Genomic DNA, 54,914 nt, shown 5'->3' on the forward strand with positions numbered 1-54,914 from the left:
CGGCCCGCCGCCTGCCGGCCCGGGCGGCCTGTCATCGGGTGCGGGCGGCCGGTGAGGATCACGAGGGAGAAGCCCGCGAGGACGGCGAACAGCGCGGAGGAACGGCCCCGCGCCGCTTCCATCAGGAAACCCGTCGGCCCGCCTTCCGACGGCTCCGGGCCGACATGGGCGGCGTACATGCCGAACATCGCCAGCCCGCGGGCCAGATCGACGCCGATCAACCGCCCGGCCGACGGCGGAGGACGGACCGGGCGGGTGGGACGATCCCTCTCCCCGACCCGGACGGGACGGCCCCCGGTGGGACAACCCCCCTCCCCGGTCGTCGGCGCAGACACCGCGACACGGGGTACGGGTGAGGGGACGTCGCACGTCATATCTCTTTAGACTGTGCATTCCGCCCGTTGAAGCACAACCCTCATGTTTCCTGACATTCCCTGCCGACCGGCGGGGGCCGCCCGGGTCACCCGGCGGGCCCCGTGCGAGCCCCGAGGAAGGGAGCCGCAGGTGATCCGGGTGCTGGTGGTCGACGACGAGGCCCTGATCCGTACCGGGTTCACGCACATCCTCGACGCGGCCGGCGACATCGACGTCGTCGCGGCGGTGCCCGGCGGCCTGGCGGTCCGCACGGCCGAGGAGAAGCAGCCCGACGTGGTGCTCCTCGACATCAGGATGCCCGACGTCGACGGCCTCACCGTCCTCGCCGACCTGTGCGGGCTGCCGCGCCCGCCGGTGGTCGCCATGCTCACCACGTTCGGCATGGACGAGTACGTGTCGACGGCTCTGCGCTCGGGCGCCGCGGGCTTCCTGCTCAAGGACACCGATCCCGAACAGCTCGCGCCCATGGTCCGCACCCTGGCCGAGGGCGGGGTCGTCCTGTCGCCCAAGGTCACGCGGACCGTCGTGGACGGCTTCCTGGACCATGAGCCGAGCGAGCCCGCCGCCCGCGCCGTCGCGCGGCTGACCGACCGGGAGCGCGCCGTCCTGGTCCTCGTCGCCGCGGGGCTGTCCAACGGCCGCATCGGCGCGCGGATGCATCTCAGCGCCGGCACCGTGAAGGACCATGTCAGCGCCATCCTCACCAAGCTGCGGGTGGACAGCCGCGTCCAGGCGGCGCTGCTCGCCGAACGGGCGGGCCTGCTGAGGCTGCCGCGGGAGGGGGACGGGTGACGCCTTCACGTGCCGTCGCCGTCTCGGCGCTGCTGGACGGGGCGCTGATCGTGGCCTCGCTGCTGGACGTGTGGGTCAACGTCGAGCCGACGGAGCGGCTGGCCCTGGCCTGCGGGCTGCTCGCCGCCGCGGCACTCGCGCTGCGCCGTCGGCTGCCCCTGCTCACGTTCGTGCTGACCCTGCCCGCGTCACTGGTCACCGACGCGGTGTTCGCCACGCTGGCCGCGCTCTACACGGTCGCCTCGCACACGCGCCGGCGTTCGGTGCTGGTCGGCTGCGCGGTCGCGTTCACGATCAGCGACGTCCTGCCCTGGCACTGGCCACCGTCCCTGAAAACGGTCCCCATCTCCGACAGCTGGCTGCTCATCAGCCTGGGGTACACCCTGGGCACGGCGGCGGCTCTGGTGTTCCTCGGCCAGCTCGTCCAGACCCGGCGGGAGCTGACCGTGCGGCTCGCCGAGGTGTCCGAGGCGCGGGAGAACGAACGGCTGCTGACCGCCCAGTCGCTGCTGGCCGCGGAGCGCGCCGAGCTCGCCCGCGAGATGCACGACGTGGTGTCCCACCAGGTCAGCCTGATCGCGGTGCAGGCGGGGGCGCTCCAGATGAGCGCCCGGGACGCCGAGGTCAGGCAGACGGCGGGTGCGATCCGGCGCCTGAGCGTGCGGACCCTCGACGAGCTGCGGCACATGGTCGGGGTGCTGCGCGCAGCCGGCAACCGCCCCACCGAACTGACTCCCCAGCCGTCCCTGGCCGACCTGCCCCGGCTGGTGAGCGGCAGCGGCATCGAGACCGAGCTGCGGGCCGACCTGCCCGACGGGCTCCCGCCGACCGTCCAGCGCGCGGTGTACCGCACGGTGCAGGAGGCTCTGACCAATGTCCGCAAGCACGCCCCGGGAGCGAGGGCCACGGTCCACGCCGGGCTCCGGGACGGGGCCGTCCGCGTCACCGTCACCAACACGGCCCCCACGCGGCCGGCCATCCCCCTGCCGGGCGCCCAGCAGGGCCTGGTCGGACTGCGTCAGCGAGCCGAACTCCTGGGCGGCACCCTGACCCACGGCCCCACAGACGACGGCGGCTACTCGGTGAGCCTCGACATCCCGGCGGACGGGGCGTGAAGCCCTGGGCCGCCGTGCGCACGGGCGGCGCGAAGACCCGGGAGCGGCTCGCGTAACGTCTGCCCTTGTCGGGGCCCGTCACGTGGGCCGTCGCGTGCGTCGAGGGAGTGGGGCATGAGCCGGTCGGCCACCGCAGGGGCTCCGGGCGAGTTGCGTCGCGGGCTCGGGGTGGCCGACGCCGTGACCGTCGGCCTGGGGGCGATGATCGGCGCGGGGATCTTCGCGGCCCTGGGGCCGGCCGCGCGGGCCGCAGGGTCCGGGCTCCTCGTGGGACTCGCGGTGGCCGCCGTGGTGGCGTACTGCAACGCCACCTCCTCCGCCCGGCTCGCCGCCCGCTACCCGGCTTCGGGCGGCACGTACGTGTACGGGCGCGAGCGCCTCGGCGTGTTCTGGGGCTGGCTCGCCGGGTGGGCGTTCGTGGTCGGCAAGACCGCGTCCTGCGCGGCCACGGCGCTCACCGTCGGCTCGTACGTGTGGCCGGGGCAGGCGCACGCCGTCGCGGTCGCCGCGGTGGTGGCGCTGACCGCGGTGAACTACCGGGGGGTGCAGAAGTCCGCACTGCTCACCCGGGTGATCGTGGCCGTGGTGCTGGCGGTGCTCGCGGCGGTCGCCGTCGCCGCCCTGACCTCGGGCACGGCGGACGCGGCCCGGCTGGAGGTCGGCGCGGACGCCACCCCGGGCGGGGTGCTCCAGGCGGCGGGCCTGCTGTTCTTCGCGTTCGCCGGGTACGCGCGGATCGCCACGCTGGGCGAGGAGGTGCGCGACCCGCGACGCACCATCCCCAGGGCCGTTCCGCTCGCGCTCGGCATCGCCCTGGCCGTCTACGCCGTCGTAGCGGTGGCCGCCCTGTCGGTCCTCGGCCCGCAGGGGCTGGCGCGGTCCGCGGCGCCGTTGTCGGACGCGGTCCGGGCGGCGGGCGTGACATGGCTGGTGCCGGTGGTGCGCGTCGGCGCGGCCGTCGCCGCGCTCGGGTCGCTGCTGGCGCTGATCCTCGGTGTCTCGCGCACCACGCTGGCCATGGCCCGGGACCGTCACCTGCCGCACGCGCTGGCCGCGGTGCACCCGAGGTTCAAGGTGCCGCACCGGGCCGAGCTGCTGGTGGGCGCGGTGGTGGCGTTGGCCGCCGCGACGGTGGATCTGCGCGGGGCGATCGGCTTCTCCTCCTTCGGGGTGCTCGCCTACTACGCCGTCGCCAACGCCTCCGCCTGGACGCTCACCGAGCCCGACGGCCGGGGCCGGCCACTGCGGCGGCACAGGCTGGCCCCGGCCGTCGGACTGGCGGGCTGTCTGGTGCTGGCCTTCGCCCTGCCCCTCTCGTCGGTGCTCTCGGGCGCGGCGGTACTGGCCTTCGGCGCGGCCCTGTACGGGATCCGCCGTGCCGTGGCAGCCCGCCGGCGGATCATGTGAATCGACTGGAGCATGGTGAGCGTGGACTCCACCTCGTGCGGGCCCACCGACACGTGGACCGCGACGAAGACGAACGGACGATCAAGCGGCTCAAGCCGTGATCAGCACGCTTCCGCAGCATCCGCCCTTCTCGTCAAGTCCGCTGCGATGTGGTCCCAGTCCGGGCCGTGCAGCCACAGGTTCTCGGCAGCCTCCCGCATGAGCGCCGGTTCGTCCGGGCGCTGCAGGAGCACCAACCGATAGGCCAGATTGCGGATCCAGACCGGCAGACAACCGTCGACCGCGTGCGGGCTGAGCTCATGCAACATGGCGAGGATCGAATCCGCGTCAGCGAAGGTCAGTTCCTCGACGAAGTAGTGCTCTCGGTGCTCGCGACCGCACTCCGTCGGGGTCCGGTACTCGTCTCCGTATAGACACCGCGCGTGCTCCGTCAGAGTACTGTGCATGCCCTGGAGCCTAGACGCGGCACTTCGCCGGACAGGCCCTGGGCGTGTCCGACGGGTCGTGTCCCGTGGCACGCCGTCGGGCGCGAGGCCCGTGAATTTTCCGTTGCTTCGCGACAGCCGAGGGCCTACGGTCCCGATCATGCTGCCTCCGGTGGAAACGGATGAAGAGCGGGACGCGGTCCTCTCCGACGAGATGGTGATGCGCCCCGGTGTGGAGGACCTCTGTGCACGCCTTGGTCTCGCCGATGCACCGCTGACTCGTTTCCCGGACGGGACGCAGCCGGTCTACGCGGTGGGCGACGAGCACGTTCTCAAGCTGTTCCCAGGAGCCGCCGCGCAGGCCGGCGTCGCGGAAGGCCGTGTCCTCACCCACATCCAGGGACGGCTGCCGGTACCGACCCCGCAGGTGCGCGACTTCGGCCCGTACGAGAACGGCTGGCAGTACGTACTGATGTCGCGGCTCCGCGGCGAGAACCTGGCCCGCGCCTGGGACCGCGTGCCGCGGAGCCACCGTGAACGGCTCGTCACCGAGGTCGGTGAAACCCTGGCCGCGCTGCACGCCCTTGACCCCGATCCCCTCGGGGACGTCCTCGGCCCCGGGGACTGGGGCGCCTTCCTGGACCGCCAAGGTGCCGGTGCTGTGGAACGGCAGCGCGCCCTCGGACTGCCGTCCACCTGGCTGGAGCAGATCCCGGACTTCCTGGCCTCGGTTCCGCTGCCGCGCGACCCGCACCGATGTCTGCTGCACACCGAGGTCATGCAGCAGCACTTCCTGCTCGATCCCGACGGGTGGCGGCTGACCGGCCTCTTCGACTTCGAACCGGCCATGATCGGTGACCGCGCATACGACTTCGTGGGCGTCGGCCTGTTCGTCACCCGGGGCGATCCGGACCTGCTGGCCCGTCTCGCCAGGGCATACGGCCACACCTTCGAACCCCCCGAACTGCTCGCCCACACATTGCTGCACGTATACAGCGACATCCCTTGGTACATGCGGGAACTGGCTGTACCCGCCGACGGAACGCTGCTCTCACTCGCAGAGACATGGTTCGGCACGGCGTGAGGCCTGACCGTCACTGCCAGCTCCTGACCAAGGACTGTCCGGCGGATCACCAGCGAAGCCACAGGCGAACAGCAGCGACGGCCACCGTCCCGTGGAGGACCGTGGGGGCGCCCGTGGCGGCGCTTGACCTTGCCGCTGGCAGCAGGGTTGAACGATGACGGCATGGACACCAGCACCGCACCCCGAATCCGCAGGATCGTCGCCGTCACAGGGGCCGGCACCGGGATCGGCCGGGCCACCGCCCGCGCTTTCGCCGCCGAGGGCGCCCACGTCCTCGCCGTCGGCCGACGGGCCGAACCGCTCAGTGAGACCGCCGCCGGGCACAGCCGCATCACCCCGCTGGCCGCCGACATCACCGCCGCAGGCGGGCCCGAACTGATCGTGCGGACCGCGCTGGAGATGCACGGCCGGTTGGACGTTCTGGTCAACAATGCCGCCATCGTGCACAGCGGTTCCCTTGGCGCGCTCACGCCGGAGTCGATCGCCCTGCAGGTCGCCACCAACATGATCGCGCCAGTTCTCCTCGCCCAGGCCGCGCTGCCGTCCCTGGAGGCGTCCGGCGGAGTGATCGTCAATGTGAGTACCTCGGTGGGGCAGCGGGCCTGGCCGGGCAGTTCCGTCTACGCGGCGACCAACACCGCGCTGGAGACGCTGACCCGCAGCTGGGCGGTCGAGCTGGCGCCTCGCGGCATCCGAGTGGCGGCGGTCGCACCGGGCGCGATCGACACCCCGATCGGCGAGCATCAGGGGCTGACGCCTGAACGGATGGCCGAGGTGCGCGAGTGGCAGTTGGCCCACACCCCGTTGGGCCGGATCGGCCGGCCGGAGGAGGTGGCCTGGGCGATCACCCAACTCGCCGCACCGGCCGCGTCGTTCGTCACCGGAGTCGTACTCCCGGTCGACGGCGGGGCGGTCGTGGCGTGATAGGAATTGCATCCCGGAGGGGGGAGCGGGTGCGGATCGGTGAGCTGGCCAAGGCGACCGGGGTGACCGCCCGTGCGCTGCGGCATTACGAGCAGGCGGGGTTGATCGCCTCGGAGCGTGCGCTCAACGGTTACCGACTCTACGACGAGCGGACGGTGGGGCGGGTCCGCAACATCCGCCACCTCCTGGCCGCCGGGCTCACCCTGGACGACGTGAAGGTCTTCCTGCCGTGTCTGGACGGAGACGTCGCCACGGCGCCGCCGTCCGAGAAGGGCATCCGGGTCGCGGTGGAGCGGCTGGCGGTCCTCGACGAACGCATCGCCGCCCAGACCAGGGTCCGGGACCGTCTCCAGGCCGCGCTGCGCCAGGTGACCGGCGACCGGACCAGGCCTGTGGCGTGACCGCCCGCCTCGCCGCCAGGGGTGGCGTGATGGAGGGTCAGTCGCGGTAGGAGCCGAGGTGCCGGACGCGGGCCTGGACCAGCTTCGCCGAGCCGTTCTCGGCGAAGACCTGCACTCCCCGGCTGTCGGGGTCGGGGAAGATCTGGTCGGTGATCACCGCTTCGCCGCTGCCGCCGAAGACCTCGACGGACGACCAGTCGACGAGGACCCTCAGCTTGACCTTGCCGTTCTCGGGCTCCAACGGCGCGCTCTGGACGCCGGGGAAGGTGCTGTCGAAGTCCACGGCACCGGAGTGGGTGCGGTCGACGTACAGCTCCTGAGTGGTGGTGTCGTAGCCGATGACGGTCTCCTCGCCTCCGGCGCCGGTCCGCACCTTCAGGCCGAGGCGTTCGGCGTCCTCGAGGGAGAAGGTCGCCTCGATGTCGAGTGCCCTGCCCTCGGCCGCGGGACCGATCAGGGGCTTCGTGGTGTTCTTGACGGTCACGCCGGCCGCCGTCGCCGGGCTCTTGTGGCGGAGGGAGTCCAAGGCGCCCACCGGCTCGCTGGTCAGGCGGACTCGGCACCGACGTCCACGGTGTCCGACGGGATGTCATCGTTGACTTGTGTCAGCGATGACATCGAGTGGCCCCGATGATGGGGGGCATCGACGCGTCAACAGGTTGGGCGCCATCGTCTGTAGAGGGGTTGCTGTGGCTGCCACTGTCGAACGCCCCGGAGCTCACGCGGCATGACACATCTCTGCCGGTCCTGTGCCCGTGCCGACGATTAGTCTTCGGCACGGGCACGAGATTTCAGGAGGGGTAGTCATGGCTGAGGATCCGATCGACCTGATCCGCCTGGAAGGGGACGGCAACAGCGTCGTTCTCCGGATCGCGGGGAAGGAAGAACGGAGGTCTCCCACCGAGGCCGACGCCCTGGTCGGAGAGTTCCTCATCGACACGCCCTTCGTCCGTGGCACCTTGAAGACCTGGCTCTTCCCCGAGGATCTGCGGCTATGGCAGCAGGCCCTGGACTCGCTCGACGCAGGGCAGGACATCGCCTGGTGCGAGGGCAGACGCATACCATGGCTGTTCATCGGACTCGACGAGGACGAAGACCGGTGCCGGGTCACGATCAAGGACCACTCGGCGTCTCTGACGACGGTGACGGTGACCGTCCCACTGGCCGACGCCTGGTTCGACGACGCATACCGGCGCCTGGACTCGGTCTGGGAGGCCTGGCCCATGACCGAAGGCTGAACCATGGCCGACGAAGGAGATCGCCGGCCTCTTTCGGATGAGAACACACCACTCACTTGGGGGATTCGATGACCGCCGTCTCACGGCACGTACCGTTGCCCATCACCACCGAACGGCTGGTCCTGCGGTTGTTCACGTCCGGCGACATCGATGATCGACATGCGTACCAGTCCCTGCCGGAGGTCGCGCGCCACCTCTATCGCCCGCCGCTCACTCGCGAGGACTGCGCGGAGTCCATTGCCGCGCGAGCCGACGGGACTGCCTGGCAGGCCGACGGCGACGTGCTCTTGCTGGCCGTGTGCCGGGCGGACGAGCCTGGTGTCGTCGGCGAGGTGGTCCTCACCCTCAGGAGCGCACGCGCTCGCCAGGCCGAGATCGGCTGGGTCTTCAACCCTGAGTGCGCCGGGCGGGGTTACGCCACCGAAGCGGCGCGCGCCCTTCTCTCGACGGCTTTCGACCGGTTGGGAGTGCACCGGGTCTTCGCTCGACTCGATGTCGCCAACACCGCGTCGGTACGCGTGTGCGAGCGCCTCGGAATGCGCCGTGAGGCGCACCTGGTCGACAACGACCTCGACGGAGACCGGTGGGGAAGCGAGTACGTGTACGCCGTGCTCGCCTACGAGTGGAAGAACTGAACTCCCCCCCCAGGCGCCCACCTATTCCGGGGGGCTCCGCCGCGGACGTCGGGGCGACGTCGCCGTTGAAGCGTGAGCGGCTGGGGACTTCGGCCTGGTACTCGGTGAGCCGGGCGGGGCCGCGGAGCATGCGGGAGATTCTTCGCTGCGGGCAGGCTCTTGGCTGATGGGAGACCCTTCGCCGAGGGGCAGGCCGGCGTTCTTCGGCTTCCTCACGGCGCAGGCCAGGGCCGCGAGCACCGTCGCGCCGCCCGAGAGCGCGAAGCACACCCCGAGCGGCAGCCGTGCCGTCAGCAGTCCGGCCGTCGCCGTGCCGCCCGAAATCCCCGCGTTCACCGCCGTGTTGACCCAGGCGCCCGCTTGGGTTCGGCGCTCTCGCGGTGCCACCTCGTCGGCCAGCAAGTACGCCGTGGTGAGCGCCGGCGCCACGAAGAATCCCGCACACGCCACCGCGATGGTCAGCGCCCCCATGCCCGGTGCGAGCCCCGCGGCGGCCAGGGCGAGACCGAGGCCGGCTGCGAGGAGCGGCAATCGCACCCGGGCCCCGGTGCGCCAGTCGACGGCGCCGTTCAGGAGCCCGCCGACCGTGCTGCCCGCCGAGGAAGCCGCGAGCACCCAGGCCACGTCGTCACCGTGATGCCGCTCCGTCGCGAACGCGAGGACCAGCAGATCGACGGCGCCCAGGGACAGCCCGACCCCGGCAGCCACCACGATCGGCGTCAGCAGCGCCCGCGCCCCCTGCAGCCGGCCCCTGGAACGTGCCGCCCCCTTGGCGACGGCAGCCGGCCGTGCGTTCCGCACGGCCGGCGACATGACGAATGCGAAGGTCCCGCCTCCCACGAGCAGCGCGCTCACGACGACCCCGGCCGCCGGGGGTGCGATCTGCAACAGCGCGCCGACCAGCAGCGGTCCGGAGACGAACAGCACCTCCTCCGCGACGCCGTCCGCACTGTATGCGCGCTGCAACAGCGACTGTTCATCAGTGAGTTCACGCCAGATGGCCCGCATCGAGGGGCCGAGCGGGGGCGTGGCGGCGCCCGCGGCCGCGGCGATGGCTCCCAGCAGGAAGGCGGGGGCGCCGGGCCGCCAGGAGACCTCCGCTAGGGCTCCCAGGAGACCGGCGTAGAGCAGTGCCATGGGCGCAAGCGCGCGGCGTGGGCCGTGGCGGTCGACAAGGGCCGCCCGTACCGGGGACAGGAAGACACTGGTGGCGCCGAACAGCGCCATGATCGTGCCGGCGACGGCGTACGAGCCGGTGGCCCGGGTCACCGCCAGCATCACGGAGAGGGGAAGCACCCCGTACGAGAGCCGTCCGAGCAGGGCGGCGCCGAAGGTGCGCCGGGCGTACGGAAGGCGCAGTACAGCGGCGTACGAGGGTCGCCCTTGAGCAGGCGCAGACATGGAAGAGTTCCTCGGTCTCGAGGCGGAAGGAGGGACGCCGAAGTGCCGCGAGCGCTGTGCGCGTGTCGCGGGCCTGGGCGTGCCTATGCCAAGAGGAGGAACATGAGGCTCAATGTAGCAGCGGGCACCGGGGGAGGTCAGCGGTCCCGAGGGATCTTGGAGCCGCACGGCCCCGATCCGCACGCGCCGACTCCTTCGTGCGGGCGGCAGGGGCCCGGACATCGTCGCGCCGGGGCCCCTCCGCGCGTCCCGGCCCAGGAGGCCGGGCGGCTCACGCCGTGTGGATCTCCAGGGCCGCACGCACCGCGGACTCCACCGCTCCCTCGATCCAGGCCGGCTTGACGGACGTGTGGTCGCCGGCGAAGTGCAACGGGCCTTCGGCGGCGGGGATGGCGGTCAGCAGCTCCGTGTGCTGCCCGGGCAGGAGCACGGAGGCCTCCCCGTAGGCGTAGGGATCACGCAGCCAGCTCTGGGTGCGGCCCGCGCCGGTGTAGAAGACCTCGATGCGCCGGCCGTAGACCTGCTGCAGGCCGCACAGAGCGTGCGGGTAACGCGCCTCGTCGTCCAGGGAGTCCCAGCGCAGCGCGTCGTCCGCCCAGCTGTAGGAGGCCAGGACCACCCCGCCGGAACTGCCCGGAACCGGGTGGGAGGGGTGGAACATGAACCGGTTGGCGTTGTCCGAGACCGAGCCGCCGCCCACGACGTCGACCGCCTCCGGCTGGTCGCGCGCGACCGCGCGGTGGGCGGCGTAGTGGGTGCGCTGACCCGCCGTGATGTGCCCGCCGGGCACGGAGGGATGGGCGCCGAGGAGGCTGCCGTCCGCGGTGGCGCGGCCGGTGCGGTAGGCGTCGTACAGGCCCGGACGGACGGCGTTCAGCTCACGCTTCCAGTCGGCCTCGTCGAACTCCCACCAGCGGCGGCTGAACTCCAGCAGCACCTTGGTCGCGCTGTCGTAGTGCAGCTCGGCCACCGCACGGCGCTTGCGGTACGACATCTGCGGGGCGATCTGGACGTGGCGCAGCCCGGAGAACGGCACGGTGATGACGGCGGCGTCCGCGGTGAACTGCTCGCGCACGACGGGACCGCCACGGCCCTCGGACACGGTGTCCACCCACACGTGCGGCCCCTTGTCGCGGACGTGCTCGGTGTCCGACGAGGCTCGGTCGGGATGGTGGTACTCGAGGCGCGTGACCCGGCGGTCGAACCGCACCTCCTCGCGCACGCGTCGCAGCAGGGCGTCCGGCAGTACGGCCGTACCGCCCTCCAACTCGTAGAACGGCGTGTCGGGGCTGATGAGGGAGGAGCCGATGAAGCTGTGGATGAAGGAGAGCGGGAGCCGTGACGTGAGGTTCTCCAGCGTGCCGATCAGGTCGATGGTCCGCTCGTCGAGGCCCGCGTGCTCGGTCAGGAAGCGGAACATCGACCAGTCGCCGAACCGCTGCACCACGCGGGCCCAGCCCCGCAGCCGCTCGGGGAGCGGCTTGGCGACCCGCTTGCCGTCGCGGTCGACGTAACTGAACTCGTCGCGCACCGGGTCCAGCGCGGAGCGCAGGATGACGGCGGCCGGGGTGTCCCAGCGGGCCTTGGGGACGCCGAAGGACCGGTTCACGCGCCGGGGCGCGCGGGCGTAGTCGGCGCGCCGCACACGGATGCCGTTGACGTGGATCCAGGTGCGGTTGGCCGGACGTCCCTCGGTGTCGACGTCGACGTAGTGGAAGCGCCGCTTCTTCAGACCGAACTGGTCGATCAGCTCCATCACCAGGGAGTGGCTGCCGGGGATGCGCATGGCACCCGCCTCGGCGTACTGGCGGGGGTCGGCGAAGGGCTGCTCGGCGCGTTCGTGGCCGCCGCTGCGGAAGGTCTTGATCCGCCCGCCCGCACGGTTGCCGTTGGCCTCCAGGACGGTCACCCGGTGACCTGCCCGCTTCAGCAGCCAGGCGGCCACCAGACCGGCCGGGCCGGCGCCCACGACCAGGACCTCCTTGGGCTGTGTCCGTCGGTGGGCCGGCAGCCCCTCCTGGAGGGCGCGCTGGTAGCGCGGGACGAGGGGACGGTCGTGGGAGTCCAGTACGAGGAGGGCGCGGGCGACGGCGAGGCACCGGTCGAAGTCGGTGGCACGACGCCCGGTCGGGGCGGAGGCGGGGACGGCCGGTGCGGGCAGAGCCGCGGCGACACCGCCGGTCAGGGCCGTCGCCACGGTGGCCGTGCCGGTCGCCGCCGCGAAGGTCCGCCGGGAGAGACCGCCGTCTGAGCGCGCATCCGCGTGATCTTCAGTCATGGCGGTCTTTGTACTGGCGGCGGTCACCGGACACCCGGCCTTCGCACCGGCGTTGACCCGAAGGAGCGAACGGCCGGCAAACCCTGACGCCCCGACAGGACCGCTCCGTCGGGGCGTCGACCGCGCCGCCTACGGTGAAGCCCTCCGAGCCATGCACGGTCGCATGATTCGTCGGCTCAGTCGAAACATTCGAAGCTGAGTCGAGGCGGGATGCCGCACCCCACCCATCGAGTGTCACAGGTCAGCGGCGTGCTTGAGCAGCCCGAGGAGCGCACTGCGGAGTCCGGACGTCGGAGGATGTTGACATGCCGGGACGCCTCTCTAGTATCCGTGACGCCTGACTTTCCGAACGACGCATCGAAAGTGCGAGCACGCCTCGAATGTCATGAACTTGACATAACGCCACCGAAAGGAGTCCCCGGTGCGCAGACCCAGACGATCAGGCGGACGACGACTGCTCCGACTCCTCGCGGCCGCCGCACTCACGGTCACCGCGTCCATGACGGCCTCCGCGCACTCCGCCGCCTCGGCCGCCGCGCCCGGCAGTCCCGCGCTCACGCCACCCCTGGGCTGGAACAGCTGGAACAGCTTCGGCTGCGGGATCACCGAGGCCCAGGTCCGCCAGGCCGCCGACGCGATGGCCTCCTCGGGCATGCGCGACGCCGGCTACCGGTACGTGGTGGTCGACGACTGCTGGTTCGACCCGCAGCGCGACGCGGCCGGCAACCTGCGCGCCAACCCGTCCAAGTTCCCGAGCGGGATGAAGGCCCTCGGCGACTACATCCACGGCAAGGGCCTGAAGTTCGGCATCTACCAGGTGCCGGGCGACCGCACGTGCGCGCAGACCACCGGCGCCTATCCCGGGTCGACGGGCAGCAGGGGACACGAGGCCCAGGACGCCGCCGCGTTCGCGTCGTGGGGCGTCGACTACCTCAAGTACGACTGGTGTTCCTCCAGCGGCACCCGTGACGAGCAGGTCGCGCGGTTCACGCTGATGCGCAACGCCCTGCGCGCCACCGGGCGGCCCATCGTCTACAGCATCAACCCCAACAGCTTCCACGCCATCACCGGCGCCACCTACAACTGGGGCGAGGTCGCCGACCTCTGGCGCACGACCGAGGACCTGCTCGACATCTGGCAGAACGGCAACACCAACAGCTATCCGATGGGCGTCGGCAACGTCCTCGACATCACCGCTCCCCTGGCCGCCCAGTCGGGTCCGGGGCACTGGAACGATCCGGACATGCTGGTCGTGGGCCGCCCCGGCCTGTCCCTGACCGAGTCCCGTTCCCACTTCGCCCTGTGGGCGCTGCTGAGCGCCCCGCTCATGGCGGGCAACGACATCCGCACCATGTCCGCCGACGTGAGCGCGATCCTGCGCAACCCGCGGCTGCTGGCGGTGAACCAGGACCCGCTGGGCGCGGGCGGACGGAGGGTGCGCGACGACGGCAGCACCGAGGTGTTCGCCAAACCCCTCGCCGACGGCTCGGTCGCGGTCGGCCTGTTCAACCGCGGCTCCAACGCCGCGACGGTCACCGCCTCGGCCGCGCAGGTCGGGCTGTCCGGCGGGCCGTTCAGCCTCACGGACCTGTGGACCGGCGGCACCTCGAGCACATCCGGGCAGATCTCGGCCGGCGTCCCCGCGCACGGTGTGGCGGTGTTCCGGGTGACCGGCGGCAGCCCGCTGGCCGCCACCACCTCGCGGCTGCGCGGCAACGCGTCGGGCCGCTGCCTGGACGTGGACAACGCCTCCACAGCGGCCGGGGCCGCGGCGGTGCTCTGGGACTGCCACACGGCCGCCGGCCAGCTGTGGACCACCTGGGCCGGCGGCGAGATCCGCGTCTTCGGCGACAAGTGCCTGGACGCCTACAACCAGGGAACCACCGACGGCACCCGGGTCATCACCTGGACGTGCAACGGCCAGAACAACCAGAAGTGGACCGTCGGCTCCGACGGTTCGATCCGCAACGTCCACGCCGGGCTGTGCCTCGACGCCGACCGGGCCGGCACCGCCAACGGAACGCGGCTGGTCCTGTGGAGCTGCAACGGCCGGACCACCCAGAAGTGGAGCCGCACATGAGGGACGCAGCGCACCCGCCGACGGCTCGTCCGCCCGTGGGCGCCACGACGATCCCGGCTCGGCCGTCACCCGTCGCCGGCACCAGGCTCACCCGGGCAGTCACCTGGACCCTGGGCCTGCTGCTGGCGTTCGCCGTCGTTCCCGCCGCGGTCGCCCCCACCGCCGCCCGGGCCGACAACCCCATCGTCCAGCACGTCTACACCGCCGACCCGGCCCCCTTGGTCCACAACGGGCGGGTCTACCTCTACACCGGGCACGACGAGGACGGCTCCACCTACTTCACCATGAAGGACTGGCGGGTGTGGTCCTCCGCCGACATGGTCAACTGGACCGACCACGGTTCGCCCCTCAGCCTGGCCACCTTCAGCTGGGCGTCCGCCGACGCGTGGGCCGGACAGGCCGTGGAGCGAGGCGGCCGGTTCTACTGGTACGTGCCCGTCAAGAACCGGGCGACCGGCCGGATGGCCATCGGCGTGGCGGTGTCGGACAGCCCCACCGGCCCGTTCCGGGACGCCCTCGGCCGTCCGCTGGTGGAGAACGGGGAGATCGACCCGACCGTCTTCATCGACGACGGCGGCCAGGCCTACCTGTACTGGGGCAACCCGAATCTGACGTACGTCAGGCTGAACCCAGACATGACGTCCTACTCGGGCAGCCCCACCAGGATCCCGCTCACCACCGCGGGCTTCGGCACCCGCACCGGTGACCCCAACCGTCCCACGCTGTACGAGGAGGGACCCTGGGTCTACAAGCGCAACGGCCTGTACTACATGGTGTTCGCGGCCAAGTGCTGCTCCGAGTTCATCGCCTACTCCACGGCGCCCGGCCCGACCGGGCCCTGGACCTACCGCGGGACGGTCATGCCCACCCAGGGCAGCAGCTTCACCAACCACCCCGGGATCGTGGACTTCAAGGGCAGTTCGTACTTCTTCTACCACAACGGCGCACTCCCGGGCGGCGGTGGCTTCACCCGCTCGGTAGCGGTGGAGAGGTTCGCCTACAACGCCGACGGCACGCTCCCGGTGATCAACATGACGAGCGGCGGCGCTCCTCAGAACGGCACGCTCAACCCGTACGTACGCCAGGAGGCCGAGACGCTCGCCTGGGGATCCGGGATCGAGACCGAAGCGGCCGGCGAGGGCGGAATGAACGTCGGCTGGATCGAGACCGGCGACTACATCAAGGTCAAGGGCGTGGCCTTCGGGCCGGGCGCGTCCTCCTTCACCGCGCGCGTGGCCTCGGGCAGCGGCGGCGGGACCGTCGAACTGCGCCTGGGTTCCCCGAACGGGACGGTCGTGGGCCGCTGCTCCGTGCCGAACACCGGGGGCTGGCAGAGCTGGACGACGGTGACCTGCCCGGTCGCCGGCGCGGCCGGAACCCAGGATCTCCACCTGCGGTTCAGCGGCGGCAGCGGCTACCTCCTGAACATGAACTGGTGGCAGTTCGCCCCCGGCGCCTCCCGCACTCCGGCCGCCACCACGACGGCACCCCGGTAACCACAGAAGGGCAGTTGCATGACGACAAGGACACGATCCCTCTTATGGCCCGCCTTGGTCGCGGTGCTGGTCGTCCTGAGCCTGGGCGGCACGGCACTGGGTCTCGGCCAGGGCGGGAACCCCGGGCCCACGGCCTCCGGGACGGCTGCCGCACCCCTGCGCGCCGCTGCCGCGAGCCCCGGCTGCGGCAAGGCGCCCACCCTGACGAGCGGTACGTACACGATCCAGAGCGGCGGCAAGAACCGCAGCTTCATCCTGCGGGTCCCGGACGGTTACGACCGCAACCACGCCTACCGGCTGGTCTTCGGGTTCCATTGGCTCGGCGGAACCTCCACCGACGTCGCCACGGGCCGCACCGTGGAAACGGGCACCTGGGCCTACTACGGACTCCAGCGACTGGCGAACAACAGCGCCGTCTTCGTCGCACCCCAGGGCCTCAACAACGGCTGGGCCAACTCCGGCGGCGAGGACGTCGCCCTCGTCGACGACATACTCCGGCGCATCGAGTCGGACCTGTGCGTCGACACGACCCAGCGCTTCGCTCTGGGGTTCAGCTACGGCGCCGCCATGTCGTACGCACTCGCCTGTTCCCGCGCGTCGGTCTTCCGCGCGGTCGCGGTGCAGAGCGGCGGGCAGCTCAGCGGATGCAGCGGCGGAACGCAGCCCATCGCCTACCTCGGAGTGCACGGCCTCAGGGACAACGTCCTCGGCATCTCCGGCGGACGGGCGATGCGGGACACGTTCGTCAGGAACAACGGCTGCAGCCCCCAGAACCCGCCCGAGCCCGCGCAGGGCAGCCTCACGCACCGCATCACCGCCTACTCGGGCTGCTCGGCCGGGCATCCCGTCGCGTGGGCCGCGTTCGACGAAGGGCACATCGCCGCTCCCCGCGACGGAGCGCCCGGTGACAGCGGCAGGACCTGGGTGCCGGGAGAGGTGTGGAAGTTCTTCACGCAGTTCCAGACCACCGAGCCGTCACCGGGGACCGGCGCCTGCCGGGTCACCGCCGCCGTCAGCGCGTGGAACACCGGTCTGACGGCGAACATCACCCTCACCAACACCGGCGCCACCGCGATCGACGGCTGGTCGCTGGTCTTCACCCTGCCCGACGGCCAGCGCGTCACCTCCGGCTGGAACGCCGACTACTCGCCGGCCTCCGGCCGGGTGACGGCCAGGAACGTCGCCCACAACGCCACCATCGCCCCCGGTGCGTCCGTCGGCATCGGTTTCCAGGCCAGCCACACCGGCAACACCGCCCCGCCTGGCTCCTTCACCCTCAACGGCACAGCCTGCGCCGCCACATGAGCTGAAGCGGCCACACGGCAGCTCCGGCGCCGGGCACGCTCGTGCGCGCCCGGCGCCGGTCAGGTCACGCCTTGGTGCAGGCCGTGCCGTTCAGGCTGAAGGCGGCCGGCGCGGCGAAGGCGCCGCTGTAGCCGCCCTGGAAGCCGAAGGTCTGGCTGCCGCCGGGGGCGATGCTCGCGTTGTGCGCCAGGCCGCTCGCCGTGACGGCTCCCGAGGAGGGGAGGACGGAGGCGTTCCAGGCGCTGGTGATCTGCTGGCCGGAGGGCAGGGTGAAGGCGAGGCGCCAGCCGTCGACGGGTGCCGAACCGGTGTTCGCGACGGTGACGTTCGCGGTGAAGCCCGCCTGCCACACGTTCGTGGCATACGACACCGTGCAAGCCGTGGAACCGCCCGGACCGCCCGGACCGCCCGGACCGCCCGTGGTGTTGACGGTGGACGAGAAGGAGCTCACGCTCAGCCCCGTGCCGTTCTGCCAGGGCTCGAAACCGGCCTGGACACTCGTGAGGTACCAGCTGTTCTGAGCCAGCCCGCGGGCCACGGCCTGCCGGACGAAGTCCATCACGTCGAAGCTCCAGCTGCCGATCGCCGAGGGGGCGACGAAGGACAGCACACGGTTGGTGCCGTTGCTGCCCGACCAGACCTGCCAGGAGCGTCCGCCCACGGTGGCCGTGCCGACCTGGGAGCCGATCGGCTGGATCGGGCCCACCTTGTTGAGCCAGATCATGATCTCGGTCTGGTTCACACCGTCCGTGCGGGGCGTCGGGTCCAGCCAGATGTCGTACGAGGCGTTGTACACGGCATCACCGACGTAGCCGTAGGAGATGCTGCTCGGCGCGCTCGAGATGCCGGCGAGCTGCGCCGGGAGCCTCGTCCCCGGTGAGCAGTTGGTGTAGTGGCAGCCGTTGAAGACGGAAGGGTACGACTTCGGTGCGCCGTTCGTCGGCACGGAACCGTCGGCCCGGCTGACCCGGAAGCCGTTGTCGGTGGTGGTGACGCACTGTGTCGCGCTGGTGTTCCAGCGGTTGTTCTGGACGACGTAGCGCCCCTGGACGACGCTCGAGCCGAACTCTTCGCAGACCGTGGTGTCGGCCTGGGCGGGCGGTGTGGCGGCGACGAGTGCGGCGATGACGGCGAGCGCGGTCACCAGCGCGCCCAACGCGCCGCGCAGGGTGGACAGAAGGCGCGGTAAAGGTTGCATGCGGGGCCTCTTTCCGACGGTACGGCCTGTGTTCGGGTGTGGTGCCGGCGCTCCCGTCACCCCCGCTTTGGGAGCGCTCCCAAATCTCCATCTGCTGCGGACTGTAGGACTTAGTCATGCCCATGACAACCCTGTCGTCGGGTCCTGCGGCAGGCCCTGCCGAGACGTCCGCAAGCCGCCCCGGGGTGGCCCACGGCGGCTCCGGGGTGCTCGGCCTGACCATGACGACGTACGGCGACCTTCCCGTCCCGTACACCGAGATCCCCTACTACGCGCAGTTGGCGTTGAGCGCGATGGCGGCGGCGCACGAGCGTGGCTACCTGCTCATGGTGATGCCGAGTTCCCTGTCACCGCGGATGTGGCTCAACACTCCGATGGACGGCGTCATCCACGTCGGGCCGCGCGCCGACGACCCCGTGCGTTCCCTCCTTCTGGAACGCGGGATACCGATGGTCTGCGAAGGCCGGCCGCCCCAGCCGCACTGGTACGACGCGTGGGTCGACACCGACCACGAAGCGGGACTGCGGCTTCCGCCCGACCACCTCGCGGAGTCCGGCGCCCGCCGGATCGGGCTCACCCTGCCCCGCCACGACGACGCGTACCCGCACCTGATCGGACGCGCCTACGCGTCGTGGTGCGGCGAACACGGCGCGCCCGCCCTGGTGGAGGAGTTCGCCACGCTGCCCGACTGCTTCACGGCCGAGCGGGGGGCGCGGCCGGCCGGCTGCTCGACCGCGACCCGCGCCCCGACGCCATCGCCGGCGTCCACTCCGGCTCCGGTCACAACATCCTCGCCGCCGCCCGGCGGCACGGGCTTCGGGTGCGGCGGGACCTGCTGGTGGCGTGCGTCAGTGAGCATCCGGACTACGCGGCGACGACCCCACCCGTCACCACGGTCAGCCTCCGGCCCGACCGGGTGGGCGACGAGGCGGCGGACCTCCTGATCGCCCTCATCAACACCCGCAACGGCGTGCACCGCCGTCGTCTCGTGCAGCCGGCCCTGACCCCCCGCAGGTCCACCCGTCTCCCCGCCCGTCGGAGGAACATCCCGTGACCGCCCGCCGCTCGGCCCTGCGCGCGCCGGAGTGCTCATCACACTCCGTCCACTGGACGCTACACGGCGAAATCCCCACCGTTGCAGGTGACCTTCGCCGCCGCAAGGTCGATACTGCCAGTAGACGGGACGGACGACCGTCCCCCCGGGTGCCCGTCAGCACCTGACGCCCCGTCACCACAGTGGGCATCGAGTCGGTACCGCACCCGCCACGACCCGCCTCGGACCGCTGTGGAGCGCCAAGATCGACAACTGCTCTCACTGTCGGTGAACTGCGAAGACACAGGCCCTGAGCCCCAGCGCTGAGCTCGCGAGGAGATACCCATGAGGATGTTGATCAACGTCCCGGAGACCGTGGTGGCGGACGCGCTGCGCGGTATGGCCGCCGCCCATCCCGACCTGGCCGTCGACGTGGAGAACCGGGTGGTGGTGCGGAGGGACGCGCCCGTGTCCGGGAAGGTGGCGCTGGTGTCGGGCGGCGGCTCGGGGCACGAGCCGTTGCACGGGGGGTTCGTCGGTCCCGGGATGCTCTCGGCGGCCTGCCCCGGGGAGGTCTTCACCTCTCCGGTGCCCGACCAGATGGCGCGGGCTGCGGCCGCGGTGGACAGCGGCGCCGGGGTGTTGTTCGTGGTGAAGAACTACACCGGTGACGTGCTCAACTTCGACATGGCGGCCGAACTCGCCGAGGACGAGGGCATCCAGGTCGCGAAGGTGCTCGTCGACGACGACGTCGCCGTGACCGACAGCCTCTACACGGCCGGCCGGCGCGGTACGGGCGCGACGCTGTTCGTGGAGAAGATCGCGGGCGCGGCGGCCGAGGAGGGGCAGCCGCTGGAGCGGGTGGAGTCGATCGCCCGGCAGGTGAACGAGAACTCCCGCAGCTTCGGAGTGGCGCTCAGCGCGTGCACGACGCCCGCCAAGGGCAGCCCCACCTTCGATCTGCCCGTCGGTGAGCTGGAGCTGGGCATCGGCATCCACGGCGAGCCGGGGCGGGAGCGGCGCGCGATGATGACCTCCGGGGAGATCGCCGACTTCGCCGTCCACGCGATCCTGGAGGACATGCCGCCGCGCGACCCGGTCCTCGTGCTGGTCAACGGCATGGGCGCGACGCCGCTGCTGGAGCTGTACGGCTTCAACGCCGAGGTGCAGCGGGTGCTCGGCGAGCGCGGGGTGGCCGTCGCCCGCACGCTCGTCGGCAACTACGTCACCTCCCTCGACATGGCCGGCGCGTCCGTCACCCTGTGCCGGGTCGACGAGGATCTGCTGCGGCTGTGGGACGCGCCGGTGAAGACGCCCGGGTTGCGCTGGGGCATGTGACCGGCGGGTGAACGCACCTGAGGCGTGTGCGCGCACCGAGGCGCATCGCCTTCCGACGTACCTACCAGGCAAGGAGTTCCCGTGCTCGACGCCGATTTCTTCCGCCGTTGGATGGCGGTGACGGCCGCCTCCGTCCAGCGTGAGGCGGACCGGCTCACGGCTCTCGACTCGCCCATCGGGGACGCCGACCACGGCAGCAACCTCCAGCGGGGGTTCACTGCCGTGACCGCCGCGCTGGAGAAGGAGGCGCCCGCGGCCCCCGGCGCCGTCCTCGTGCTGGCGGGTCGGCAGTTGATCTCCACCGTCGGCGGGGCCTCGGGCCCGCTCTACGGCACGCTGCTGCGGCGGACCGGCAAGGCGCTGGGCGACGCGGCGGAGGTGAGCGAGGAGCAGCTCGCGCAGGCGCTGAGGGAGGGCGTGGACGCGGTGATGCAGCTCGGCGGGGCCGCACCCGGCGACAAGACGATGATCGACGCGCTGGCGCCCGCGCTGGAGGCCCTCGGTGAGGGCTTCGAGGCCGCGCGCACCGCGGCCGAGCGGGGCGCGGAGGCGACGACGCCCCTCCAGGCCCGCAAGGGCAGGGCCAGCTATCTGGGCGAGCGCAGCATCGGGCACCAGGACCCGGGGGCCACCTCGGCGGCGCTGCTCATCGCCGGGCTCGCGGAAGCCGGCGGGAAGTGAGGGGCGTGGGAGACGTCAAGGCGGCCGGCGGGGAGGCGGCCGCGGGCGGCGACAAGCCGGTCGGGATCGTGCTGGTGTCGCACAGCGCGCACGTGGCCGCCTCAGTGGCCGAGCTGGCGCGCGGCCTCGCCGGGGGAGCGAGCGGCGTGCCGGTCGCACCGGCGGGCGGCACCGAGGCCGGCGGGCTGGGCACGAGCGCGGAGCTGATCTCGGCCGCGGCCGCCTCCGTGGACCGCGGGGCCGGGGTCGCCGTGCTCACCGATCTCGGCAGCGCCGTGCTCACCGTGAAGGCCCTGCTCGCCGAGGGCGACGAGCTGCCCGCCGGGACCCGCCTGGTGGACGCGCCGTTCGTGGAGGGCGCGGTGGCCGCGGTCGTCACGGCGGCCACGGGAGCCGACCTCGACGCGGTGGAGGCGGCGGCCGTCGAGGCGTACGCCTACCGCAAGGCATGAGGGTGAAGGGCGGCCGCGTGAGCGGTCCCGCGGCCGCTCCCCCGCTCCTCACTGAGCGCCCGTCGAGACGAACGCGCGTGCCAGTCGCTCGCCCGTCGCGACGGCGGACGCGTGGCTCTCGATGGGGGCGGCCCGGGAGTTCTTGAAGACGATGTACGTCACTCCGGAGGCCACGCCACCGGTACGCGGGTCGGGGTTGACGCCGAGGGCCTGGGCGGTGGCGTACGACGCCTCGCCGATGATGCCGCTGGGGCCGACGTCGCCGACGACGGCGTACTGCACCCGGTCCTGGTGGACGACGGCCGCGACGGAACCGCCGGACACTCCGTGCGCGCGGTAGTCCCAGACGGCGCTCGGGGCGGGCACGACGATGTACGGCAAATTCTCCGCGCTCAGATAGCGGCCGTCGGACTGCTGGAAGGCCGTGGCGGAGAGGAACGACGGGTCATTGGCGCTGTTGCAGCGCGTGCCGGCGCGGCCGTCGCAGTCGATGTCCATGTCGGCCTTCCAGAAGACGACGCCGTCGGCGCCGCAGACCGGGATCGTGGCGGCGGCCCCGGCGTCGCTGCGGTAGTTCCCGTGGGAGACGGGGGCGCAGTCGCGCACCCGGGCGAGCAGGGCGGCGGCGGACACGGCGCCCTCGTAGCGCTCGGCCGGGCTCCGCGGGAGGTCGAACGCAGGTCGGGCGGGGGCGGCGAGTGCGGCGGCCGGGGCCAGCAGGGCGAGGCCGGCGGCGGCCAGCGTCAGGGCGGGGAGGCGCACGATGGGGACCTTCGTTCGGGGGACGGGGCGAACACCCGACCTAATGTGGTGTCGGTCGTGCCCGGCGGCCACCCACGGGCGGCCGTCCGGGGCACCCGCCCGCACGGGCCGGCACGAACGCACCGAACTGTGGCGGCGCGCATCCCGGGTGAGCCGTCCGGAGGATTCCGCGGGGCCGTGTCACCTGGCCGGGGGCCGCCGGGGTGCGCGCCCGGCCCGGGGCACGTTGGCTGCCCCTGAGGCAGCACGGGCGTACCCGACCCTCGGCGGCGCAAGGGATGTACCGCCAACCGTGCCGCCGCCGGAGGACATCCGATGCGCATCTCCCGTCTCCTCGTGCAGGGCGGACTGACCGTGGCGGCCGCCGCCGCGCTCCCGCTCTCCGTGACCGCCCCGCCCGCCGCTGCGCGGGTCTCGGGCATCTCCGTCAGCACGACCGGCTCCACGGTGTCCGTGGTGACCAGCTCGTGCGCCCAGATCAACGGCAGCTGGGGCACGGCGGCGCTGCTGACCAGCGGCCAGTCGAGCTTCGCCCAAGGGCGCCAGGTGGCGCTGTCGGGCACCACCGTCAGCCAGTCCGCCGCCTGGTCCGGCGTCGTGCCGGGCACGTACACGGTCACCGTGGTGTGCGCGAGCGGCTCGAACGCGGGCACCCAGTCGGTGATCGTGTCCACCGCGTCCACCCCGACGATCTCCAGCACCGCCGCCCCGTCGCGGGGCGTCATGGGCGGCGTGGGGGGCACCGTCCGCGACTTCGGCCCGGTGACCCTGGTGCTGGGCGGCGCCTTGGCGGGCTCCGGCCTTATCGGCGCGGCCTGGTACCTGCGCAGCCGCTCGAAGCCGTACCGCTACTGATCACGCCGCCCACGCGGCTCTACGCTGTGCCCTCCTCAGGCTCCGGCAGCTGCGGGAGTTGTTCCACGGCTTGGGCGAGCCACTGGGTCCAGAAGGTCTCCAGTTCGATGCCCGCGCGCAGGACCAGGTGCTGGAGCCTGGCCTGCGCGCTGTCGCGTCCGGGCGGGAAGTCGCGCTGCTCGATCTCCTCGTACTCGGCCAACTGCCTTCGGTGCAGGTCGAGATGGCGTCGCAGATCGGCTTCGAGGCCGGCGGTGCCGACGACGGCGGCGGCGCGCAGGCGCAGCAGCAGGGCGTCGCGGTGCGGCTTGGGGTCCTGCGCGGCGGCGGTCCACCGGGCGAGTTCGGCGCGGCCCGCGGGCAGGACCTCGTAGCTCTTGCGCTGCCCGCGGGCCGGCTGCCGCGCCGGGAGGGCGCGGATGTGGCCCTCGGCCTCCAGTCTCCCCAGCTCGCGGTAGATCTGCTGGTGCGTCGCCGACCAGAAGTAGCCGATCGACTTGTCGAACCGGCGGGTCAGATCCAGCCCCGACGACGGCTTCTCGAGCAGGGCGGTGAGGATCGCGTGCGGGAGTGACATGGGGTCATCCTAGGGACGGGCGGCGGGCCGCCTACAGTGCCGCCGCCAGCTCGGTGCCCTGCTTGATCGCGCGCTTGGCGTCGAGTTCAGCGGCCACGTCCGCGCCGCCGACGAGGTGCGCGTTCACGCCCGCGGCGAGCAGCTCGTCGTGGAGGCCCCGGCGGGGGTCCTGACCGGTGCACAGCACGATGGTGTCGACTTCGAGGACGGTGGACTCCTCGCCGACGGTGATGTGGAGTCCGGCGTCGTCGATGCGGTCGTAGCGGACGCCGGGGACCATGGTGACGCCGCGGTGCTTGAGTTCGGTGCGGTGGATCCAGCCGGTGGTCTTGCCCAGGCCGGCGCCGACCTTGCCGGTCTTGCGCTGGAGCAGGTGGACGGTGCGCGTGGGGGCGGGCCGTTCGGGCGCGGCGAGGCCGCCGGGGGCGGCGTAGTCCATGTCGACGCCCCAGTGGCGGAAGTACGTCGCCGGGTCCTCGCTCGCCTTGTCGCCACCGTCGGTGAGGAACTCCGCCACGTCGAAGCCTATGCCGCCGGCGCCCAGGATCGCGACGCGGTCGCCGACGTGCGCGTCCCCGCGCAGGACGTCCAGGTATCCGACGACGCTGGGGTGGTCGACGCCGGGGATGTCGGGGGTGCGCGGACTGACGCCGGTGGCCACGACGACTTCCTGGAAGTCGCTCAGGTCGCTCGCGCCGACCGCGGTGTTCAGGCGTACGTCGACGCCGTGGGCGTCGAGCTGGTGGCGGAAGTAGCGCAGGGTCTCGTCGAACTCCTGCTTGCCGGGGACCTTCCGGGCGACGTTGAGCTGGCCGCCGATCTCGCTCGCGGCGTCGAACAGCGTGACCTGGTGGCCGCGTTCGGCCGCGGAGACGGCGCACGCCAGGCCGGCCGGGCCCGCGCCGACGACCGCGACCCGCTTGCGCAGGCGGGTCGGGGTGAGGGTCAGTTCGGTCTCATGGCAGGCGCGCGGGTTGACCAGGCAGGAGGTGATCCGGCCGCTGAACGTGTGGTCCAGGCATGCCTGGTTGCAGCCGATGCAGGTGTTGATGGCCTCGGGTGTGCCGGCGGCCGCCTTGTTGACGAAGTCGGGGTCGGCGAGCATCGGGCGGGCCATCGACACCATGTCCGCGCAGCCCTCGGCGAGCAACCGCTCGGCGAGTTCGGGGGTGTTGATGCGGTTGGTGGTGACGAGCGGGATGGTCACCTCGCCCATCAGCCGCTGGGTCACCCAGGTGTACGCGCCGCGGGGGACGGAGGTGGCGATGGTGGGGATGCGGGCCTCGTGCCAGCCGATGCCGGTGTTGATGATCGTCGCGCCGGCGGCCTCGACGGCCTTGGCGAGGGTGACGACCTCCTCCAGCGTGGAGCCGCCGGGGACGAGGTCCAGCATGGACAGCCGGTAGACGACGATGAAGTCCTCGCCGACCGCCTCGCGGACCCGGCGGACGATCTCGACGGGGAAGCGCATCCGGTTCTCGTAGGAGCCGCCCCAGCGGTCGGTGCGGCGGTTGGTCTGCGCGGCGATGAACTCGTTGATCAGGTAGCCCTCGGAGCCCATGATCTCCACGCCGTCGTAGCCGGCCTGCCGGGCGAGGCGGGCGGTGCGGGCGTAGTCGTCGATGGTGCGCTCGATGTCGGCGTCGCTCAGCTCACGGGGCTGGAAGGGGCTGATCGGGGCCTGGAGCGGGCTCGGGGCGACGAGGTCCGGGTGGTAGGCGTAGCGGCCGAAGTGCAGGATCTGCATCGCGATGCGGCCGCCCTCGCGGTGCACGGCGTCGGTGACCGTCCGGTGCTGCTCGGCCTCCGCGTCGGTGGTGAGCTTGGCGCCGCCTTCGCCGGGGCGTCCCTCGTCGTTGGGGGCGATGCCGCCGGTGACGATGAGGCCCACTCCCCCGCGGGCCCGGGCGGCGTAGAACGCGGCCATGCGTTCGAAGCCGCGCTCGGCCTCTTCCAGGCCGACGTGCATGGACCCCATCAGGACCCGGTTGGGCAGTGTGGTGAAGCCGAGGTCCAGCGGGCTCAGCAGGTGCGGGTATCGGCTCAAGGCAGGCCTCCGTGCGCGGTGTCGTCACCTTCCGTTCTAGACGACCGCGCACGGTTTATGCAACTAGTTGCACAACAGGCCTTGTGTGCCGAGGGTCACCGGCTCTCGAGCAGGACGTGCAGCTCCCGCTCCTGGTCGCCGGAGGCCGAGGCGAGGTCGCGCACGCTGAACAGGGAGTCCAGCGTCGTACGGAGCCGTTCGATCGCCCAGTAGCTGCCCTGCGCGTCGGCCTCGACCGACGACGACAGCCTGGTGGGCTTGGCGCACTCCTGCGCTTCGGTGACCTCGAAGGTGCCGAGCCAGACCATCGGGCGGGTCTCGTGGATCTGTTCGGGCACGTCCTCGGCGCACCGGTCCGACTCGAAGCACGCGCACAGCGCGTCGAACACGACCCGGGCGTCCTCCTTGCTGCATCCGCTGATCTCGACGGAGACGGACTCCTCGTGCGGTCGCTCACGATCCATCGTGTTCGCTCCTCTCATGACGGTGACGCGGTTGCGCGAGTTCCCCGCGAACCGCGCCACATCCCAAGAAAAGCACCACTTTCCGGCCGCGGACCCTGCGAGCCGCCCGCGCCCGGGTGCTGCAGCCCCTCGGAGGTTCAGCTCCGGGTGAAGCGGTAGGTCTTGCTGTCCGTCAGCACACAGAAGCCCGGCGAGATGACGATGACACGCAGGGTGGCGGTGCGGCGGTCGTAGTCGACGCCCTCCGTCTCGAACGTGCCCGAGCAGCCGCTGCGCAGGGGCAGCTGACGCAGGGCGGTGACCCGGCCGGTCACGTCCGAGGCGCCGTTCGGCGTGGCCGACAGGTCGATGCGCAGGAGGGGCTTGGTGATGCCGAAGAGGGTGCCGGCCGGATCGTCGGAGGAGCACAGCAACGTGGTCGGGCCGGTGAAGTCGCAGCCCTGGACGTCGCGCACCGGGCGGTCGAGGCGGACGGTGGCGGCCTGCGGGAGGTTCGCCGAGGGCGAGGTGGCGGGATTGACGCCGGGGGTGGGGAAGACGAGCAGCCGGGTCATGGTGCCCCACTCCCCCGCCAGCATCCACTGGCCGTCGGGCGTGAGGGCCACCCAGGAGTTGTTGGAGGCCTCCCCCGGGCTGAGCGCGTGGACGTACTCCGACCAGGCGCCGCCGGGCGCCTGCACGCGGAACATCTTCGCGCCGCCCGAGTCGCGCTGGTAGGGCTCGACGTAGTAGCCGTCGTAGGAGGCGTCGGGGTCGCCGACGTGGTTCCAGCCGCGCGTGCTCACGCCGATCGGGATGGTGCCGATGCCGGTGTAGCGGTTGGCGCTGTTCGCCGGGACCTCCACCGAGGTCAGGCCCTGGCTCTCGGTCAGCGGGTCGGCGCGGTCGGAGCCGACCTCGGTCCAGGTGTCGGCCGCCGCGGCGGGCGGGGCCGCGGAGAGGGCGGTGACGGCCGCGGTGGCCAGCGCGACCAGGGCGGCGCGGACCGGGCGCCGGTGTCTGCGGGCAGGGCGCAGGGGCATGGGACTCCTCTACGGGGGGTGTGGTGCGCGGTCGGCTCTGCGGGGGGGGGCGCAGTCGGCGGTCAGTCTGGCCCCCAAGTAAGGGTCATGTACAGACCAATTTCGGGAACCGATGCGGACGGTGAGGAGAACGGCGGACGGGCCCGTACTGGAGGAGCATGGAAGTCGGTGCCCCCGGACGTGGGAGACGGTTGTGCGCGGTGGAGAAGGGGGAGTCGGCACGGGGGACGGCGCGCCGCGTGGACGTGCGGAGGCGATGCGTGGCATGAGTGCACCCCGAGCGGCCGGGGGCGGCGGCCCCACGAACCCCTCAGGAGTCGACGGCGGCCCCACGAGCCCCAGCGGGCTCCTGGACGTGCTGAACGTGGCGTCGGTGGTGCTCGACACCGACGGCCGCATCGTGCTGTGGAGCCCGCAGGCGGAGGAGCTGTTCGGCTATCCCGCGCGGGAGGCGCTCGGCCGCTACGCCGCGCACGTCATGGTGCACGAACGGCACGTCGACCTCGTGGTGAAGCTGTTCGCCGACGTGATGGAGACCGGCCAGAGCTGGGCCGGGGCGTTCCCCGTCCGGCGCAAGGACGGCACCACGATTCTGGTGGAGTTCCGCAACATGCGGCTCGTCGACGACGAGGGCGACGTCTACGCCCTCGGTCTGGCCGCCGACCAGTCCACGGTGCGTCGGCTGGAGAGGGACGTGGCGCTGTCCACCCGGATGGTCACCCAGTCGCCGATCGGGCTCGCCGTGCTGGACACGGAGCTGCGGTTCGTCACCGTCAATCCCGCGCTGGCGCGGATCAGCGGCGCCCCCGTGGAGCAGCACCTCGGGCGCACCGCCCGCGAGGTGCTCCCGCTGCTCGACCCGGACGGTCTGGAGGAGGCGGCGCGCCGGGTGCTGCGCACCGGGGTGCCGATCGTCGACCGCTCCACGGTGGGCCGCACCCCGGCGGACCCCGGCGCCGACCACGCCTGGTCGGTGTCGCTGTACCGGCTGGAGGACAGCCGGGGCACCGTGCTGGGCGCGGCCTTCTCGGTCGTCGACGTCACCGAGCAGTACCGGGCCGGCGTCGAGGCCGAGACGGCGCGCCGCAGACTGGCCCTGATCGCCGACGCCTCGGCCCGTATCGGCACCACCCTGGACCTGGAGCGGACCGCCTGCGAACTGGCCGAGGTCGCCGTGCCGGAGCTGGCCGACGTCGCCGCCGTGGACCTGCTCGACGCGGTCGTCGCGGGCCGGCGCAGCAGCCTCGGGCCGGCCGAACCGGCCCTGATCCGCGCCCTGGCCGTAAGGACCTCCGACGCACCGGGCATGCCCTGCGAGCCCGACCCGCCCGGCCGGGTGGCCCGGTACGCGCCCGACCGGCTCGTCACGCGGTGCGTGCGCACCGGCAAGCCCGTGATGGTGGCCCAGGTCAAGGACGAGGACCTGGAGCGCATCGCCCACTCCCCCGAGGCGGCCGGCCTGCTGGCCCGCGCCGGCGTCCACTCCTATCTCGCGGTGCCGCTGATCGCGCGCGGCGAGGTGCTCGGCGCCCTCGACCTCAAACGGACCCGCAACCCCCTGCCGTTCGGCCGGGACGACCTGCTGCTCGCCCGGGAGCTGGCCGCCCGCGCGGCCGTGCAGATCGACAACGCCCGCTGGTACCAGAACGCCCGCACCACCGCGCTCACGCTGCAGCGCAGCCTGCTGCCCAGCCACCCGACGGTGACCGGCGGCCTGGAGGTCGCCTCCCGCTACCAGCCGGCCGGCGCCACCACCGAGGTGGGCGGGGACTGGTTCGACGTCATCCCGCTGGAGGGCGGCAAGACCGCGCTCGTCGTCGGCGACGTGATGGGCAGCGGCATCGACGCCGCCGCCACCATGGGCCGGCTGCGCACCGCGACGACGACGCTGGCCTCCCTCGACCTCGAGCCGTCGGTGCTGCTGGAGCATCTCGACCGCATCACCTCGGGCCTGGACCACTCGATCGCGACCTGTGTCTACGCCGTCCACGATCCCGGGCTCGGGCGGTGCCGGATCGCCAACGCCGGGCACCTGCCGCCCGCGCGCGTACGCCCCGGCCACACCCCCGAGTTGCTCGACCTGCCCACCGGGGCGCCCCTGGGCGTCGGCGGGGTGAAGTTCTCCACCACCGACGTCGGCTTCGCACCCGGCGACCAACTCGTCTTCTACACCGACGGGTTGGTCGAGACGCGGCGGCACTCGCTCGACGAGCGCCTGGACGCGCTGCTCGCCCTCCTCGACGACCCGGAGCGCCCGTTGGAGGATCTCTGCGACCATCTCCTGCGCGCGCTGCACCACCCGGACAACCATGACGACGTCGCTCTGCTGGTGGCCCGCGCCCGCGAGTGACCGGTCGTCAAGTCGTCGCTCTCGTAGGGGTGTCGTTCATGGCGATCACCACGTGGGCGTGCAGCTCCTCGTCCAGGGCCAGCCGGGCCGTCAGACCGTGCCGGGTGAACGTCTCGACGGCCGCGGGGGCTTGGCGTTCGCTGGTCTCGACGAGGAGGCAGCCGCCCGGCGCGAGCCAGTCCCCGGCCTCGGCGGCGACCCGACGCAGCACGTCGAGTCCGTCGGCGCCGCCGTCGAGGGCGGTGAGCGGCTCGTGTTCGCGCGCCTCCGCGGGCAGCAGGGGCACTTCGCCGGTGGGGACGTACGGCACGTTGGCGGCCAGGATGTCGACAAGGCCGCGGAGCCGGCCCGGCAGCGCCTCGAACAGGTCGCCCTGGTGGACGTGTCCGCCGTGCGCCGCCAGGTTGCGGCGGGCACAGCCGACGGCCGCCGGTTCGATGTCGGCGGCATGCAGCTCGACCCCGCCGAGCCGCGCGGCGAGGGCGGCGCCGACCGCGCCCGTGCCGCAGCACAGGTCCACCACGACGCGGGCGTGCGGGGCCGTGGCGAGGGCCCGGTCGACGAGGAACTCGGTGCGGCGGCGGGGCACGAAGACGCCCGGCTCGACGATGACGCGCCGGCCGTGGAACTCCGCCCAGCCCACGACGACTTCGAGGGGTTGGCCGGCCGCCCGGCGCTCCACCATGGCGGTGAGTTCGTCCGGGGTGCGGGCGGCGTCGAGAAGCAACTCGGTCTCGTCCTCGGCGAAGACGCACCCGGCGGCACGCAGTGCGAGGACGACGGCGTCACGGGAGGAGGACGGGAAGGAAGCCCGGGACCGGGTTCGGGACGACGAGGAGGGAAGTGAGGGCATGGGAGCCGAGAGCCTTTCGGAAAGCCGAAGGGCGCTCTCGCGGTCGCCTACCGGCGGTCCGCGCCGTTCCGAGGTGAGAGCACCCGACCTGACACAGCGGTAATGGGTCTCACCTCCTCGGTCGTTCACGGCCGGGAACCTCCTCGGCCGACGGTCACCCTACCCGAACCTCCGCACGGGCGGGCCGATCCGCGGACGATTTGCAGTTGTACGCTACACCTATGAGTGCGAGGGAGGATTCGGGCGACGCGAGCCCGGCAGCGGCTCAGGCCGTGGAGACCATTCAGCGCGAGATGACGGCCTTCGCGCGGCGCGCCCGCGCGGCGGCGGGCCGGCTGCACCCGGAGCTGTCGCTGGTGTCGTACACCCTGCTCGGGCATCTGGAGGAGCGGGAGGAGGCGTACGGGGAGGACGGCGGCTGCCGCGCCACCGATCTGGCCGCGCACTACGCGCTGGACAAGTCCACCGTCAGCCGCCAGGTCGCGGCGCTGGAGCGGGCCGCCCTGATCGAGCGCCGCCAGGCCCCGGGCGACCACCGCGTCCAGCTGCTCCAGCTCACCGACGCCGGCCGCCGCATCCTCGCGCAGGTCACCGAGAGCCGCCGCGTGGCCTTCCGGGAACGGCTCGCACCGTGGCCCGCGGAGGATCTGGAACGGTTCGCGGAGTACCTCGTCCGCTACAACTCGACCGTGACGCAGCCTCCTTCGCCCTCCGACTGAGTGTGCGCCGCCCTTCACGCCACCGGCGCCGCCTCCCGCCGAGGCGCCCCCTCCGGCACCCGCGCCGCCAGGAACGCGGTCCTGCGGCGGAGGCGGAAGCCCAGGGACTCGTAGAGGCGGATCGCGTTGACGTTGGCGGCACTCGTGTGGAGGAAGGGCGTCTCGCCGCGCTCCCGGATGCCATGCGCGACGGCGAGGATCAGCCGGGTGGCGAGGCCCTCGCCGCGGACGGCGGGATCGGTGCAGACGGCGCTGATCTCGGTCCAGCCCGGCGGGTGGAGCCGCTCGCCGGCCATGGCGACGAGGACGCCGGCGCGGCGGATGCCGAGGTACTCGCCGAGTTCGACGGTGCGCCGTTCGAACGGGCCGGGCTGGGTGCGGGCCACGAGGTCGAGCATCTCGGGTACGTCGGCAGGGCCGAGGCGGACCGCCTCCGGGTCCGGTGCGACGGCCAGGCCGTCGTCGACGAACTGCACGCCCTCCACACGCATCGTCTCCTTCCAGCCCTCCGGCAGCTCACCCCGGAAGCCGGGCAGCGGGACCTCCGCGCCGGGCCCGGCGAGCGCGGCGAGGTCCGCCCAGTCGCCGGCGTCCGGCTCGTCGGGCAGGGCCAGCCAGGGCGACACGTCCACGGGGTAGCGCAGAACACGCCCCAGCCGCTCGGCGAACCGGGCGTGCGGCCCGGTGAGCGAGGCGAGGGCGGGGTTGTCGAGTACGTGCGGCCCGGCGGCCGACGCCGGAGCCCGGTCGCCGGGCACGTGCCGCCCCGTGAGCGAGGCGGCGGCCGCGGCTGCGAGCCCGTGCGCGGAGCCGGTTCCCGGTTCCGCCGCGCCGCCCTCCCGGCCACCGTCGCGCGTGAAGACGTTCGCCTCCGACATGTGCTCCCACTCTCCTTCGTGCCGCCGGACCGATGTCGCCGCCGGATCCGGATCGACACGTGCAAGGGAGATCGGCGGACGGCTATTCCCACCGCCCGTGAGTGTTCACACGCGCTTGACGATCGGGGACGCCCCCGGGCGGGAGCGCCCCGCCGGCGGGCACGTACCGTGGGCGGTGCAATCGCCCGCCATCCCTCACGCTGGACCCACATGAACGTCACCCGAGGCTTCACCGGACGCCCGCGCGTCCACAACCCGGGGCTGCCGCCCGGCCAGTACGACGCGGGCGACGACTGGCCCGTGCTGTCCGCCGAGGTCACCCCCGACCTCGCGCCCGCCGACTGGAGCCTCACCATCGACGGGCTGGTGGACGCCCCCCGCAGCTGGAACTGGCGGCAGGCGCACGAACTGCCCGCCTCGGCGTACGAGGGCGACATCCACTGCGTGACCGGCTGGTCGAAGTTCGGGGTGAGGTTCGGGGGCGTGTCGCTCGACGCCTTCCTGGACGCCGCCCGGCCGCGGGCGGACGCCACCCACGCCGTCGCCTACTCGCACACCGGGTACACCGCCGGCCTGCCGCTCGCGGACCTGACCGGCGGCCGGGCGTGGATCGCCTTCACCCACGACGGCGAGCCGCTCGCCCCGGAGCACGGCGGTCCGGCGCGACTGGTCGTGCCGCACCTGTATTTCTGGAAGAGCGCCAAGTGGATCGCCGGCCTGCGGCTGCTCGACCACGACGAGGCGGGGTTCTGGGAGCAGAACGGCTACCACGAGCGCGGCAACCCCTGGGAGGAGCAGAGGTACTCCGGTGACTGAGACCCTTCCCGCGTTCACTCCCCCGACCCGGTTCGCCGTGCCCGGCCGCATCCCCGTGAGCGACCCGGCGGCGTCGGTGTGGCAGACGGCCACGCTCACCGGCATCCGCCGCGAGACGCCGAACGCGTCGACGTTCCGCCTCGCGGTGCCCGCCTGGCCCGGACACCTGCCGGGACAGCACCTGACGCTGCGGCTCACCGCCGGTGACGGCTACACCGCCCAGCGGCACTATTCGATCGCCTCCGCCCCCGACGACTCGGGCCACATCGAGCTGACCCTGGACCATGTGGCCGGCGGCGAGGTCTCCGGCTGGTTCCACACCGTCGCCCGGCCCGGTGACGAGGTGCAGGTGCGCGGGCCGCTCAGCGGCTTCTTCGCCTGGCCCGGGGACCGGCCCGCGCTGCTGATCGGCGCGGGCTCCGGGGTCGTCCCGCTGATGTCGATGCTGCGCCACCGCCGGGCCCGGGGGCTGTCCGTGCCGCTGCGCCTGCTGGTGTCGGCCCGCGGCCCCGAGGAGCTGATCTACGCCGACGAGTACGGCGCGGAGACCACGCCCGTGTTCACGCGGAGCGCGCCCGAGGGCACGGCCGTCGGGCGGCTCGCGGCCGGCCACCTGGCGCGGCTGGTCGCCGAGGCGCCGGCGGGCGGCTGGGAGGCGTACGTGTGCGGGTCGAACGGGTTCGCAGAGCACGCGTCGCGGCTGCTGGTCGCGGCGGGACAGCCGGTGGAGCGGATCCGCATCGAACGCTTCGGCTGAGCCGGCACGGACCGGGCCGTTTCCGGACTTCGTCCCGGTGAGCGATCTTCGCCCAACGGGTATCTCCTGTTTGTGGTGACTCGTCCGCGCGACGGCGAGGAGGTCGCATGCGAATCCGGGTGCGCTGGCGCTGGCGGAAGAACCCGCTGCGGCGCCGCTCCGACCTCGTGGAGGCCTGGACGGTGCTGGCGGTGGCCGTCCTGCTGCTGGTCGCCGCGCCCCTGGCCGGGGCGCTGGTCGGCCGGTGGGCGTATGACGAGGCGCGGGCCGGGGCGGCCGAGCAGCGGGCCGGCCGACATCAGGTGCGGGCGAAGGTGGTGAGCCGTCCGCCTGAGACGCTTCCCACGGCGGAGGGCGTACGGGAGGAGGCGTACCGGGTGACCGTGCGCTGGACGGATTCCGGCGGGGCGGTCCGGACGGCCCCGGCGCGGGTGCCGTCCGGCACGGAGCGCGGGGACACGGTCGGCGTGTGGTTCGACGCGCGGGGACGCGCCGTGCCCGCGCCCCCGGACGGCGCGGCGGTGTGGCAGCACACCCTCACGTCGGGCGTGTGCACGACCGGCGGCGCGGCCGCCGCGGTGCTGGCCGGGTACGCCGTGGTCCGCCGGGTGACGCAGCGCCGTCGGCTGGACGAATGGGACAGGGAGTGGGCGCGCACGGGCCCCGAGTGGAGCGGGCGCAAGGCATGAGGCTCCGAGGGCCCGGGGGCGTGGTCTGGTGCGGGGGTCCCGGCCGCACGTACGGTGTGATCATTCGTTCGGGCACTTGACAAAAAGGCGGTTGTTCATGCCCCTGTTCGACCTGTCCCTGGAGGAGCTGCGCGAGTACCGCAGCGCGTCCGCCGAGCCGGAGGACTTCGACGCCTTCTGGTCCAAGACCCTTCAGGAGGCCCGCGAGCACGACCTGGACGCCCGTTTCGAGCCGGTCGACACGGGGCTGGCCACGGTCTCGGTGTACGACGTGACGTTCGCCGGGTTCGGCGGTCACCCGGTGAAGGGCTGGCTCACGCTGCCGGTCGGCGCGTCCGAACCGCTGCCGCTGGTCGTGGAGTTCGTCGGGTACGGCGGTGGGCGCGGGCTGGCGCACCAGCACCTGCTGTGGGCGTCGACGGGCCGGGCGCACTTCGTCATGGACACCCGCGGCCAGGGCAGCGGGTGGGGCGGCGGGGGCGGCACCGCCGACCCGGTGGGCGGCGGACCGGCGTTCCCGGGGTTCATGACCCGGGGCGTCGACGCTCCGGAGCACTACTACTACCGCCGGGTGTTCACCGACGCGGTGCGTGCCGTGGAGGCGGCGCGTTCGCATCCGCTGAGCGACGCCGCGCGCACGACGGTGCTGGGCGGGAGCCAGGGCGGCGGCATGTCGATCGCCGTGGGCGGCCTGGTGCCGGACCTGGCGGCGGTCGCGCCGGACGTGCCCTTCCTGTGCGACTTCCCGCGCGCGGCGACGCTGACGGACCGTCACCCCTACCGTGAGATCGGCCTGTTCCTCAAGACGCACCGGGGCCGCACACAGGACGTGCTGCGGACGCTGTCGTACTTCGACGGCGTGCATTTCGCCGCCCGCGCGTCGGCGCCGGCCCTCTTCTCGGCGGCGCTGGAGGACCAGACGTGCCCGCCGTCGACCGTGTTCGCCGCGTTCAACGCGTGGGCGCACGAGGACAAGGCGATCGAGGTGTACGACTTCAACGACCACGAGGGCGGCGGCCCCTACCAGGAGGCGGCCAAGCTGCGCTGGCTGCGGTCGTACGCCTGACGGTCCCGGACGCCGAAACCCCTCCTTCCCTCCGGTCCGACCAGTCGGTATGTTCAGGGTGCCCGGACGGCGCTGTCGCGGTCCGGGGTTCCGGCGGATCACGGAGGGCCCATGTCCGAGCACGTGCCACAGGTTCACGGCCACTGCGACGAGCGGTTCGCGGCGGTGCGCGCCGCGTTCGAGGAGAACTTCCGGGAACGCGACGAGTTGGGCGCGGCGGTGAGCGTCATCGTGGACGGCACGCCGGTGGTGGACCTGTGGGGCGGCTGGGCGGACGCGGCGCGCACGCGTGCGTGGGAGCGGGACACGCTGGTCAACGTGTGGTCCACGTCGAAGGGGCCGACGGCGCTGTGCGCGCACATCCTCGCCGACCGGGGGCTGCTCGACCTCGACGCGCCGGTCGCGGCGTACTGGCCCGAGTTCGCCGCGGCGGGCAAGGAGCGGGTCCTGGTGCGGCATCTGCTGTCCCACCGCGCGGGACTGGCGGGCCTGCGGGAACCGCACTCCCTCGAGGAGCTGTACGACTGGGAGCTGACCGTCGCCCGGCTGGCGGCCACCGAACCCTGGTGGGAGCCGGGCACCCGGTCCGGCTACCACGCCCTCACCTACGGCTTCCTGGTCGGGGAGGTCGTGCGGCGAGTGTCGGGGCTGCTGCCGGGCGCGTTCCTGGAGCGGGAGGTGACCGGGCCGCTCGGCATCGACTTCACGATCGGGCTGCCGGAGAAGGAGGCCGGCCGCGCCGCCGAGATGGTGCACCCGCGCGCCGCCACCAGCAGCGAACAGGCCGCCGTCTTCAGCCAGTTGACGCCCGCCGCGCTCGCCGCCCTGACCAACCCCCTGGCGGGCGCCGACGAGGCGAACTCGCCTCGGTGGCGGGCCGCCGAGGTTCCGGCTGCGAACGGCCACGGCACCGCGCGGGCCGTCGCCGCGCTGTACGGCGTGATCGCCGGCCGGGGTTCGCTCGCCGGCCGCCGGGTGCTGTCGCCGGAGGCGGCCGAGCGGGTCCGTGAGGGGCAGGGAGCCTGCCGGGACCTGGTGCTGGGGGCGGGTTTCGCGCAGGAGACGGAGCTCGGCCTCGGGCTGTGGCTGAGCGGGCCGAACGGCTCGTACGGGCCCAATCCACGGGCCGTCGGACACGACGGCTTCGGCGGCTCCTGCGGCCTCGCCGACCCGGAGGGGGGAGTCTGCCTGGGCTATGTCATGAACCGCATGGGACCCCACATCGCGGACGATCCCCGCAAGATGGCGCTGGTGCAGGCGGTGTACAGCGCCCTGTGACACGGGAGCGCAGGGTGTGCCGGGGCTCGCCGGGCACGGCTGGGAAAGTCCGGGCGGGCTCAGGCCGGCTTGCGCCACACGGAGATGTGCTTCGAGGAGTCCTGGGTGAACGGGGCTCCGTCCCAGTCGGCGACGCGCCGTTCCAGCTCCAGCCCCGCGATCCGCGCCATCAGGTCGAGCTCCGCCGGCCACGCGTACCGGTGCCGGGAGTCGTCGCGCCGGTAAAGGCCGTCCTCGCCGTCGCGGGTGAAGTGGTGGGAGACGAGGATCTGCTCGACCAGGTCGAAGGTGTCGAAGCCGAGATGCCGCTCGGAGACGTCGAAGGGGACCGCGACCTGCCCGGGCGGCAGCAACCGCAGCGGCGGCACGCCCAGTTCGATCACGAACCGGCCGCCGGGCGCCAGATGACGTGCGGCGTTGCGGAAGCACTCGACCTGCTCGTCCTGCGTGAGCAGGTTCGTGATCGTGTTGTAGACGAGATAGACGAGGGTGAACTCGCCGGGGACGACGGTCGTGGCCATGTCCCCGATGGTCACCGGGAGCATGTCCTCGCCGATCTTGCGCCGAAGGACCGACGTCATGTCCTTCGACAATTCGATGCCCACGACGGGCACGCCGCTCTCGCGGAGCGGGACTCCCACTCGTCCGGTGCCGACGGCGAACTCGAGTGCCCGGCCGTCTCCGGCGAGTTCGGCGAGGAAGGCGACGGTCGGCCCCAGCACGGCGGCCGAGGACATCTCGGTCTCCTCGGTGTCGTAGCGGTCGGCGGTCGCACGCGTCCACAGTTCACTGCTCGTCATCGGCATCACTTTGCCGCGCGGGGCGGAGAGTTGTCCAAGTGTTTTGGGCGCCCGTACCGTCGCGGCACACGCTCAGCGGTTCCCGGCGGATTCCGCTTTGCGCGCCTCGACCAGTCGCACGCGTGGACTTCCGTCGCTCCTCGTGCCGAACTCGGGAAGGGCTCCGAGGCTCACCTCGAAGCCCGCGCGCTCCAGTTCACGGCGTACCTCGCCGAGCCGGAACGCCCGGTAGTACATGACGAACGGCGGCCGCCACACGGCGTTGCGCGCCCGCATCACGGCGTCGAAGCCGAGGAGCGTCCAGTAGGCCCAGGAGGTCGCACGGGGCGGGGCGACGACGGGGAAGGCGAAGCGGCCGCCGGCCCGCAGCGCGGTGTGCACCTGGCCGAAGAGGACGGGCAGTTCGCGCGGCAGGAAGTGCCCGAACGCGCCGAAGCTGACGACGAGGTCGAAACGGGCGATGAACGGCAGGGCCCGCGCGTCCGCACGCACCCAGGACACCCGGGGCGGTGTCGTCGGGTCCGCCTTCGTCCGCTCGCGGGCCACGTCGAGCATGCCCGCGCTGAAGTCGACGCCGGTGACGCTGCGCCGGCACAGCGGGGCGAGGACGTCGACGCCGGCGCCCGTGCCGCAGCACAGGTCCAGGCCGTCGTCGTAGGGGCCGGTCCGGCGCAGGGCCGAACCCACCGCGTCAAGGACGGAGTCGGGGGTGCGGAACGGCGTGTGGTCGAACTTCGGCGCGAGCAGGTCGTAGCCGCGCTCGACGGACGACAGGGCCTGGACGGCGAGCTCGCGCAGCGTGGGGCCTTCGGGGCTGAACATCGTCGCCAGCGTACCCGGGCGAGCCGGCGGCACGGCCGGGCGCGCAGCACACGGGCCGGCGGCTTGTCCGGTCGCGGGTCACTGATTAAGCCGGCGGCACGGCCGGGCGCGCAGCACACGGGCCGGCGGCTTGTCCGGTCGCGGGTCACTGATTACTCTCCTGAGTGTCTAATCAACTAATTGACTATGAGGTGATCGGATGCGTGCCTTCCGTGAGGCGGTCGAGGCCGGCGACATCGACGCCGTGGCGGACCTGCTGGCCGAGGACGTGGTGTTCACCAGCCCGGTCGTCTTCAAGCCGTACCCCGGCAAGGCGATCACCACGGCGATCCTGCGGGCGGTGTCGCAGGTCTTCGAGGACTTCCGGTACGAGAAGGAGCTCGCCGGGCCGGACGGCCGGGACAGCGCGCTGGTGTTCACGGCCCGCGTAGGCGGCCGGGAGCTGAGCGGCTGCGACTTCCTCCACGTCGGCGAGGACGGCCTGATCGACGAACTGACCGTGATGGTGCGGCCGTTGTCGGGCGCGCAGGCGCTGGCGGCGGCGATGGGCGCGCGGTTCGACGACATCGTCAAGGAGGCGGAGGCGCGGGCGGTGTGAGCGGGCGCGCCTCCGCGACGGGGGCGGGTCAGTCGCCGAGCGCCTCCAGGGTGGCCCTGGTGTCCTTCTTCAGCCAGTCGACCACCTCGTCGAGCTCCGGCGGATCCTTGTCGTCGTCGTACGAGGAGAGATACAGGCTGTAGTCCATCGAGTACGTCACCCAGCCGTCCCGGACGGCGAGGGTGGCGTCGATGGAGCCGCTGGTGCTGGAGCCGCCGGTGGTGTCCTGGCTGACGAGATAGGCCTCGTCTCCGATGCCGGTGACGGTGTCCACGTCGTAACCGGTGCGGCTCTCCGCGTAGTTCTTCCAGCGGGCGGTGAACTCGGGCCCCGGGTCCGTCTTCTTGTGCAGCTGCAACTGGATGGAGAGGTACGCGTCGGTGTACGTGGAGCCGGCCTTCTTCAAGCTGACGCTGCAGTAGCTGTCGTCGAGGGCGGGGTCCTCCAGCTCGTTGTGGGTCGGCGTGCCGGCGTCCCCGGTGTACTGCGCCTTGAACGACGAGTAGTCGGCGCTGGTGCACAGGTTCGCGGGCGCGGTGTAGCCGCGCAGGTCCGCCTCGGCTCCCCGGCCGTCACCGACGAGGAAGACGCCCGCCGCCCAGGCGGCGGAGGCCACGACCGCACCGACGGCGGCCCACAGCACCGCGCGTCCGGCGGCCTTCCCGCCGCCGCCGGACGGCGGGGCGGGCGCGGGACCGTAGCCGGTGTGCTGGGCATACGGGTTGCCCGGGTGGGGCTGGGGCTGGGGCTGCGCGGGCAGGCCGGCCAGGGTCGGCTGGTGGTGGAAGGTCTGTTGCCCCGGCTGCGGAGCCGGTGCGGCCTGGGGGTGCCCCGCACCCGCGCCCGGTCCCGGCGACCGGGGGTGCGGGTAGGGGTACGCACTCGGCTGGACGGGCGCGTCGGAAGGCTGTTCCGGTTGCTGCGGCTGCGGCGACGTGGACATGACGTGACGATACCCATCGATGGTGGTCAAGTCCCCTGTTGTCGCCGATCGTTACGGTCTGGGGACCTCGTCCCGGGCGCGAGCGCTCGACCGGCCGGCGTCGGGGCGTGCTACAGTGCCAGTGGCATTCGTGCAGGCCGCGTCTTCGGCCCGGTGCCGTCTTCGATCCCTCGCCGATCCGCCCGCCGTACGACGGCATGGGCGCCAGCTTTCCCGCACACCTCATGAGCAGGCTCTTCAGGCCGCGCCCGAGGTGAGCGTTTCCCGCCGCCGGAAGGCGTGCGTTCCATCGCCCCTCCTCTCGCGGCGACTCCTTCCCCACCTCCGCTCGGCCCCTCCCGTCCTTCCGAAAGGACCCCGCATCATGACCACCACTCTCGAACACCCCTCTGTACAGCCGGAGTTCCCGGCCCAGCTCGTCGGCGGCGTCCTCGACGTCGACGGACACGGGAAGGCGCGGCTGCGCGCCGGGAACCTGCTGCCCTCCCCCTCCGACGTCCAGGTCCCGGCCACGCTGATCCGCCGACTGGGGCTGCGCAAGGGCGACTTCGTGGAAGGGCCGCGCGGCGCGTCGCGAACGCTGACCGACGTCGCCCGCGTCAACGGCCGGACGCCACAGCAGGCGCGCGGCCGCAGGGACTTCCGCGACCTGACACCCCTGCACCCGCACGAGCGGCTGCGCCTCGAACATCCCGCGGCCGGTCTCGCCGGGCGGGTCACCGACCTGCTCGCGCCCGTCGGCAAGGGGCAGCGCGGGCTCATCGTCGCCCCGCCCAAGACCGGCAAGACGGTGCTGCTCCAGCAGATCGCCGCCGCCGTGGCCGGGAACCACCCCGAGGCACGGCTGATGGTGGTGCTCCTGGACGAACGCCCCGAGGAAGTCACCGACATGCGGCGCTCCGTACGAGGTGAGGTGTACGCCTCGACCTTCGACCGGACTCCCCAGCAGCACATCGCCCTCGCCGAGCTGGTCGTGGAGCGGGCCAAGCGGTTCGTCGAGGCCGGCGAGGACGTCGTGATCCTGCTCGACTCGCTGACCCGGCTGTGCCGGGCCCACAACAACGCGGCCGGCGCAGGGGGCCGCACCCTCAGCGGCGGGGTCGACGCGACCGCGCTGACCGGCCCGAAGCGCTTCTTCGGCGCGGCGCGGGCGGCGGAGGAGGGCGGCTCGCTCACCGTCCTGGCCACCGCCCTGGTGGAGACCGGGTCCCGCGCCGACGACTTCTTCTTCGAGGAGCTGAAGAGCACCGGCAACATGGAGCTGCGCCTCGACCGGGAGCCTGCCTCCCGCCGTCTCTTCCCCGCCGTCGACATCGACGGCTCCGGCACCCGTCGCGAGGAACTCCTCCTGCCCCCCGGCGAGTTGGAGGCCGTGCGGGGGCTGCGCCGGGCCCTGCGGACCCGGGACGGCCGCGCGCACCTCGAGACGCTGCTGCAGCGGCTGCGCGAGACCCCGGACAACGCGGCCTTCCTGCGCCGCGTCCGGCCCACGCTGCCTGCCGGCTGACCCCGCACAACGCGGGGACCCCCTCGGTGCGGCATCCGGGTGGCTCACGCGCGCGTCCGGCACCGGCAGCGCCGGGAAGCACGGGAGAGTTCTTAGTTTGATCGCATGACGATCGGATTCTCCTCTCGGGCGGCCGCGCAGGCCTGCGCGATCTGTGTGGCGGGCGCGCTGGCCCTCGGGCCCGCCGCCGTCGCCGCCCCCGCCGAGCCGGACCCCGGTCCACACGGCGGAGCACGGGCCACCCTGCCCCGGCCGTCCCTGCTGTACCGCGCCGGCACACAGGTACGGCCGCACCCCGGAGCACCCGAGCTGCCGGACGTCTCCGCGCTGTCCTGGGTGGTGGCCGACGCCCGCACCGGCGAGGTGCTCGCCGCGTCGGACGCACACCGCCCGCTGCCCCCCGCCAGCACCATGAAGACCCTGTTCGCGCTCACCGTGCTGCCGGTCCTGCCCGGTGGCATCCGCCACCGGGTCACCGAGGAGGAGCTCACGGGGATCGGCCCGGGCAGCAGCCTCGTGGGGGTCGTCGAGGGCGAGACGTACTCGGTCGACGATCTGTGGCGGGGGGTGTTCCTCAGCTCCGGCAACGACGCCGTCCACGTCCTCGCCGCGCTCAACGGGGGCTGGGAGACCACGGCGGCGCGGATGCGCGTCAAGGCGCGTTCCCTGGGCGCCCTGGACACCCACGTGGTGTCGCCCGACGGGTACGACGCGCCCGGCCAGGTGTCGTCGGCGTACGACCTGGCGGTGTTCGGGCGGGCCGGACTGCGTAACGCCGACTTCGCACGGCACTGCGCCACCGTGCAGGCGCGGTTCCCCGGCCGTGACGGCCGGTGGTTCGGGATCGCCAACACCAACCGGCTGTTGAGCGGCGAGGACGGCGTCGAGCCGTACCAGGGGCTGATCGGCGTGAAGAACGGCTACACCAGCGAGGCCGGTCACACGCTGGTGGCCGCCGCCCGCCGCGAGGGACGCACCCTGGTGGTCACGGTGATGCACCCCCGGACGGGCGGCGCCCACGCCGTGTACAGCGAGGCGCGTGACCTGCTGGACTGGGGGTTCGAGGCCGCGGAGCAGGTCGACCCGGTGGGCTCGCTGGACGGGCTGCGCGAGCGGCGGCGTGCGGCGTCGGGCCCCGAGGTCGTGCCGGTGGCGGCCGCGGCGGCCCCCGCCGACGGTCCCGGATGGTCGGACGCGGCTCTGATCGCGGGCGCGGCCTTCCTCGGCGCGGCCGTCATGGCGCTGGCCCTGCGGCCGAGGAGACGCCGCCCGCTGTCGGGCATGTGACGCTTCAACTGCCGGACGACGCAGCGGCGTTACCCGCCGCACCACGATCGAAAACATGATCGAAATTTGATGTTCCCGGTCTGATCGGCTGCCGTATGGTCGCACCTGCCCGCCGGAGTGCCCGAGCGGGCGTACGAAGGGGGTACACCCATGCGCCGAAAGATCGCGACCTTGGCCGCGGCCACCGCCGTCCTCGCCGCCGGCATGCTCGCCACCGCGACGTCGGCTTCCGCGACCGTCGACCCGCCCGCGGGCGGCTGGGACCACACGTGGACCACGTCCGACTCCGTGCCCGGCGGCACGGTCTACATCGCCGAGCACGGCGACGTCGTGTCGCTGTGCGACACGGACGCCGACAGCATGGCTCCCCGCGTCTCGATCGCCGTCGAGGAGAGCATCGCCGGCGCCTACGACATCCGCTACACGCTCACCGCCTCGGGCGGCGAGGGCAACTGTGTCGTGGCCAGGGCCACCCAGGGGGGCGTGTACGACCTCCCCGAGGGCAAGAACATCGGCGTCACCATCTGGCTGGGTCCGGACCGCAGGAGCCAGACCCAGCACTACTACAAGAACGACCACTAGCCGGCGCGCGTCCGGCCTGTCGGGGTCAGAACACCGACAGGCCGGTCAGTGTCGTGAAGCGGTCCAGGGCTGCGACGCCCGCCACCGAGTTGCCCCGCTCGTCCAGGCCCGGGCTCCACACGCACAGCGTGCAGCGGCCGGGGACGACCGCGATGATGCCACCGCCGACCCCGCTCTTGCCGGGCAGGCCCACGCGGTAGGCGAAGTCGCCGGCCGCGTCGTACGTGCCGCAGGTCAGCATGACGGCGTTGACCTGCTTGGCCTGGCTTCGGGTGAGCAGCCGGCTGCCGTCGGCGCGGACGCCGTGCCGGGCGAGGAAGCCCGTCGCAAGGGCGAGCCCGGCGCAGGAGGCGGTGATCGAGCACTGGCGGAAGTACTGGTCGAGCAGGACCGGCACCGGGTTGTCGATGTTGCCGTAGGACGCCATGAAATGGGCGAGGGCGGCGTTGCGGTCGCCGTGCGCGGACTCGGAGGCGGCGACGTCCAGGTCGAAGTCGAGTGCGGGGTCGCCGCTCTCCGCGCGCAGGAACGCCAGCAGTTCGCCGGCCGCGTCCGAGGTACGGGTGTGGAGGCGGTCGGTGACGACGAGGGCGCCCGCGTTGATGAACGGGTTGCGCGGGATGCCGTTCTCGTACTCCAGCTGGACCAGGGAGTTGAACGGATTGCCGGAGGGCTCGCGACCCACGTGCTCCCAGAGCTCGTCGCCCTCGCGGGCGAGGTCCAGGGCGAGGGTGAACACCTTGGTGATGGACTGCGTGGAGAACGGCTCGCGCCAGTCCCCCACGCCGTACACCGTGCCGTCCGGTTCGGCGACGGCCATGCCGAAGCTGCGCGGGTCGCGGGCCGCGAGCGCCGGGATGTAGTCGGCGGGCCGGCCGCGGCCCGGGGTGCGCTCCGCCTCCTCGGCGATGCGCTCCAGGACCGGGCGGAAGCCGGGCGAGGACGTCGTCGTCATGATCGCCATTGTGCCTCTCAGGGTTCCCCGGCGCCGGTCCGGGAGCGTCGCCGCGAGCCGGAACGGATCAGGTCAGGGGCTGCGGAGCGAGGGGCGAGCCGCTGCCGGCGAGGATCTCGGGACGGAGCAGGTCGGTGAGCCGTTCGGCGGGCAACAGGCCCTTCTCCAGGACGAGTTCGGCGACGCCTCGGCCGGTGGCGAGGGCCTCCTTGGCGATGTCGGTGGCCGCCGTGTAGCCGATGTGGGGGTTGAGGGCGGTCACCAGGCCGATGGAGTTCTCGACCGTCGCGCGCAGTGTCTCGGTGTTGGCGGTGATCCCGTCGACGCAGCGCTCGGCGAGGGTGAGGCACGCGGCGCGCAGGTGGGTGATCGACTCCGACAACGAGTGCAGGATGATCGGCTCGAAGGCGTTGAGCTGGAGCTGTCCGGCCTCGGCGGCCATGGTGATGGTGACGTCGTTGCCGATCACCTCGAAGGCGACCTGGTTGACGACCTCGGGGATGACCGGGTTGACCTTGCCCGGCATGATCGACGAACCCGCCTGCACCGGCGGCAGGTTGATCTCCCCCAGACCGGCGCGCGGCCCGGAGGACAGCAGGCGCAGGTCGTTGCAGCTCTTGGAGAGCTTGACGGCGATCCGCTTGAGGACACCGGACATCTGGACGAACGCCCCGCAGTCCTGGGTGGCCTCGACCAGGTTGGCGGCGGTCACCAGCGGCAGCCCGGTGATCTCGGCGAGATGGCGGCGGGCCGACTCGGCGTATCCGGCGGGGGCGTTGAGGCCGGTGCCGATCGCGGTGGCGCCGAGGTTGATCTCGTGGATCAGCTCGACGGCCTCGGCGAGCCGGCTGCGGTCCTCGTCCAGCATCACCGCGAACGCCGAGAACTCCTGCCCGAGCGTCATCGGCACCGCGTCCTGGAGCTGGGTGCGGCCCATCTTCAGGACGTCCTTGAACTCCACTGCCTTGCGGGCGAACGCGTCCTGGAGGACGGCCATCGCCTTGAGCAGCCCGCGCACCGCGAAGACCGTCGCGACCTTGACCGCGGTCGGGTAGACGTCGTTGGTGGACTGGCCGAGGTTGACGTCCTCGTTGGGGTGCAGGAACCCGTACTGGCCCTTGTCGTGGCCCAGCAGCTCCAACGCCCGGTTGGCGACGACCTCGTTGGCGTTCATGTTGGTCGAGGTGCCGGCGCCGCCCTGCACGACGTCCACCACGAACTGCTCGTGCAGCCCGCCGGCCCGTATCTCACGGCAGGCGGCGACGATGGCGGCGGCCTTCTCCGGGGCCAGGAGCCCGAGTTCCTCGTTGGCGAGGGCGGCGGCCTCCTTCACGGCGGCGAGGGCGTCGATGAGGTGCGGGTAGGCCGAGATCGGGGTGCCGGTGATGGGGAAGTTCTCCGTCGCGCGCAGGGTGTGCACACCCCAGTACGCGTCGGCGGGGACGTCACGGTCCCCCAGCAGATCGTGTTCACGGCGGGTCGCTGCGGCGGTCATAGGAGTGCGGGTCCTCTTTCTGAGGGGGCGGAGACCGAGCGCCCTCGAAGGGGCGCGGGGTGTGGTGGTTGCGCGGCTGCCGCCGCGGACGAAAGGGACGACGAAGAGGTTAGTGGCGCATCAGGCGCAGGCCGACACCGGGTCCAGGGCCCGCACCGGTCGCACGCTTCCCACGGGCTCGCCCCCGCCGAGCAGCGGCTCGCCGGCGAAGGCGGTGAGCAGGGCGGGGTCGACGCCGGCGCGAGCCAGGGCGGCCGCCGCGACGGGGACACGGGCCCGGTCGGCGCCGTCGGAGATCTTGACGGCGATCGCGCGGCCGTCGGGCAGCGCGGCTACCTCGACGCCCTCGAAGCCGTCCTTGGCGAGCAGCCCGGGGACCGCCCGCATCAGCTCGGCGACGTCCCGGCCGGCGCCGGAGGCCATCTCGGGGTGCTCGCGCATCGCGTCGGCGACACGGGCCTCCGGGGTGCCCGGGGCGGCCGTGGTGATGCGGGCGGCGGCGCGGGCGAGGCCGTGCAGGGAGACGGAGAAGAGGGGCGCGCCGCAGCCGTCGACGGTGACGTGCGCGATGCGCTGTCCGGTGAGGTCCTCGACGATCTCGGCGATCGCCTGCTGGAGGGGGTGCCCGGGGTCGAGGTAGCCGTCGAGGGGCCAGCCGTTGAGCTTGCAGGTGTAGAGCATGGCCGCGTGCTTGCCGGAGCAGTTCTGGGCGAGGCGGGAGGGCCCGCGCCCGTCGCGGATCCAGGTGTCGCGGACCGGCCGGCCGAACGGCATGTCGGGGACGTTGCGCAGGTCGTCCTCGGTGAGGCCGGCCCGGTCCAGGATGCGCCGGGCGCCGGCGAGGTGGCGTTCCTCGCCGGAGTGGCTGGCGGCGGCGAGCGAGAGCAGCTCGCCGTCGAGCGGGAGCCCGGCGCGCACCATGGCGACGGCCTGGACGGGCTTGAGGGCCGAGCGCGGGTAGAAGGCGACCTCGATGTCGCCGAGCTGGAAGGCGACCTCGCCGTCCGTGCCGAGGACGACGACGGAGCCGTGGTGGACGCCTTCGGTCACCCCGCCGCGGACGAGGTGGGCGACGGGGGCGTGGAGGGGTTCGCGGAGGGTGGGCGCCTGGGCGAGGGAACTGCTGTACATCACTGCCTGATCACTGGTGGGCGGGCATGGGCCGGCGTCGGGTCCCGGGGTCCTCGTACCGCGTCCGGGCGGACGCGGTACGAGGGCGTGTCGCGCTGTCGCGACACGCCCTGGGTCCCTCAGGCGTCGGCCCCGGACGTGGCGCGGGCGAGGCGGCCGCGGATGGCGTACCAGCCTGCCACGAGCGCGGCGGCGATCAGCGGCAGGCACAGCACGGTGGTGCGTCCCGCGCCGCCGTCGGCGTACATGAGGACCAGGACGGAGGCGAGGAAGGCCAGCGTCACGACTTCGGTCCACGGGGAGCCCGGCAGTCGGTAGCCGGGGCGGGTGAGCTCGCCCTTCTGGGTCTTCCGCCAGAAGAGCAGGTGACAGACCATGATCATGCCCCAGGTGGCGAGGATGCCGATCGCCGCGAAGTTGAGCACGATCTCGAAGGCGTCGGCGGGCACGACGAAGTTGAGGCCGACGCCGAGGACGCAGATGCCGCTGGTGAGCAGGATGCCGCCGTAGGGGACCTGGCTGCGGCTCATCACGCCGGTGAACTTCGGCGCGGAGCCGGACTTCGCCATGGAGCGCAGGATGCGTCCGGTGGAGTACAGGCCGGAGTTGAGGGAGGACATGGCGGCGGTGAGGACGACGAGGTTCATCACGCCGCCGGCCGCGGGGATGCCGACCTTGGACAGGACGGTGACGAACGGGCTCTCCCCGGCGGTGTAGGACGACCAGGGCAGCAGCATCGACAGCAGGATCACCGAGCCGACGTAGAACAGACCGACGCGCCACATGATCGAGTTGATGGCCTTGGGCATGATCTTCTCGGGGTTCTCGGTCTCACCGGCGGCGACGCCGACCAGCTCGACGGAGGCGTAGGCGAAGACGACGCCCTGGACGATCAGCAGCATCGGCAGCAGACCGTTGGGGAAGAGTCCGCCATGGTCGGTGATGAGGCCGGGGCCCGGGGTGACGCCGTCGACCGGGTGCTGGGTGACCAGCAGGAAGATGCCGATGCACATGAAGACGACGAGCGCGCCGACCTTGACGATCGCGAACCAGAACTCCAGTTCGCCGAAGATCTTCACCGAGATCAGGTTCACGGTGAGGACCACGGCCAGGGCGACGAGCGCGATCATCCACTGGGGTATGTCGGAGAACATGCCCCAGTAGTGGGTGTAGGTGGCGACGGCGGTGATGTCGGCGATGCCGGTGGTGGCCCAGTTCAGGAAGTACATCCAGCCGGCCGTGTAGGCGCCCTTCTCGCCGAGGAACTCCCGGGCGTAGGACACGAAGGCGCCGGAGGAGGGGCGGTAGAGGACCAGTTCGCCGAGGGCGCGCACCACGAGGAAGGCGAAGACGCCGCAGACCGCGTAGGCGATGAAGAGGGACGGCCCGGCGTCGGCGAGCCGGCCGCCGGCGCCGAGGAAGAGGCCGGTGCCGATGGCTCCGCCGATGGCGATCATGTTGACGTGGCGGGACTTGAGGGACTTGCTGTACCCCTCGTCGCCGGCGTCGACATGACGGGAGGTGGGGCGCGTCTCGTCTTTGAGGTGCTGTTCGCTCACGCCTCGGTACCGCCTTCCGTGGTGCTGTCCGTGCGCGCGGAGCGCACGATGTCGGTGAGGGTCGTCTCGACGCGGTCGAGGTGGTGGCTCATGGCCTCCACCGCGTCGTGTTCACTGCCGTCGATCAGCGCCTCGACGATGGCCCGGTGCTCGCGGTTGGACTGCTCGCGCCGGCCGCCCAGCTCGTTGAGGAAGGCCGACTGACGCGCCAGTGCGTCGCGGATCTCCTCGATGACCCGGCGGAAGACCGGGTTCTGGGCGGCTTCGGCCACGGCGAGGTGGAAGAGGGAGTCCATCGCGACCCATGCGGTGGTGTCCGTCTCCCGCTCCATGCGGTCCAGCAGGTGGGCCAGGTGGTCCAGGTTCTCCGGGGTGCGGCGCACGGCCGCGTACCCGGCGACCGGGATCTCGACGTGGCGGCGCACCTCCAGCAGGTCGCTGGCCGCGTAGTCGCCGAAGGTGGGGTCCTCGACGGTGTTCGCGATCACGAAGGTGCCCTTGCCGGTCCGCGACATGGTCAGCCCCATGGTCTGCAGGGCGCGCAGGGCCTCCCGCAGGACGGGGCGGGAGACCTCCAGCGTGCGGCAGAGCTCCGCCTCGGAGGGGAGCTTGTCGCCGATGGCGTACGCGCCGCGTTCGATGGCGTCGCGGAGGTGGCCGAGGACCGCTTCCATCGCGCTGACGCGACGGGGTGCCGAACCACCTGTCTGGCTGTCTGACAGGTTCACGGAACCCGATGTTCCGGGAGGCCCGGGGCGGTGTCAAGGGGCGGCCCGGAATGCGGACCGCCGGCGGCCCGACGGCGACGGTCCGCGCTCCGGGGCGGCTCAGCCGTGCAGCACACCCGTCCCGAGCAGGGCGAACAGCAGCACGCCCACCGCGAGCCGGTAGATCACGAAGGCGTTGAAGGAGTGCTTGGCGACGAAGCGGAGCAGCCAGGCGATGGAGGCGTACGCCACGACGAAGGAGACGGCGGTGCCGACGATCAGGGGGGCCGCGCCCGCTCCGGTCCCGAGAGCGTCCTTCAGTTCGTACAGGCCTGCGCCGGTGAGGGCCGGGATGCCGAGGAAGAAGGACAGCCGGGTGGCGGCGACGCGGTCCAGGTCGAGCATGAGGGCGGTGGACATGGTGGCGCCGGAGCGGGAGAAGCCGGGGAAGAGCAGCGCGAGGATCTGCGAGCCGCCGACCAGCATCGCGTCCTTGAAGGAGGTGTCGTCCTCGCCGCGCTTGTGCCGGCCCATGCGGTCGGCGGCCCACATCACGCCGCTGCCGGCGATGAGCGAGCCGGCGACGACCCAGAGGGAGGCCAGCGGGCCCTGGATGAGCGACTTGGCGGCCAGGCCGACGACGACGATCGGGATGGTCGCGCAGATCACCCACCAGGCGAACTTGTAGTCGTGGTGGTACCGCTCCTCCTTGTCGGCGAGGCCGCGCGCCCAGGCGGAGACGATCCGCGCGATGTCCTTGCGGAAGTAGACGAGCACGGCGGCGATCGCCCCGACCTGGATGACGGCCGAGAAGCCGACGACCGCGTCGTCGTCGACCGGGATGCCCATCAAGCCCTCGGTGATCTTGAGATGGCCGGTGGAGGAGACGGGGAGGAACTCGGTCACTCCCTCGACGGCTCCGAGGACGACGGCTTGGCCGACGGAGATGGCGCTCATGGGATCCAGTTCTTCTCGGGAGCGGGGGTGCGGCGGGGACAGTCCTACTACACCCGGGCGTGGACTCCCTACGCCCACACCGCCCGCGCCAGGACCACTCCCACGAACGCCGCCCCGAGACCGGCGACCACGCTCGCGACGACGTTCGCCGCGGCGAACACACGTGCTCCGGTCTCGGCGAGCCGCAAGGTCTCGTAGGAGAAGGTCGAGTACGTCGTCAGCGCCCCGCACAGGCCCGTGCCCAGCAGCAACTGGAGGTGGGAGCCGACCGCTCCCGCAGCGACCGCGCCGGTGAGCAGACCGAGGATCAGGCAGCCGGCGACGTTGACGATGAAGGTGCCCCAGGGGAACACCGAGTCGTGCCGGGACTGCACCGCGCGGTCGGTGAGGTACCTCAGCGGGGCGCCGACCACGGCGCCCGCGACGACCAGCAGCCAGTTCACAACGACCTCTTACCCTGCGTGTCCGTTTCGTCCTGGATGTCGCCGCGGCCGACGTACCGGATGACCTCGCAGTCGTCGAGGATCACCAGCCCTTCGGTGACGAGCTCGTCGAGCTGCGGGAGGAACTCCCGGACGCGGGTCCGCGTGTCGACGATGACGACGGCCACCGGCAGGTCCTCGCTGAGGGACAGCAGTCGCGAGGTGTGGATCAGGGAGGAGGCGCCGTAGCCCTCGATGCCGCGGAAGACGCTTGCGCCGGCGAGACCGGCGGCGTGGGCGCGGTGCACGATCTCGGCGTACAGGGGTTTGTGACGCCAGGTGTCGTTCTCACCGATGAGGACGGTCACGCGCACGGCGTCGCCGGTCAGCCTCGTCATGGCTGCCTCCGCTTCAGGACACGGCGGGCCGCCGCGGAGGCGAGCCACACCGCGGAGAGGGCCGCGAGGAGCGTCGCGGCCAGGTAGGTCAGGCCGGTGCCCGGACGGCCGGAGTCGACCAGCTTCTGGATGTCGACGGCATAGGTGGAGAAGGTGGTGAAGCCGCCGAGGACACCGGTGCCGAAGAAGGGGCGGACCAGCCTGTGGGCCGCCCTGGCCTCGGTGACGACCACCATGAACACGCCGATGACGGCGCAGCCGACGACGTTGGTCCACAGAGTCGCCCAGGGGAACCCCCCGGGTGGCGCGGGCCAGTGGAGCAAGGCCGCGTACCGGGCGGTCGCACCGAGGGCGCCGCCGAGGGCGACCACCGCGACCACCGGCGCCTGACCGCGCCGGGCGGAGGGCCGTGCGGGACGGGTCCGGGCGCGGAGGCTCTCGGTCTCCGGAGCTGTCATGCCTGCGTCTCTCCTACTCGCCAGGGCCCTGGCACGGGCGCGCTCCATCGCGAGCAGGGACCGTTGGCGGCGAGCACGCCGCGGTTCGGGTACGGCGGGCCCCACCGCCGCGCCGCGAGGGCGATCGCGGCAGGTGACCAGGATAACGTCGGCGCCGGACCGGGGTCACTTCGCGGCGGGGGCCTCGCACACCGCGATGCCGCGTTCCCACAGGCTGCCCAGGACGAGCCGGCCGCGGGCCTCGCAGACGCTGGTGACCATGCGGAAGCCGGAGCGCCGACGGGTGAGGTGGTGCACGGTGCGGCCCTCGTCGTCGACGGCGAGCACTCCGACGGAGCCGGTGGGGCGGAACGGCGCGCGCAGGGCGAGCCGGGCGGCGCGCCGGCGGACCCCGGGGGACGCCCGGTGCAGGAGGTCGAGCGGGGGAACCCGCGGTCCGGCCAGGGCGACCCAGATCGGGCCGTCGGGGGCGCCGCGCCACAGGTTGTCCGGGAAGCCCGGCAGGTCCTCGACGAGAGTGTCGGCACGGCCGGCGCCGGGGCCGGTGAGCCGGTAGCGGGTGAGGCGGCGGGCGCCGGTCTCGGCGACGACGAGCGCGCCGCCGTCGGCGCTCAGGGCGAGGCCGTTGGCGAACTGGAGCCCTTCCAGGAGGACTTCGGGTTCCTCCTCGCCGGGGGCGAGACGCAGCAGGCGGCCCGTGCCGGTGTGTTCGACAAGGTCGCCGATCCAGTCGTGCAAGGGGTGGACCTGGCTGGAGACGGTGAAGAAGACGGTCCCGTCGGGCAGGGCGACGACGTTGCTGCAGAACCGCAGCCGCTCCCCCGCCGCCCACTCCACGAGGACTCGCGTGCGGCCGGTGCGGGTGTCGACGCGGAGCAGCGCGCCGTCCGCGTCGCACACCAACAGGTCCGAGTCAGGGAGAAGTTCGAGGCCGAGGGGGCGGCCGCCGATCACGGCGAGCTCCTCGACACGGGCGCATGCGGGATCGTCGAGACCGTCGACGCGCAGGATCCGTCCGTCCGCGAGTCCGGTCAGGACGCGGCCCTGCGGGTCGGCCACGACGTCCTCCGGGCCGAGGCCGCCGAGGGAGAGGTACCGCACGGGGACGAGATCCGAGGGTCGGTGCATGGGTGGGTCTGCCCTTCGCTGGTGGGTCGATGCCTGGTCGCGGGTCGCGTGGGTGGTGTTGACGGAGCTGCGGGTTCCCCGTCGGCCGTCACCACCCTTTCTCGAACATGCGGGCCACTTCGGCGATGCGCATCTCGTCGCGCCGGTAGTGGGTGCGGCGGCGGATCCGCTTGGCACGCAGCAGACCGAGGTCGGCGAGGAGGGTGAGGTGGGTGTCGGCGACTCTGCGGTGCACGCCCAGTTTCGCCGCGAGGGCGTCCGCGCTCACGCCGTCCTCGACGAGGTCGCCGTGCCGTTGCGGCGGGAAGTGCCGGGCAGGATCCTTCAGCCACTCCAGGATGGCCAGACGCCGTTCGCTGACCGGAGTCCTCAGCATGTCGTCCCCTCCGTCCTCCCTGGGACCGGGCTCCTAGGGCGTCTTGCGAAAGTAGCGCCTGCCCCGCGTCCTCCCACTGTCGCGCAGCCGGGGCGGCCCTGTCCTGGACTCCGCCAGCCTTGGCCTGGATCCAACACCACCTGCCCGTAAAGCAGTTCGCAGAGGTCATGGACGACGAGAAGGGGCCGGCCCGCGTGCTGCGGCCGGCCCCTCGACTGCGCGTCGGGTGTCAGCGGTGGCTGAACCAGGACATCGAGGGCAGCGCCCTGTCGTCGTAGCCGAACAGGGCCTGGTTCTCCCAGCCGTTGCCGGAGGCCGCGTCGGCCGGGTCCCAGCCGTTGCCCGCGACGGCGGTCCAGGTGGACTCCCAGTGGAACAGGCCCAGGCCGCGTCCGTTCGGGACGGCCTCGACGATGCTCGCCACGTCCTTCATCCAGCGGGTCTGGCCGGCGACCGTGGCCGGGTAGCCGGGGACCAGTTCGCCGGGGACGTCGATGATGTTCTCGTGCGCGTCCTTGCTGTCCAGCCGGAAGGGGTAGGCCGTCTCGGCGACGAAGACCGGCTTGGCGTAACGGGAGGCGGCGTCGTCCAGAGTGGTCTGGAAGTCGGCGAGCGTGCCGTGCCAGTAGCCGTAGTACGACAGGCCGATGACGTCGAACTTCACCCCGCGGGAGACGGCGTTGTCGAACCACCAGCGGGTGCCGGCCAGGTCACCGCCCTTGGCGAGGTGCAGGGCCACCGCCGTGCGGGAGTCCACGGCCTTGACGGCGTCGTAGCCGGAGTTGAGCAGTCCGGCGAGCTGGTCCCAGTTGTCCGTGGAGCCCGCCGGCCACAGCGTTCCGCCGTTGATCTCGTTGCCGACCTGCACCATGTCGGCGGTGGTGCCCTGTGCTTTGAGGGCGCGCAGGACGTCCTGGGTGTGCTGGTGGACGTCGGTCTTCAGCTGGTCGTAGGAGTGGCCGGACCAGCGGGCGGGCACCTTCTGCGCGCCGGGGTCGGCCCAGGTGTCCGAGTAGTGGAAGTCGACCAGCAGCTTCATGCCCCGTGCCTTGACGCGCTTGGCGGCCGCCAGCACCCGGGCCTTGTCGTTGTAGCCGTCGGCGGGGTTCACCCACACCTTCAGGCGCGCCCAGTTCTGCCCGGCGTTCCTCAGGATGGCGAGCGCGTCGCCCCTCGTGCCGGAACTGTCGCGGTAGACGCCGCCCTTGGCCTCGCTCTTGACAAGGGAGGAGACGTCGGAGCCCTTGACGGCGAGGCCCGTGGAGCCCGGGGTGAGGGTCAGGTCGTCGACGTTGATCCAGTTCCCGGCGTTGGCGTCGGAGGCGACGCTGACCGTGCACTGTCGGCGGGTGACCGCGACGGAGGCGACCACGCGGATCCAGCCGCTCGCGGAGACCGGGATGTCCGTGCGCTGTTCGGGGCCGCCGCAGTTCTTCAGGCCTATGGAGGCGGAGTTCTGGCCGCCGCCGGAGCGCACCCAGGCGGTGAGGGTGTAGGCGCCGTCGGCGAGCCCGGACAGCCGCTGGTAGGTCTCCACCTTGTAGGGGGTGGCCGCCCAGTGGGACAGGCGCAGACTGCCGCCGTGGCCGCCCGCCTCGGTGAACGAGGCGGCGCTGTCGCCGTTCTCCGACCAGCCGGCGGGCACGGCCGTCCCGGAGCCGTCGGCCTCGAAGCCGCCGTTGGTGAGCGGGGCGGCGGCGTGCGCGCTCGGCGCCGGGAGGGCGGTGAGGGCGAGTCCCGCGGCGAGCGGCAGCAGCAGGGCCCTGAGGGTGCGTCTGGGATGGAACATCGTCGTCCGTCGTCCCTTCGACGTGGTGGGGTGGGTTCTCACGGGGAGGACTCGCACGGGGAGGCCCCCGTGACGAAGGCCCCCCTCGCCCGCGGCTCGTGGCTCCACGGGCGAGGGGGGAGCCGGTTCAGCCGTCGAGTCGTACGACGCGTACGGCTCCCGCCGGGACCGCGAGGCGGCCCGCGGCGCGTTCGCCGGTCAGCAGTTCG

55 protein-coding genes and 2 pseudogenes (2 of these 57 running past the window's edge) are annotated in these 54,914 nt (G+C 72.4%); 28 read left to right on the forward strand and 29 right to left on the reverse strand.

Going from position 1 to position 54,914, the window contains the following annotated elements:
• A protein-coding gene (locus ACIRS4_RS01745) for a DUF418 domain-containing protein (protein WP_404188437.1) crosses the window boundary here: on the reverse strand, positions 1-221 show its start. It extends 919 nt beyond the left edge of the window; 221 of the gene's 1,140 nt are visible here — the first part of the coding sequence; its start codon is at positions 219-221; its stop codon lies off the left edge, out of view.
• A 283-nt stretch (positions 222-504) separates the two neighbouring features.
• Between ACIRS4_RS01745 and ACIRS4_RS01750 the strand changes: the two genes are divergently transcribed.
• The 3 genes from ACIRS4_RS01750 to ACIRS4_RS01760 all read left to right on the forward strand — a co-directional run bounded on the left by ACIRS4_RS01750 (position 505) and on the right by ACIRS4_RS01760 (position 3,689).
• Entirely contained in the window at positions 505-1,167 is a 663-nt protein-coding gene (locus tag ACIRS4_RS01750) for a response regulator (RefSeq protein ID WP_404188440.1), read from the forward strand.
• Positions 1,164-2,282 (forward strand): sensor histidine kinase, encoded by a 1,119-nt coding sequence (locus tag ACIRS4_RS01755; RefSeq protein ID WP_404188442.1) that lies wholly within the window; start codon positions 1,164-1,166, stop codon positions 2,280-2,282. Before ACIRS4_RS01750 ends, ACIRS4_RS01755 begins: the two co-directional genes overlap by 4 nt.
• 114 nt (positions 2,283-2,396) lie before the next feature.
• Positions 2,397-3,689: an APC family permease gene (locus tag ACIRS4_RS01760; RefSeq protein ID WP_404188444.1), complete on the forward strand. Its 1,293-nt coding sequence runs from the start codon at positions 2,397-2,399 to the stop codon at positions 3,687-3,689.
• Between the two features lie 101 nt (positions 3,690-3,790).
• Here the strand turns inward: ACIRS4_RS01760 and ACIRS4_RS01765 are convergent, their stop codons facing one another.
• Positions 3,791-4,135: a hypothetical protein gene (locus ACIRS4_RS01765; protein WP_404188447.1), complete on the reverse strand. Its 345-nt coding sequence runs from the start codon at positions 4,133-4,135 to the stop codon at positions 3,791-3,793.
• A gap of 139 nt (positions 4,136-4,274) precedes the next feature.
• Between ACIRS4_RS01765 and ACIRS4_RS01770 the strand changes: the two genes are divergently transcribed.
• The 3 genes from ACIRS4_RS01770 (at position 4,275) to ACIRS4_RS01780 (ending at position 6,523) form a co-directional block, all read left to right on the forward strand.
• Positions 4,275-5,198, forward strand: coding sequence for a phosphotransferase (locus tag ACIRS4_RS01770; protein WP_404188450.1), 924 nt, complete (start codon positions 4,275-4,277; stop codon positions 5,196-5,198).
• A gap of 162 nt (positions 5,199-5,360) precedes the next feature.
• On the forward strand, positions 5,361-6,122 hold the full coding sequence (locus tag ACIRS4_RS01775) for an SDR family NAD(P)-dependent oxidoreductase (protein ID WP_404188453.1): 762 nt from the start codon (positions 5,361-5,363) through the stop codon (positions 6,120-6,122).
• Between the two features lie 29 nt (positions 6,123-6,151).
• Entirely contained in the window at positions 6,152-6,523 is a 372-nt protein-coding gene (locus tag ACIRS4_RS01780; protein ID WP_404188456.1) for a MerR family transcriptional regulator, read from the forward strand.
• A gap of 37 nt (positions 6,524-6,560) precedes the next feature.
• Here ACIRS4_RS01780 and ACIRS4_RS01785 read toward each other — a convergent pair.
• Positions 6,561-7,082: pseudogene (locus ACIRS4_RS01785) on the reverse strand (GH32 C-terminal domain-containing protein); the annotation flags it as partial.
• Between the two features lie 247 nt (positions 7,083-7,329).
• Here ACIRS4_RS01785 and ACIRS4_RS01790 point away from each other — a divergent pair.
• Together ACIRS4_RS01790 and ACIRS4_RS01795 are read left to right on the forward strand one after the other, a co-directional pair.
• Positions 7,330-7,761, forward strand: coding sequence for a DUF5959 family protein (locus ACIRS4_RS01790; RefSeq protein WP_404188458.1), 432 nt, complete (start codon positions 7,330-7,332; stop codon positions 7,759-7,761).
• Between the two features lie 68 nt (positions 7,762-7,829).
• Positions 7,830-8,396, forward strand: coding sequence for a GNAT family N-acetyltransferase (locus ACIRS4_RS01795; RefSeq protein ID WP_404188461.1), 567 nt, complete (start codon positions 7,830-7,832; stop codon positions 8,394-8,396).
• Positions 8,397-8,417: 21 nt separating this feature from the next.
• Here the strand turns inward: ACIRS4_RS01795 and ACIRS4_RS01800 are convergent, their stop codons facing one another.
• Together ACIRS4_RS01800 and ACIRS4_RS01805 are read right to left on the reverse strand one after the other, a co-directional pair.
• Positions 8,418-9,797 (reverse strand): MFS transporter, encoded by a 1,380-nt coding sequence (locus ACIRS4_RS01800; protein WP_404188464.1) that lies wholly within the window; start codon positions 9,795-9,797, stop codon positions 8,418-8,420.
• Positions 9,798-10,068: 271 nt separating this feature from the next.
• Entirely contained in the window at positions 10,069-12,075 is a 2,007-nt protein-coding gene (locus ACIRS4_RS01805; protein WP_404188467.1) for a flavin monoamine oxidase family protein, read from the reverse strand.
• A 499-nt stretch (positions 12,076-12,574) separates the two neighbouring features.
• Here ACIRS4_RS01805 and ACIRS4_RS01810 point away from each other — a divergent pair, with 499 nt between their 5' ends.
• The 3 genes from ACIRS4_RS01810 to ACIRS4_RS01820 are packed head-to-tail and all read left to right on the forward strand — an operon-like array spanning position 12,575 to position 16,956.
• Entirely contained in the window at positions 12,575-14,155 is a 1,581-nt protein-coding gene (locus tag ACIRS4_RS01810; RefSeq protein ID WP_404189745.1) for a glycoside hydrolase family 27 protein, read from the forward strand.
• On the forward strand, positions 14,152-15,651 hold the full coding sequence (locus ACIRS4_RS01815; protein WP_404188470.1) for a glycoside hydrolase family 43 protein: 1,500 nt from the start codon (positions 14,152-14,154) through the stop codon (positions 15,649-15,651). The genes ACIRS4_RS01810 and ACIRS4_RS01815 overlap by 4 nt, the downstream gene beginning before the upstream one ends.
• An 18-nt stretch (positions 15,652-15,669) precedes the next feature.
• Positions 15,670-16,956, forward strand: a complete 1,287-nt coding sequence (locus ACIRS4_RS01820; RefSeq protein ID WP_404188472.1) for a cellulose binding domain-containing protein — start codon at positions 15,670-15,672, stop codon at positions 16,954-16,956.
• A gap of 64 nt (positions 16,957-17,020) precedes the next feature.
• On the opposite strand, the gene ACIRS4_RS01825 is transcribed toward ACIRS4_RS01820, so the two are convergent.
• A complete protein-coding gene (locus tag ACIRS4_RS01825; protein WP_404188475.1) occupies positions 17,021-18,154 on the reverse strand; it encodes a cellulose binding domain-containing protein in 1,134 nt (377 codons plus the stop codon).
• Positions 18,155-18,603: 449 nt separating this feature from the next.
• Between ACIRS4_RS01825 and ACIRS4_RS01830 the strand changes: the two are divergent.
• The 5 genes and pseudogenes from ACIRS4_RS01830 to ACIRS4_RS01850 all read left to right on the forward strand — a co-directional run.
• Positions 18,604-18,750, forward strand: a pseudogene (locus tag ACIRS4_RS01830) (LacI family transcriptional regulator); the annotation flags it as partial.
• A 38-nt stretch (positions 18,751-18,788) separates the two neighbouring features.
• Positions 18,789-19,208, forward strand: coding sequence for a substrate-binding domain-containing protein (locus ACIRS4_RS01835; protein WP_404189747.1), 420 nt, complete (start codon positions 18,789-18,791; stop codon positions 19,206-19,208).
• A 324-nt stretch (positions 19,209-19,532) separates the two neighbouring features.
• Positions 19,533-20,525, forward strand: coding sequence for a dihydroxyacetone kinase subunit DhaK (gene dhaK / locus ACIRS4_RS01840; protein WP_404188478.1), 993 nt, complete (start codon positions 19,533-19,535; stop codon positions 20,523-20,525).
• Between the two features lie 81 nt (positions 20,526-20,606).
• Positions 20,607-21,206, forward strand: coding sequence for a dihydroxyacetone kinase subunit DhaL (dhaL, locus tag ACIRS4_RS01845; protein ID WP_404188480.1), 600 nt, complete (start codon positions 20,607-20,609; stop codon positions 21,204-21,206).
• A 5-nt stretch (positions 21,207-21,211) separates the two neighbouring features.
• Complete coding sequence (locus ACIRS4_RS01850; protein ID WP_404188483.1) at positions 21,212-21,658, forward strand: PTS-dependent dihydroxyacetone kinase phosphotransferase subunit DhaM; 447 nt, start codon at positions 21,212-21,214, stop codon at positions 21,656-21,658.
• Positions 21,659-21,706: 48 nt separating this feature from the next.
• On the opposite strand, the gene ACIRS4_RS01855 is transcribed toward ACIRS4_RS01850, so the two are convergent.
• A complete protein-coding gene (locus ACIRS4_RS01855) occupies positions 21,707-22,420 on the reverse strand; it encodes a glycoside hydrolase family 75 protein (protein WP_404188486.1) in 714 nt (237 codons plus the stop codon).
• Positions 22,421-22,735: 315 nt separating this feature from the next.
• On the opposite strand from ACIRS4_RS01855, the gene ACIRS4_RS01860 reads away from it, so the two are divergent.
• The gene (locus tag ACIRS4_RS01860) at positions 22,736-23,275 is read left to right on the forward strand and encodes a hypothetical protein (RefSeq protein WP_404188488.1); all 540 of its coding nucleotides are present in this window, start codon (positions 22,736-22,738) and stop codon (positions 23,273-23,275) included.
• Positions 23,276-23,294: 19 nt separating this feature from the next.
• Here ACIRS4_RS01860 and ACIRS4_RS01865 read toward each other — a convergent pair whose 3' ends face one another.
• The 4 genes from ACIRS4_RS01865 to ACIRS4_RS01880 form a co-directional block, all read right to left on the reverse strand.
• Positions 23,295-23,852: a PadR family transcriptional regulator gene (locus ACIRS4_RS01865; protein ID WP_404188491.1), complete on the reverse strand. Its 558-nt coding sequence runs from the start codon at positions 23,850-23,852 to the stop codon at positions 23,295-23,297.
• 31 nt (positions 23,853-23,883) lie between these two features.
• Positions 23,884-25,899, reverse strand: a complete 2,016-nt coding sequence (locus tag ACIRS4_RS01870) for an FAD-dependent oxidoreductase (RefSeq protein WP_404188494.1) — start codon at positions 25,897-25,899, stop codon at positions 23,884-23,886.
• 95 nt (positions 25,900-25,994) lie between these two features.
• Positions 25,995-26,363 carry a hypothetical protein gene (locus ACIRS4_RS01875; RefSeq protein ID WP_404188496.1) on the reverse strand — a complete coding sequence of 123 codons (369 nt, stop codon included), beginning with the start codon at positions 26,361-26,363 and terminating at the stop codon, positions 25,995-25,997.
• 137 nt (positions 26,364-26,500) lie between these two features.
• Positions 26,501-27,385, reverse strand: a complete 885-nt coding sequence (locus ACIRS4_RS01880) for a hypothetical protein (protein WP_404188498.1) — start codon at positions 27,383-27,385, stop codon at positions 26,501-26,503.
• A gap of 265 nt (positions 27,386-27,650) precedes the next feature.
• Between ACIRS4_RS01880 and ACIRS4_RS01885 the strand changes: the two genes are divergently transcribed.
• Complete coding sequence (locus ACIRS4_RS01885; RefSeq protein ID WP_404188500.1) at positions 27,651-29,735, forward strand: SpoIIE family protein phosphatase; 2,085 nt, start codon at positions 27,651-27,653, stop codon at positions 29,733-29,735.
• A gap of 7 nt (positions 29,736-29,742) precedes the next feature.
• Here the strand turns inward: ACIRS4_RS01885 and ACIRS4_RS01890 are convergent, their stop codons facing one another.
• Positions 29,743-30,588 carry a putative protein N(5)-glutamine methyltransferase gene (locus tag ACIRS4_RS01890; protein ID WP_404188502.1) on the reverse strand — a complete coding sequence of 282 codons (846 nt, stop codon included), beginning with the start codon at positions 30,586-30,588 and terminating at the stop codon, positions 29,743-29,745.
• 221 nt (positions 30,589-30,809) lie between these two features.
• On the opposite strand from ACIRS4_RS01890, the gene ACIRS4_RS01895 reads away from it, so the two are divergent.
• A complete protein-coding gene (locus ACIRS4_RS01895; RefSeq protein ID WP_404188505.1) occupies positions 30,810-31,307 on the forward strand; it encodes a MarR family winged helix-turn-helix transcriptional regulator in 498 nt (165 codons plus the stop codon).
• Between the two features lie 14 nt (positions 31,308-31,321).
• Here ACIRS4_RS01895 and ACIRS4_RS01900 read toward each other — a convergent pair whose 3' ends face one another.
• Positions 31,322-32,185, reverse strand: coding sequence for a GNAT family N-acetyltransferase (locus ACIRS4_RS01900; RefSeq protein WP_404188507.1), 864 nt, complete (start codon positions 32,183-32,185; stop codon positions 31,322-31,324).
• 210 nt (positions 32,186-32,395) lie between these two features.
• Here ACIRS4_RS01900 and ACIRS4_RS01905 point away from each other — a divergent pair, with 210 nt between their 5' ends.
• The 5 genes from ACIRS4_RS01905 to ACIRS4_RS01925 all read left to right on the forward strand — a co-directional run bounded on the left by ACIRS4_RS01905 (position 32,396) and on the right by ACIRS4_RS01925 (position 36,791).
• Positions 32,396-33,001, forward strand: a complete 606-nt coding sequence (locus ACIRS4_RS01905; RefSeq protein ID WP_404188510.1) for a sulfite oxidase-like oxidoreductase — start codon at positions 32,396-32,398, stop codon at positions 32,999-33,001.
• Positions 32,994-33,758: a ferredoxin reductase gene (locus tag ACIRS4_RS01910; RefSeq protein ID WP_404188512.1), complete on the forward strand. Its 765-nt coding sequence runs from the start codon at positions 32,994-32,996 to the stop codon at positions 33,756-33,758. The genes ACIRS4_RS01905 and ACIRS4_RS01910 overlap by 8 nt, the downstream gene beginning before the upstream one ends.
• A 107-nt stretch (positions 33,759-33,865) precedes the next feature.
• A complete protein-coding gene (locus ACIRS4_RS01915; protein ID WP_404188514.1) occupies positions 33,866-34,447 on the forward strand; it encodes a hypothetical protein in 582 nt (193 codons plus the stop codon).
• Positions 34,448-34,544: 97 nt separating this feature from the next.
• Positions 34,545-35,513, forward strand: a complete 969-nt coding sequence (locus ACIRS4_RS01920) for an acetylxylan esterase (protein WP_404188517.1) — start codon at positions 34,545-34,547, stop codon at positions 35,511-35,513.
• Positions 35,514-35,624: 111 nt separating this feature from the next.
• On the forward strand, positions 35,625-36,791 hold the full coding sequence (locus ACIRS4_RS01925) for a serine hydrolase domain-containing protein (RefSeq protein WP_404188520.1): 1,167 nt from the start codon (positions 35,625-35,627) through the stop codon (positions 36,789-36,791).
• A gap of 59 nt (positions 36,792-36,850) precedes the next feature.
• Here the strand turns inward: ACIRS4_RS01925 and ACIRS4_RS01930 are convergent, their stop codons facing one another.
• Positions 36,851-37,591, reverse strand: a complete 741-nt coding sequence (locus ACIRS4_RS01930) for a class I SAM-dependent DNA methyltransferase (protein ID WP_404188522.1) — start codon at positions 37,589-37,591, stop codon at positions 36,851-36,853.
• 72 nt (positions 37,592-37,663) lie between these two features.
• A complete protein-coding gene (locus tag ACIRS4_RS01935; RefSeq protein ID WP_404188525.1) occupies positions 37,664-38,413 on the reverse strand; it encodes a class I SAM-dependent methyltransferase in 750 nt (249 codons plus the stop codon).
• A 199-nt stretch (positions 38,414-38,612) separates the two neighbouring features.
• Between ACIRS4_RS01935 and ACIRS4_RS01940 the strand changes: the two genes are divergently transcribed.
• Positions 38,613-39,011 (forward strand): nuclear transport factor 2 family protein, encoded by a 399-nt coding sequence (locus ACIRS4_RS01940; RefSeq protein ID WP_404188528.1) that lies wholly within the window; start codon positions 38,613-38,615, stop codon positions 39,009-39,011.
• A gap of 28 nt (positions 39,012-39,039) precedes the next feature.
• Here ACIRS4_RS01940 and ACIRS4_RS01945 read toward each other — a convergent pair whose 3' ends face one another.
• Positions 39,040-39,954 (reverse strand): hypothetical protein, encoded by a 915-nt coding sequence (locus ACIRS4_RS01945; RefSeq protein ID WP_404188531.1) that lies wholly within the window; start codon positions 39,952-39,954, stop codon positions 39,040-39,042.
• A 364-nt stretch (positions 39,955-40,318) separates the two neighbouring features.
• Between ACIRS4_RS01945 and rho the strand changes: the two genes are divergently transcribed.
• From rho to ACIRS4_RS01960, 3 genes are all read left to right on the forward strand, one after another.
• Entirely contained in the window at positions 40,319-41,461 is a 1,143-nt protein-coding gene (rho, locus tag ACIRS4_RS01950; RefSeq protein WP_404188533.1) for a transcription termination factor Rho, read from the forward strand.
• Between the two features lie 105 nt (positions 41,462-41,566).
• On the forward strand, positions 41,567-42,748 hold the full coding sequence (locus ACIRS4_RS01955; protein WP_404188535.1) for a D-alanyl-D-alanine carboxypeptidase family protein: 1,182 nt from the start codon (positions 41,567-41,569) through the stop codon (positions 42,746-42,748).
• Positions 42,749-42,898: 150 nt separating this feature from the next.
• A complete protein-coding gene (locus ACIRS4_RS01960; RefSeq protein ID WP_404188538.1) occupies positions 42,899-43,330 on the forward strand; it encodes a hypothetical protein in 432 nt (143 codons plus the stop codon).
• Positions 43,331-43,355: 25 nt separating this feature from the next.
• Here ACIRS4_RS01960 and ACIRS4_RS01965 read toward each other — a convergent pair whose 3' ends face one another.
• The 13 genes from ACIRS4_RS01965 to ACIRS4_RS02025 form a co-directional block, all read right to left on the reverse strand.
• Positions 43,356-44,294 (reverse strand): glutaminase, encoded by a 939-nt coding sequence (locus tag ACIRS4_RS01965; protein WP_404188541.1) that lies wholly within the window; start codon positions 44,292-44,294, stop codon positions 43,356-43,358.
• A gap of 58 nt (positions 44,295-44,352) precedes the next feature.
• Positions 44,353-45,780, reverse strand: coding sequence for an aspartate ammonia-lyase (aspA, locus tag ACIRS4_RS01970; protein ID WP_404188544.1), 1,428 nt, complete (start codon positions 45,778-45,780; stop codon positions 44,353-44,355).
• A gap of 120 nt (positions 45,781-45,900) precedes the next feature.
• Complete coding sequence (locus ACIRS4_RS01975; protein WP_404188547.1) at positions 45,901-46,911, reverse strand: asparaginase; 1,011 nt, start codon at positions 46,909-46,911, stop codon at positions 45,901-45,903.
• A gap of 119 nt (positions 46,912-47,030) precedes the next feature.
• Positions 47,031-48,470 (reverse strand): amino acid permease, encoded by a 1,440-nt coding sequence (locus ACIRS4_RS01980; RefSeq protein WP_404188549.1) that lies wholly within the window; start codon positions 48,468-48,470, stop codon positions 47,031-47,033.
• Positions 48,467-49,198 carry a FadR/GntR family transcriptional regulator gene (locus ACIRS4_RS01985; RefSeq protein WP_404188552.1) on the reverse strand — a complete coding sequence of 244 codons (732 nt, stop codon included), beginning with the start codon at positions 49,196-49,198 and terminating at the stop codon, positions 48,467-48,469. The genes ACIRS4_RS01980 and ACIRS4_RS01985 overlap by 4 nt, the downstream gene beginning before the upstream one ends.
• Positions 49,199-49,297: 99 nt before the next feature.
• On the reverse strand, positions 49,298-50,134 hold the full coding sequence (locus tag ACIRS4_RS01990; RefSeq protein WP_404188554.1) for an undecaprenyl-diphosphate phosphatase: 837 nt from the start codon (positions 50,132-50,134) through the stop codon (positions 49,298-49,300).
• 68 nt (positions 50,135-50,202) lie between these two features.
• The gene (crcB, locus tag ACIRS4_RS01995; protein WP_404188557.1) at positions 50,203-50,577 is read right to left on the reverse strand and encodes a fluoride efflux transporter CrcB; all 375 of its coding nucleotides are present in this window, start codon (positions 50,575-50,577) and stop codon (positions 50,203-50,205) included.
• Entirely contained in the window at positions 50,574-50,954 is a 381-nt protein-coding gene (locus ACIRS4_RS02000; RefSeq protein WP_404188560.1) for a DUF190 domain-containing protein, read from the reverse strand. The genes crcB (ACIRS4_RS01995) and ACIRS4_RS02000 overlap by 4 nt, the downstream gene beginning before the upstream one ends.
• Complete coding sequence (gene crcB, locus ACIRS4_RS02005) at positions 50,951-51,412, reverse strand: fluoride efflux transporter CrcB (protein ID WP_404188563.1); 462 nt, start codon at positions 51,410-51,412, stop codon at positions 50,951-50,953. Before crcB (ACIRS4_RS02005) ends, ACIRS4_RS02000 begins: the two co-directional genes overlap by 4 nt.
• Before the next feature lie 165 nt (positions 51,413-51,577).
• Positions 51,578-52,540, reverse strand: a complete 963-nt coding sequence (locus ACIRS4_RS02010; RefSeq protein WP_404188566.1) for an SMP-30/gluconolactonase/LRE family protein — start codon at positions 52,538-52,540, stop codon at positions 51,578-51,580.
• A gap of 88 nt (positions 52,541-52,628) precedes the next feature.
• Positions 52,629-52,916, reverse strand: coding sequence for an ArsR family transcriptional regulator (locus tag ACIRS4_RS02015; RefSeq protein ID WP_404188568.1), 288 nt, complete (start codon positions 52,914-52,916; stop codon positions 52,629-52,631).
• Positions 52,917-53,145: 229 nt separating this feature from the next.
• Positions 53,146-54,705 (reverse strand): arabinogalactan endo-beta-1,4-galactanase, encoded by a 1,560-nt coding sequence (locus ACIRS4_RS02020; protein WP_404188571.1) that lies wholly within the window; start codon positions 54,703-54,705, stop codon positions 53,146-53,148.
• 127 nt (positions 54,706-54,832) lie between these two features.
• A protein-coding gene (locus ACIRS4_RS02025) for a beta-galactosidase (RefSeq protein WP_404189750.1) crosses the window boundary here: on the reverse strand, positions 54,833-54,914 show its 3' end. The gene runs 1,940 nt beyond the window's last position; the window shows 82 of its 2,022 coding nt (coding positions 1,941-2,022); the start codon falls outside the window, past its right edge; it ends in the stop codon at positions 54,833-54,835.

The organism is Streptomyces sp. NPDC101166, from assembly GCF_044768125.1.
Lineage (GTDB): Bacteria > Actinomycetota > Actinomycetes > Streptomycetales > Streptomycetaceae > Streptomyces.

What these genes read in the sequence shown, in the direction of transcription:
- ACIRS4_RS01760 (WP_404188444.1), top strand. Translation starts at nt 2,397, where the DNA reads ATGAGCCGGTCGGCCACCGCAGGGGCTCCGGGCGAGTTGCGTCGCGGG.
- ACIRS4_RS01765 (WP_404188447.1), bottom strand. Translation starts at nt 4,135, where the DNA reads ATGCACAGTACTCTGACGGAGCACGCGCGGTGTCTATACGGAGACGAG.
- ACIRS4_RS01770 (WP_404188450.1), top strand. Translation starts at nt 4,275, where the DNA reads ATGCTGCCTCCGGTGGAAACGGATGAAGAGCGGGACGCGGTCCTCTCC.
- ACIRS4_RS01775 (WP_404188453.1), top strand. Translation starts at nt 5,361, where the DNA reads ATGGACACCAGCACCGCACCCCGAATCCGCAGGATCGTCGCCGTCACA.
- ACIRS4_RS01790 (WP_404188458.1), top strand. Translation starts at nt 7,330, where the DNA reads ATGGCTGAGGATCCGATCGACCTGATCCGCCTGGAAGGGGACGGCAAC.
- ACIRS4_RS01795 (WP_404188461.1), top strand. Translation starts at nt 7,830, where the DNA reads ATGACCGCCGTCTCACGGCACGTACCGTTGCCCATCACCACCGAACGG.
- ACIRS4_RS01800 (WP_404188464.1), bottom strand. Translation starts at nt 9,797, where the DNA reads ATGTCTGCGCCTGCTCAAGGGCGACCCTCGTACGCCGCTGTACTGCGC.
- ACIRS4_RS01805 (WP_404188467.1), bottom strand. Translation starts at nt 12,075, where the DNA reads ATGACTGAAGATCACGCGGATGCGCGCTCAGACGGCGGTCTCTCCCGG.
- ACIRS4_RS01810 (WP_404189745.1), top strand. Translation starts at nt 12,575, where the DNA reads ATGACGGCCTCCGCGCACTCCGCCGCCTCGGCCGCCGCGCCCGGCAGT.
- ACIRS4_RS01815 (WP_404188470.1), top strand. Translation starts at nt 14,152, where the DNA reads ATGAGGGACGCAGCGCACCCGCCGACGGCTCGTCCGCCCGTGGGCGCC.
- ACIRS4_RS01820 (WP_404188472.1), top strand. Translation starts at nt 15,670, where the DNA reads ATGACGACAAGGACACGATCCCTCTTATGGCCCGCCTTGGTCGCGGTG.
- ACIRS4_RS01825 (WP_404188475.1), bottom strand. Translation starts at nt 18,154, where the DNA reads ATGCAACCTTTACCGCGCCTTCTGTCCACCCTGCGCGGCGCGTTGGGC.
- dhaK (WP_404188478.1), top strand. Translation starts at nt 19,533, where the DNA reads ATGAGGATGTTGATCAACGTCCCGGAGACCGTGGTGGCGGACGCGCTG.
- ACIRS4_RS01860 (WP_404188488.1), top strand. Translation starts at nt 22,736, where the DNA reads ATGCGCATCTCCCGTCTCCTCGTGCAGGGCGGACTGACCGTGGCGGCC.
- ACIRS4_RS01865 (WP_404188491.1), bottom strand. Translation starts at nt 23,852, where the DNA reads ATGTCACTCCCGCACGCGATCCTCACCGCCCTGCTCGAGAAGCCGTCG.
- ACIRS4_RS01875 (WP_404188496.1), bottom strand. Translation starts at nt 26,363, where the DNA reads ATGGATCGTGAGCGACCGCACGAGGAGTCCGTCTCCGTCGAGATCAGC.
- ACIRS4_RS01880 (WP_404188498.1), bottom strand. Translation starts at nt 27,385, where the DNA reads ATGCCCCTGCGCCCTGCCCGCAGACACCGGCGCCCGGTCCGCGCCGCC.
- ACIRS4_RS01885 (WP_404188500.1), top strand. Translation starts at nt 27,651, where the DNA reads ATGAGTGCACCCCGAGCGGCCGGGGGCGGCGGCCCCACGAACCCCTCA.
- ACIRS4_RS01890 (WP_404188502.1), bottom strand. Translation starts at nt 30,588, where the DNA reads ATGCCCTCACTTCCCTCCTCGTCGTCCCGAACCCGGTCCCGGGCTTCC.
- ACIRS4_RS01895 (WP_404188505.1), top strand. Translation starts at nt 30,810, where the DNA reads ATGAGTGCGAGGGAGGATTCGGGCGACGCGAGCCCGGCAGCGGCTCAG.
- ACIRS4_RS01900 (WP_404188507.1), bottom strand. Translation starts at nt 32,185, where the DNA reads ATGTCGGAGGCGAACGTCTTCACGCGCGACGGTGGCCGGGAGGGCGGC.
- ACIRS4_RS01905 (WP_404188510.1), top strand. Translation starts at nt 32,396, where the DNA reads ATGAACGTCACCCGAGGCTTCACCGGACGCCCGCGCGTCCACAACCCG.
- ACIRS4_RS01915 (WP_404188514.1), top strand. Translation starts at nt 33,866, where the DNA reads ATGCGAATCCGGGTGCGCTGGCGCTGGCGGAAGAACCCGCTGCGGCGC.
- ACIRS4_RS01920 (WP_404188517.1), top strand. Translation starts at nt 34,545, where the DNA reads ATGCCCCTGTTCGACCTGTCCCTGGAGGAGCTGCGCGAGTACCGCAGC.
- ACIRS4_RS01925 (WP_404188520.1), top strand. Translation starts at nt 35,625, where the DNA reads ATGTCCGAGCACGTGCCACAGGTTCACGGCCACTGCGACGAGCGGTTC.
- ACIRS4_RS01930 (WP_404188522.1), bottom strand. Translation starts at nt 37,591, where the DNA reads ATGACGAGCAGTGAACTGTGGACGCGTGCGACCGCCGACCGCTACGAC.
- ACIRS4_RS01935 (WP_404188525.1), bottom strand. Translation starts at nt 38,413, where the DNA reads ATGTTCAGCCCCGAAGGCCCCACGCTGCGCGAGCTCGCCGTCCAGGCC.
- ACIRS4_RS01940 (WP_404188528.1), top strand. Translation starts at nt 38,613, where the DNA reads ATGCGTGCCTTCCGTGAGGCGGTCGAGGCCGGCGACATCGACGCCGTG.
- ACIRS4_RS01945 (WP_404188531.1), bottom strand. Translation starts at nt 39,954, where the DNA reads ATGTCCACGTCGCCGCAGCCGCAGCAACCGGAACAGCCTTCCGACGCG.
- rho (WP_404188533.1), top strand. Translation starts at nt 40,319, where the DNA reads ATGACCACCACTCTCGAACACCCCTCTGTACAGCCGGAGTTCCCGGCC.
- ACIRS4_RS01955 (WP_404188535.1), top strand. Translation starts at nt 41,567, where the DNA reads ATGACGATCGGATTCTCCTCTCGGGCGGCCGCGCAGGCCTGCGCGATC.
- ACIRS4_RS01960 (WP_404188538.1), top strand. Translation starts at nt 42,899, where the DNA reads ATGCGCCGAAAGATCGCGACCTTGGCCGCGGCCACCGCCGTCCTCGCC.
- ACIRS4_RS01965 (WP_404188541.1), bottom strand. Translation starts at nt 44,294, where the DNA reads ATGGCGATCATGACGACGACGTCCTCGCCCGGCTTCCGCCCGGTCCTG.
- aspA (WP_404188544.1), bottom strand. Translation starts at nt 45,780, where the DNA reads ATGACCGCCGCAGCGACCCGCCGTGAACACGATCTGCTGGGGGACCGT.
- ACIRS4_RS01975 (WP_404188547.1), bottom strand. Translation starts at nt 46,911, where the DNA reads ATGTACAGCAGTTCCCTCGCCCAGGCGCCCACCCTCCGCGAACCCCTC.
- ACIRS4_RS01990 (WP_404188554.1), bottom strand. Translation starts at nt 50,134, where the DNA reads ATGAGCGCCATCTCCGTCGGCCAAGCCGTCGTCCTCGGAGCCGTCGAG.
- ACIRS4_RS02000 (WP_404188560.1), bottom strand. Translation starts at nt 50,954, where the DNA reads ATGACGAGGCTGACCGGCGACGCCGTGCGCGTGACCGTCCTCATCGGT.
- crcB (WP_404188563.1), bottom strand. Translation starts at nt 51,412, where the DNA reads ATGACAGCTCCGGAGACCGAGAGCCTCCGCGCCCGGACCCGTCCCGCA.
- ACIRS4_RS02010 (WP_404188566.1), bottom strand. Translation starts at nt 52,540, where the DNA reads ATGCACCGACCCTCGGATCTCGTCCCCGTGCGGTACCTCTCCCTCGGC.
- ACIRS4_RS02015 (WP_404188568.1), bottom strand. Translation starts at nt 52,916, where the DNA reads ATGCTGAGGACTCCGGTCAGCGAACGGCGTCTGGCCATCCTGGAGTGG.
- ACIRS4_RS02020 (WP_404188571.1), bottom strand. Translation starts at nt 54,705, where the DNA reads ATGTTCCATCCCAGACGCACCCTCAGGGCCCTGCTGCTGCCGCTCGCC.